We start from the raw sequence: 55,433 nt of genomic DNA on the forward strand, positions 1-55,433 counted from the left end.
GCTCGACCCAGCCGGACGCCGGATAATGCTGGGTGAATTCCTTCTGCCCGCTGCCGACGACCTTCATCTGACCATCGAACAGGATTGCCCGGGTCGATGTCGTTCCCTGGTCGATTGCCAGCACAAAACCGCTCATTCAGATGTCCTCCGCCTTGATACAAACAGGGGAGACGGCAACATGCCGCCTCCCCCAATGTCACACGGGCGCGAGCGCCCGCATAGGACAGTCCTACTTCTGCCAGCTCTTCACCAGTTCGTCGTAGTTGATGGTGATCGGCTTTTCCTTCTCGTTCTCGATCTTGAGCTGAGGCGCGAGATTGCCGTTCTTGACCGCGTCGGCGTTCCAGTAGGCGAGATCGTGCTCTTCGGCCATCTTCGGGCCGATATCGCCCTGGACGCCCGACTTCTCGATGCGGCTCATCACCTTCTCCTGCTCGCCGCAGAGCGAGTCCATCGCTTCCTGCGCGGTCTTGGCACCCGACGACGCATCGCCGATCGCCTGCCACCAGAGCTGTGCCAGCTTCGGATAGTCTGGCACGTTGGTGCCGGTCGGCGACCACTGGACGCGGGCCGGCGAGCGATAGAACTCGATCAAGCCGCCGAGTTTCGGCGCACGCTCGGTGAAGCTCTTGTCGTGGATCGTGCTCTCGCGGATGAAGGTCAGGCCGACATGGCTCTTCTTCACGTCCACGGTCTTCGAGGTGACGAACTGCGCATAGAGCCAGGCGGCCTTGGCGCGGTCGGTCGGCGTCGACTTCATCAGCGTCCAGGAACCGACGTCCTGATAGCCGAGCTTCATGCCGTCCTTCCAGTAGACGCCGTGCGGCGACGGTGCCATGCGCCATTTCGGCGTGCCGTCGTCGTTCAGCACCGCCTTGGCGCTGGCGTCGACCATCGACGCGGTGAAGGCGGTGTACCAGAAGATCTGCTGGGCAACCGCACCTTGTGCCGGCACCGGTCCGGATTCAGAGAAGGTCATGCCCTGGGCTTCCGCCGGGGCGTAGGCCTTCAGCCAGTCGAGGTATTTCTGAATCGAGTAGACAGCGGCCGGGCCGTTGGTGTCACCACCGCGTGCTGTGCAGGAGCCGACGGGCCGCGAATTCGCGTCGACCTTGATGCCCCATTCGTCGACCGGCAGACCGTTCGGAATGCCCTTGTCGCCGTTGCCGGCCATCGACAGCCAGGCGTCGGTGAACCGCCAGCCGAGCGACGGGTCCTTCTTGCCGTAGTCCATGTGGCCATAGACCTTCTTGCCGTCGATCTCGCGGCCGGTGAAGAATTCGGCGATGTCCTCGTAGGCCGACCAGTTGACCGGCACGCCGAGGTCGTAGCCGTACTTGGCCTTGAAGTCGGCCTTGTTCTTCTCGTCGTTGAACCAGTCGTAACGGAACCAGTAGAGGTTGGCGAACTGCTGGTCGGGAAGCTGGTAGAGCTTCTTGTCGGGCGCCGTCGTGAACGAGGTGCCGATGAAGTCCTTCAGGTCGAGGTTCGGGTTGGTGACATCCTTGCCGTCGCCCGCCATCCAGTCGGTCAGGTTGCGCACCTGCTGGTAGCGCCAGTGGGTGCCGATCAGATCGGAATCGTTGACCCAGCCGTCATAGAGGTTCTGGCCGGTTTGCATCTGGGTCTGGATCTTCTCGACGACGTCGCCTTCCTGGATGACGTCGTGCGTGATCTTTATGCCGGTGATGGCGGTAAAGGCCGGCGCCAGCACCTGCGATTCATACTGGTGCGTGGCGATGGTTTCGGAGACGACCTTGATGTCCATGCCGGCGAACGGCTTGGCTGCGTCAATAAACCACTGCATTTCGGCTTCCTGGTCGGCGCGCGAAAGCGTCGAGAGCGGGCCTATCTCCTTGTCCAGAAAGGCTTTTGCCTCGTCCATCCCGGCGTAGGCGTTGCCCACGCCGACCAATAGGACAAGGGCAGTCGTTGATGTTAAAAATTGCCGTCGCATAAGTTTCCTCCACTGTTTCAGGTTTCAAGTGCGATCTGGAGCGGCCGCCGGCACGCGGTCGCTCCAACAGTTTCCCCCTCTATACGTAGCGGAACACGCCGATGGCGTAGACCACGGAGAGAGCGAGAGCCCACCAGAGGTTGGGTCCGACAAGACCCAGCCAAGCGAGATGGATAAAGGCGCTGCCAAGCAGCGATAGGAAAAGACGGTCGCCGCGCGTCGTCTCGAAGCGCAGGATGCCGACGCGCGGATTGCCGCCCGGCGAGGCGTATTCCCACACCGCCATGCCACACAGCAGCAGCAGAATGGTTGCGAAGAAGGCAGCTGTCGGCCACGTCCACGCCATCCAGGAGAGGTCGAAGTTCATTGTCATACCCTCCCCAGGGCGAAGCCCTTGGCGATATAGTTGCGCACGAACCAGATGACGAGCGCTCCGGGGATCAGTGTCAGCACGCCGGCTGCGGCGAGCAGACCCCAATCCATGCCGGCGGCCGAAACCGTGCGGGTCATGGTGGCGGCGATCGGCTTGGCATAGGTGGTCGTCAGGGTGCGGGCGATCAGCAGTTCCACCCATGAGAACATGAAGCAGAAGAAGCAGGCCACGCCGATGCCGCTGGCGATCAGCGGCATGAAGATCTTGATGAAGAAACGCGGGAACGAATAGCCGTCGATATAGGCGGTCTCGTCGATTTCCTTCGGCACGCCCGACATGAAGCCTTCGAGGATCCACACCGCCAAAGGCACGTTGAACAAGCAATGCGCCAGCGCCACCGCGATATGGGTGTCGATCAGGCCGAAGGCCGAGTAGAGCTGGAAGAACGGCAGCGCGAACACCGCCGGCGGCGCCATGCGGTTGGTCAAAAGCCAAAAGAACAGATGCTTGTCGCCGAGGAAGCGGTAGCGAGAGAAGGCGTAGGCCGCCGGCAAGGCCGCGGTCACCGAAATCACCATGTTCATCACCACATAGGTGATCGAATTGATGTAGCCCGAATACCAGGATGCATCGGTGAAGATGGTGACGTAGTTGGCGATTGTCGGCGCGTGTGGATAGAGCGTCAGCGAGGAGACGATCTCGGCATTGGTCTTGAAGCTCATGTTGATGAGCCAGTAGATCGGCAGCAGGAGAACGATGATGTAGATCGTCGGCACGAGCCACCACCAGCGCGATTCCTCGCCGCGACGCCGCATCAGCCGGGCGACCTCATCCTGCGACAGCGTGCTGGCCAGTTCTCCCGAAGCTGTCGTCTCGCTCACTCTGTTCGCTCTTTCGTTGGCGCCGCTCATCTCAGCGCTCCGCGTCGTAATTGGTCATCACGGTGTAGAACACCCACGACAACAACAGGATGATAAGGAAGTAGACGAGCGACATGGCGGCAGCCGGACCAAGGTCGAATTGGCCGAGCGCGGTCTTGACGAGGTCGATCGACAGGAACGTCGTCGAATTACCGGGACCGCCGCCGGTGACGACGAAAGGCTCGGTGTAGATCATGAAACTATCCATGAAACGCAGCAGCACGGCGATCAAAAGCACACGCTGCATCTTCGGCAGCTGGATGTAGCGGAACACCGCCCAGCGCGAAGCGCCGTCGATCTTGGCCGCCTGGTAGAAGGCGTCAGGAATGGAGACCAGGCCGGCATAGCAGAGCAGTACGACCAGGCTCGTCCAGTGCCAGACATCCATGATGATGATGGTGACCCAGGCGTCGAACGGATCCTGGACGTAGTTGTAGTCGATGCCGAGCGCGTTGACGTAGTAGCCGAGCAGGCCGATGTCGTTGCGGCCGAAGACCTGCCAGATGGTGCCGACCACGTTCCACGGGATTAGCAGCGGCAGCGCCATCAGCACCAGGCAGACCGGCACGCCCCAGCCCTTTTTCGGCATGTTGAGCGCGATGAAGATGCCGAGCGGCACTTGGATGGTCAGAATGATGAAGGAGAAGATCAGATTGCGGACCATCGCTTCCCAGAAGCGGCTGGAGGACAGCAATTCCTCGAACCATTCGGTGCCGGCCCAGAAGAAGACATTGTTGCCGAACGTGTCCTGTACCGAATAGTTGACGACCGTCATCAGCGGAATGACGGCCGAGAACGCCACCAGCACCAGCACCGGCAGCACCAGGAACCAGGCCTTGTTGTTCCAGGTCTTTTCCATCTATGCCCCCATCTCGACGCGCCAGGAATCGGCATAGATGTTGATGCCGGCCGGATCGAACCGGACTTTCGGTTCGGCGGGTACGCTCTCGTCCTCGCCGATGACCGCCGCGATGTCGCGGCCTTCCAGCTTGGCGCGCACCACCTTGTGGCGTCCGACATCCTCGACCTTGCTGATCGAGACGGCCATGCCGTCGCGGCCGAGCCGCACATATTCGGGACGGATGCCAAGCTCGATGGCGCTGCTGCCTGCCTTCGGCGCGCCCGGCAGTTCGATCCGCTGCGAGCCGAGCGTTGCCGTCTTGCCGTCGATTGCCACCGGCATGACGTTCATGCCGGGCGAGCCGATAAAATACCCGACAAAAGTGTGGCGCGGCCGCTCGAACAGTTCCGCCGGCGTGCCGATCTGGACGATGCCGCCGTCATACATCACCACGACCTGGTCGGCGAAGGTCAGCGCCTCGGTCTGGTCGTGGGTGACGTAGACCATGGTGTAGCCGAAGCGGCGGTGCAGTTGCTTCAATTGCGAACGCAGCACCCATTTCATGTGCGGGTCGATGACGGTCAGCGGCTCATCGAACAGGATGGCGTTGACGTCGGAGCGCACCAGTCCGCGGCCAAGCGAAATCTTCTGCTTCTGGTCGGCGGTCAGGCCCCTCGCCTTCTTCTTTGCCCAGGACGCCAGATCGATCATCTCCAGCGTCTCGCGCACCTTGCGGTCGACATCGGCTTCCGGCACGCCGCGATTGCGCAGCGGGAAGGCCAGATTGTCGTAGACGGTCATGGTGTCGTAGATGACCGGGAACTGGAACACCTGCGCGATGTTGCGCTCCTGTGTCGACAGGTTGGTCACGTCCTTGCCGTCGAACAGCAACTGGCCATGCGAGGGATGAAGCAGGCCCGAAATGATGTTGAGCAGCGTGGTCTTGCCGCAACCGGACGGACCGAGCAGCGCATAGGCGCCGCCATCCTCGAACGTGTGATGCACTTCCCGCAGCGCGAAATCGGCGTCCGTCCGCGGGTTCGGCAGATAGGAATGCCTGACATGATTGACGTCGATGCGCGCCATATCGCTCTCCTATGCCGCCAGCTTCGGCGCGCTGACGGCGCGGCCGTGCTCGTCGAAAACCATGATATGGCGCGGATCGATGAACACCTCGACCACCTCGTCGGGCTCGAAATGGCGGATGCCGTGGGTCAGCATCACCCAACGCACATCGGCGAAATCGAGATGGATGAAGCTCTCCGACCCGGTGATTTCAGTGATCGTGACCTTTGCACGCACCGGCACAGCCAAGGCATTGGGCCGTTCGAGCGACAGATGATGCGGCTGGAAGCCGATCGTATAGTTGGCATCGGCAATGCCCGAGAGCTCGGCCGGCACCGGCAGCTTCACGCCGCCGTCGAGCAGGAAATCCGGGCCCTTCTTGGCGAGCACGATGGTGTTGAGCGGCGGATCGGCGAAGGTCCTTGCCGTCACCAGATCGGCCGGCTTGCGGAACACCTCGATGGTCGGGCCGAACTGGGTGATGCGTCCTTCGGAAAGGGTCGCCGTATTGCCGCCGAGCAGTAGCGCTTCATGCGGCTCGGTCGTGGCATAGACGAAGATGGTGCCGGCGGCGGCGAAGATCTTCGGCAGTTCAGCGCGCAATTCCTCGCGCAATTTGTAGTCGAGATTGGCAAGCGGCTCATCGAGCAGCACCAGGCTGGCATTCTTGACGATGGCGCGTGCCAGAGCGGTGCGCTGCTGCTGCCCGCCCGACAGGCTGAGCGGCGTGCGGTCGAGATAGGGCGTCAGCTTGAGCAGGGCCGCGGCATTGCGCACTTCCTTGTCGATCTTGGCCTGCTCGGTGCCGGCCACCCGCAGCGGCGAGGCGATGTTCTCATAGACGGTCATCGCCGGATAGTTGATGAACTGCTGGTAGACCATGGCGATCTTGCGCTTTTGCACCGGCACGCCGGTGACATTCTGGCCGTCGAACCAGACCGAGCCGGAGGTCGGCACATCGAGACCCGCCATCAGCCGCATCAGGCTGGTCTTGCCCGAAAGCGTGGGCCCAAGCAGGACGTTGAGCGAGCCATGCTGAAGCGTCAGCGACACGTCGCGGATATGCTCGGCAGCACCGACCGTCTTGGTGACGTTTCTCAGTTCCAGCATGACGCCTCCTCCCAGGCTTTCCGCATCAGCTCAAACCCCTCTTCATTCGGCAGCCGCGACATGCCGCCGGCTTATACCGCGCATGAATTCATCGAGCGATGCCACCTGCTCGCGGCTAAGGTGCAGGCCGCGCTTGGTCCTGCGCCATAGCACATCCTCGGCGGTGACCGCCCATTCGTTCTCAACGAGGTAGCGTATCTCGGCCTCGTAGAGATCGGCACCGAAATTGCGGCCGAGATCGGCGTTCGATTTGGCCAGGCCCAGCAGAACCTGCGCCCGCGTCCCGTAAAGCCGGGTCAGCCTGCGGGCCAGGCGTGCGTCGAGGAAGGGATAGGCCGACTTCAGCTTCGCCACTTGCGCGTCGAAGCCGGTGGCCGGGAAATCTCCGCCCGGCAGGGACGCGTTTGCCGTCCATGGCTTGCCGCGCTTGCCGAGGAAGCCCTCGATCTTTTCCAGCATCGATTCCGACAACCGGCGATAGGTGGTGATCTTGCCGCCGAACGCATTGACGACCGGCGCAGCGCCCTCGCCACCATCGGCCTTGATCACATAGTCGCGCGTCGCTTCCTGCGCCTTCGAAGCGCCGTCATCGTAGAGGGGACGGACGGCCGAATAAGTCCAGACGATGTCCTGGCGCTTGACCGGTTGCGCGAAATATTCGCTTGCCGCGGCACAGAGGTAATCGATCTCGGTGTCGCTGATTTTCACGTCATGCGGGTCGCCGGGATAGTCCTGGTCGGTGGTGCCGATCAAGGTGAACTCTTCCTCGTAGGGAATGGCGAAGATGATGCGGCCATCCTTGTTCTGGAAGAAATAGGCGCGCGGATCGTCGAATTTCTTGGCGATGACGATGTGGCTGCCCTGCACGAGGCGGACATTGTGCACATCGTTGAGGCCGACCACGCCCGACAGCACGTGATCGACCCAGGGTCCGGCGGCATTGACCAGCAGCCTTGCCTTGATCTCCTCGGTCTCGCCGGTTTGCAGATTCTCGATCTTGATCGTCCACAACCCATTTTCGCGGCGCGCTTCGACCACTTTCGTACGGGTGCGGATGGTTGCGCCGCGATCGGCGGCATCACGCGCGTTCAGCGCCACCAGTCGCGCGTCGTTGACCCAGCCATCCGAATATTCGAAGGCCCTTTTGAACAGCGGCTTCAGAGGCTTGCCGGCCGGATCCCTGGTCATGTCCAGCGTCCTGGTCGCCGGCAGCAATTTGCGCCCGCCAATGTGATCGTAGAGAAACAGGCCGAGCCTGATCAGCCAGGCCGGACGCAGGCCCTTGGCATAGGGCAGCACGAAGCGCATCGGCCAGATGATATGCGGCGCGTTCTTCCACAGAACCTCGCGCTCCATCAGCGCCTCGCGCACCAGGCGGAATTCATAGAATTCGAGGTAGCGCAGGCCGCCATGGATCAACTTGGTCGATCCTGAGGAGGTCCCGCTGGCGAGGTCGCTCATCTCGGCGAGAAACACGGAAAAGCCACGTCCGACGGCATCGCGGGCAATGCCGCAACCATTGATGCCGCCACCGATGACGAAGATGTCCCGGATTGCGTCCAAAAAGCCCTCCCGCGATTTCGCATTGCAGCATTTTTAGGTTTTTACGAAACCGTATCGGGATTATTTCGAAATAAGAACGAATGTCAAACGAAATATCACGGGCGCGTGATGATATGCCGATGCCGCTTAGCCGAGCGACGTCTCGATCAGTTGAACCTCGGCCTCCTGGCAAATCTTGCGCACTGACGGAATGTCGCAACGGTCGGTGATGAAGGTGTTGACTTGCGACAGATGTCCGATGCGGACCGGCGCGGTGCGCTCGAATTTGGTCTGGTCGGAAACCAGGATGACATGACGCGCATTGGCGATGATCGCCTGCGCCACCTTGACCTCACGGAAATCGAAGTCGAGCAAGGCGCCGTCATGGTCGATGGCCGAAGCGCCGATCACCGCATAATCGACCTTGAACTGCCGGATGAAATCGACCGCGGCTTCGCCGACCACGCCGCCATCGGAACCGCGCACAACCCCGCCGGCGATCACCACCTCGATCGAGGGATATATGCGCATCCTGTTGGCAACATTGATGTTGTTGGTGATGACCATCAGCCCGTTGTGATCGAGCAGCGCCTTGCTAACCGACTCCGTCGTGGTGCCGATGTTGATGAACAGCGAGGCATTGTCGGGGATCAGTCTGGCTGCCGCGCGGCCGATCGCTTCCTTCTCGTCGGCGGCGATCTTGCGCCTGGCCTCATACTCCATGTTCTCGATGCCGGAGGGGAACAACGCACCACCATGGATGCGCGAAAGCAGCCGCTGATCGCACAGGTCGTTGAGATCCTTGCGTATGGTCTGCGGCGTCACATTGAAGTGGGTGGCCAGATCGTCGACCAGCACGCGACCATGATCCTTGGCCATCTGGATGATTTCGGCATGGCGCGGCGACAGATACATGGGCAACCTCCCGTTTTCGTTTTTCTTGTCTATAGTCGAAAACGAAAGCAATGAAAAGGCATAAGCCGGCTAATAGAATTTACCTGATCGCAAAGCCAAAGCTGTACGCAACCTCATCAAGGCAGATTCAGCCCATGCCGCGCGCGATTTCGGCAATGACGACGAAGGCGGCATCGACATCGCCGGCAGTCGCCTCGAACTGTCCGACCTGGAACCGGATCGCCACTCGTCCGTCGACTCTCGTCTGCGTCAGGTAGATGCGGCCATCGTCGTTGATCGCATTGACCAGCCGCAGATTGTGCTCGTCCGCGTCCGCGTCGGCGCCGGTGGCAGCCTTGTGCCGGAACGAAAACAGCGACAGCATCGGTTCGCTGACGATCTCGAAATCCGGCTCCTTTGCCAGCCGCGCGGCAAGGCCTTCGCTCCAGGCGACATGGTTGCGGATCATCGTTCGCAGGCTTTCCAGCCCATGCGCGCGCAACAGGAACCACAATTTCAGTGCGCGGAACCGCCGGCCGAGCGGCACCGACCACTCGGAATAATTGATGATGCCGTCATGGCCATGGGTCTTCAGGTAATCCGGCTTGATGGCCAGCGTCCGCACATGGCTTTCGGGATCGCGCAGGAACTGGATCGAGCAATCGAACTGCGCACCGAGCCATTTGTGGGGATTGAAGACAACGGAATCCGCCGCTTCGACACCGCTCCAGAAATTCCGGTATTCCGGGCAGATCATTGCCGAGCCGGCCCAGGCCGCATCGACATGAAGATAAAGGCTATGCCGCCGCGCCACCTCCGCAACCGCGGCGATGTCGTCGGTGCCACCCGTGCTTGTGCCACCAACGCAAGCGATGATGCCGGCCGGCAGCATGCCGGCTTCCCGGTCGGCAATGATTGCCGCCTCGAGCGCAGCCGTGTTCATGGCGCGAAAGCGGCCACCGACGGGAATGCGCACGAGATTGTCCTCGCCGATACCAGACACCCAGATCGCCCGGTCGATCGAGGTGTGCACCTGGTCGGAGGAATAGATGCGCAACCGCGCCTGCCCCACCAGTCCCTTTTTGTTGCCTTGCCAGTCGAGCGCGCGCTCGCGCATGGTCAGCACTGCGGCCAGTGTTGCCGAGGAGGCCGAATCCTGGATCACGCCCGAGAAACCTTCCGGCAGGCCAAGCGCCTGGCGCATCCAGTCGACGGTGCGCATTTCGAGCTCGGTCGCCGCCGGAGAGGTCTGCCACAGCATGCACTGCGCGGCCATCGCCGAGACCAGATATTCCGCCACCACCGAGACCGGCGCCGCATTGGCCGGGAAATAGGCGAAGAAGCGCGGATGCTGCCAATGCGTCATCCCCGGCAGGATCTTCTCTTCGAAGTCTGAGAAAATCCTGTCCATCGGTTCGGCGTCTTCGGGCGGCGAAGCCTCTATGCTCCTGAAAATATCGCCCGGCTCGACCAGCGGCCGCACCGGCTGCTCGCGCAGCGTGTTGCGGTAGTCGGCGCCCCAGTCGGCGGCGCGCCGCGACCATTGCCGGAAATCATCATTGTTCATCGTATCCTCCCGACAGGATTCCTCGCCGCCGCCCGTCACGGCTGGCTCTTCAGGATTTGATATTATTTAACATGTGAAATATATGCAACGGCCATCTGACGCCGCGCGCCTACCCCGGGAAATCGGGCAGGCTGGCAAAAGCTGTCTTCAGCGCATTCGACCAGCCATCCGAGATCGTGCGGTAATACTGGTCGTCCTGACCGATCCGTTTCTTCAGCCCAACCTTGAAAGTGTCCTTCTCCAGGAAGAGCAGGTCGAGCGGCAAGCCGACCGACAGATTCGACTTCAGTGTCGAATCGAACGACACCAGAAGCAGCTTCACCGTCTCTGCAAGGCTCATCGTCTTTTCGTAGGCGCGGATAATGATCGGCTTGCCATATTTGGTCTCGCCGATCTGGAAGAACGGCGTGTCGTCGGTCGATTCGATGAAATTGCCTTCGGGATAGATCATGAACAGGCGCGGTTCGCTGCCCTTGATCTGGCCGCCGAGGATGAACGAGGCATTGAAGTAGGAATCCGCTTTCTCGCCCGCGGGTGACGAGCTGGCGATGACCTCCTTCACCGTATCGCCGACCAGCCGCACCGTCTGATACATCGACGGCGTCTCCAAAAGCGTGGCGTGACGATCGGCGATTGCCTTGGTGCGTTCGTCGAGCAGGCTGACCACTGCCTGGGTCGTCGCCAGATTGCCGGCTGACATCAGCACGATGACGCGCTCGCCCGGCTGCTCCCAGACATGCATCTTGCGGAAGGTGGAAATCGAATCCATACCGGCATTGGTGCGCGTATCCGACATGAACACGAGCCCGCGATCAATCTTCAGGCCGACGCAATAGGTCATGGAATCTCTTCTAGAGCGATTCATCGTTTCACGGAAACGCAGAACCGCTCTATCTCCTTGTTTCGACGCAATTCCCAAGGGAAAGCGCTATGCGCTTTTCCCGGGAAAACCGTTTCACGCTTTTCCTGGAATTGCTCCGGCAGCAATCCTGGCGGATTACTGCTCCACCGTGACGGTGACCGCAAGCTGTTCTTCCGCCTGTCCCAGCCGAATTCCCGACACCGGCGTGGCGTCGCGATAGTCGCGGCCGGTTGCCACTTTTACATAGCGCTCGTCTGGAGAGATGCCGTTTGCGGCATCGAAGGCGACCCAGCCCAGACCCGCAACATGCGCTTCGGCCCAAGCATGGCTTGCGGCCTGCTCGACGGCGGCATCCAGCATCAGATACCCGCTGATATAGCGGGCAGGAAAGCCCATGGCGCGCGCCGCGGCGGCAAAGATATGGGTGTGATCCTGGCAGACACCGGTCTTCAGCGCCAAGGCTTCTTCTGCCGGCGTCGCCGCATTGGTGGTGCCGGGCGTGTAGGCGACGCGATCGCCGATGACAGCCATCAGCCGGTGCAGCCTTTCGATGTCGGTGCCCTTACCGACGGATGCGGCGAGCTCGCGGACACCGCTGCCGATAGCAGTCAAGGGCGTTTCATGGCTGTACAGCCAGAGCGGCGTAAAACCCTGGTGTGGTCCGGAGACGCCCGCAGTGTCGCGCGTCACCACTTCGCCGGCCGCTTCCACGGTGATGAAGTCGCGCTCGCCCTCGACGCTCAACAGCCTGGTGTCGTTGCCGAAATGGTCGACAAAGCGAACCTCCTCGCGCGCACCCTCGATGGCCAGTGCCCAGGACAAAACGGTCTGCGTCGATCCGCTGACAGGAAGCAGTCGCAGCCGCTGCAGCAGATAGTGCACCGGTGCATCGTAGCGGTATTCGGTCCTGTGGGTGATCTTTAGCCGCATGCACTATGTCCCGCTTGTGAGCATGCTCTTGTCCCACTTTTCGCGATCATGCTCAATTGAACCGGTAGTCCTGCGCTATCTCGTCGCCGAGCCTGGTGTTGTCGCGAATGAAATTGGCCAGGAATTCATGCAGGCCGGCGTCGAATATGTCCTTGATCGACCCGGCTCTGAGCATGGCCTGCGTCTTGTCGGCCGTCGCATGGCAGGCATGACGCTCGCCGTAGTCGTCGCCGAGGAATTTCAGATGTTCGGCCAGGAAGCGGTAGCAGAAGGTCAGCGAACGCGGCATGCGGACATTGAGGATCAGATAGTCGGCAATGTTGGTCGGCTTGTAGTCTGCGTCATAGACCCAGCGGTAGGAGCGGTGCGCCGACACCGAGCGCAGGATCGATTCCCACTGGTAGTTGTCGAGTGTCGAGCCAACCCAGGAAATCGACGGCAACAGCACGTAGTATTTCACGTCGAGGATGCGCGCTGTGTTGTCGGCGCGCTCGACATAGGTGCCGAGCTGCGAGAAATCGAAGATCTCGTTACGCAGCATGGTGCCGTAGAACGAGCCGCGGATCAGCGCCGTCTCGCGCTTGATCGCATCGAGCACGCTCGGCAGGTCGCGTTCGTCGATCGGCCTTGCTAGCATCCGCTTCAGCGACATCCAGGCTTCGTTGATGCTTTCCCATGTCTCGCGCGTCAGCGCGGTGCGCACCATGCGGGCGTTGTTGCGGGCCGTCTCGATCGCCGCCATCGTGCTCGACGGGTTCGACGTGTCGCGCAACAGGAAGTCGGCGACATTGGCGGCGGTATAATCCTGGTATTTCTGCGTGAAGGCGACGTCGGAGCCGGCGCTGAGCAGCACCGAATTCCATTCCTCCGAGGCGCTCTGGGTGCGGGTCAGCGCCATGCGCAAGCCGGCATCCACCAACCGCGCCATGTTTTCGGCCCGCTCGATGTAGCGGTTCATCCAATAGAGCCCGTTGGCGGTGCGGCCTAAAAGCATCAAAAACCCTTCAAGTGAAAATCAATCATCCAGCACCCACGTATCCTTGGTGCCGCCGCCTTGCGAGGAATTGACCACCAGAGACCCTTCCTTCAGCGCGACGCGCGTCAACCCTCCGGGCACGATCTGGATGCGGTCGGAAACCAGCACATAGGGTCTGAGATCGACGTGGCGCGGCGCCAGGCCCTTGTCGGTCAGGATCGGACACGTCGACAGCGCCAGCGTCGGCTGGGCGATGTAGTTCGACGGTTTTGCCGCGAGTTTCTTGGAAAAATCCTCGCACTCCTTCTTGGTCGCCGCCGGCCCGACCAGCATGCCGTAGCCGCCGGAACCGTGGACCTCCTTGATCACCAGTTCGTCGATGTGCTCGAGCACGTATTTCAGGCTGTCCGGCTCCGAGCAGCGCCAGGTCGGAATGTTGCCGAGTATCGCCTTGCGGCCGGTGTAGAATTCGACGATCTCGGGCATGTAGGAGTAGATCGCCTTGTCGTCGGCAATGCCGGTTCCCGGCGCATTGGCAATGGTGATGTTTCCGGCACGGTAGACGTCCATGATGCCGGGTATGCCAAGTGCGGAGTCCGGCCGGAAGGTCAGTGGATCGAGGAAAGAATCGTCGACGCGGCGGTAAAGCACATCGATCTGCTTGTAGCCTTCGGTGGTGCGCATCGCGACATGGCCGTCGACAACGCGCAGATCCTGACCTTCGACAAGCTGCACGCCCATCTGGTCGGCAAGGAAGGCGTGTTCGAAATAGGCGGAGTTGAAGCTGCCGGGCGTCAGCACGGCGATCGTCGGCGTGCCCTTGGTGCTCTGCGGCCGCACCGCCGCCAGCGACTGCCGCAGGAGCTGCGGATAGTTTTCCACCGGCCGCACCTTGATCTTCTGGAACAGCTCGGGGAACAGCTGCATCATCGTCTCGCGGTTCTCCAGCATGTAGGAGACACCCGACGGCGTGCGCGCATTGTCCTCCAGCACGTAGAATTCGTCCTCGCTGATGCGGACAATATCGACGCCGATGATGTGGGTGTAGACGCCGGCAGGTGGCCTGACCCCGATCATTTCCGGCAAGAACGCTTCGTTCTTGGCGATCAATTCCCTGGGAACGCGCCCTGCCCGCAGGATCTCCTGGCGATGGTAGATATCGTCGAGGAAGGCATTCAGCGCCTGCACGCGCTGTTCGATGCCTTGCGTCAGGCGCCGCCATTCATTGCCCGAGATGATGCGGGGAACGATGTCGAACGGGATCAGCCGCTCGGAAGCTTCCTGCTCGCCATAGACGGCGAAGGTGATGCCGGTCTTGCGGAAGACGCGTTCGGCGTCCTGCATCTTCTCGGTAAGCCTGGCCGGATCCTGCTCCTTCAGCCAGCGATCATAGGCCGAATACGGTCTTCTCAATCCGGAGACTTCCGGAAGCATTTCATCGAACGCTGCCAATCGCATACTCCCCTGTGACACCATTTCACTGGCGTCGCCGGAGAAAATCAAGCGCAATCGGTGATTTGAGGGAGTTGGACGACCAGTATGTGGCGGCTGCCCAAAATTAAGGCAGCTGAAATACGCCCTTGGTCAGGCTTTGCCTCGTGGCCGGGCAGGCGCGTTCCGAAGCTGAAGCGTGATCCCAAAAAGTCGAATCCAGCTTAGGAGAAGGTCATGCTCAAACACTGAGATAGAACCCCATCCCGATTCTGTCGGGGATGGAACGGGCTCTAGAAGGCGCGGAACGTGACGACGGTGAATGTGTCCTTGATACCGGGGAGAATCTGCACCTTCTCGTTGACGAAATGGCCGACATCTTCCTCGTCGTCGACGTAGAATTTGGCGAGCAGATCGTAATTGCCGGCAGTCGAGTAGATTTCCGAGGCGATCTCGGCATCGGCAAGCGCGCTGGCAACCTCATAGGATTTGCCAAGCTCGCATTTGATCTGCACGAAAAACGCCCTCATGGCTTCGTCCCTAAACGTCCAAGTCCAAGCGGCCCTTCTGACAGACTGGAGGCGGGCTTTCAAGCGCCGGATGAATGCTCAGCCGGCTCGGGCCTGGGCTAAGACTTCCCGCAGCGCGCGCGGGGCGACACGAATGTTCGCCACCGATGAAACCGTGAAGCGCCGTCGTGCGTATGTTAAGATGCCCCTTGGAACAGTTTTGGGGAGAGGCAGCTTTAGCAAGGGGCAACGGAGACAGGCCATGCGCCGTATGTTTTTCGCATTCGCGTTCGTTCCACTCGTCCTGGCGTCGTCTGCGCTTGCCGGCGATGCCGAGGTCAAGGCGGCGCAAGCCGCCATCGACGGCCAGTTGAAAGCCTTCATCGCCAATGACGGCGCCACCGCCTATAGCTTCGCCGCACCCAATGTGAAGCAGATCTTCCCGACCGTCGACACCTTCATGAACATGGTGACCAACGGCTATGCGCCGGTGCGCAACCCACAGACCTATTCTTTTGGCAAGGTCGAGGAAACGAGCCCGACATCGATCGTCCAGCAGGTGCTGATCGTCGGCCCCGACGGCAAGGATTATGAGGCTGTCTACACGCTGCAGCAACAGCCCGACGGCACGTTCCAGATCACCGGCTGCAGCCTGCGCGCGTCGAATTCGCTAAGCACCTGAGACAGCCGATATCAGTAGCGCGCCCTGCCGCCCGACATATCGAATACGGCACCAGTGTTGAAGCTGCTCGAATCGGAACACAGCCAGAGCACCAACGCAGCGACTTCGTCGGCGGAGCCGAGCCGTTTCAGCGGGCTGGCGCCGATCATGTCGCTGACAACTTCATTGCCAAGGCGCCTGATAAGGTCGGTATCGATCGGACCGGGCGCTACGCAATTCACCCGAATGCCGGTGTCGCAAACCTCCCGCGACAATGCCTTGGTGAAAGCGATAATGCCTGCGCTTGCCGCCGAATAGGCGGCAAGGTTCGGCAAGCCCTCCTTGCCTGCAAGCGATCCCATGTTGACGATGCGGCCGTTGCCGGCCTTGCGCATGATCGGCAGAACCTGATGCGTGACCTCGAACGTTCCGAGGAGATTGACACCGATGATTCGCTGCCATTCAACCGGCTCGAAGGCCTCAAAGCCGAGGTAGGGACCGAGATAGCCAGCGTTGTTGACGAGGATGTCGACCCGGCCCGCTCCGGCGATAACGTCAGCCAAGGCTTCCCTTATGTCGCCGGCCTTGGTGGCGTCGACAGTCAGGCTGCGGATGCCGTCAGCCGGCACCGGATCGGCGTCCCAGACCCAGACGTCGGCGCCAGACCCTGACAACTGCGTGGCCACGGCTCTGCCGATGCCCCTGGAGCCCCCGGTTACGATCGCCGTCCTGCCGGCAAAGTCGTATGTCACGGCCATAGCCATCCCTCGATTGCAAATCTGCTCTTGGGCAGCCGATCCGTCAATCGCTGGAAACGCTGGACTAAATGGCTGGGATATCGCCCCGAGCCCAACCTTCCGAAATCTCCGCCGCGCGTCCTTCGAAGGCATGTGCCTCGATTGCCGCACGGATGTCCTGCATCAGCTTCTGATAATACGAGAGATTGTTCCAGGTGAGCAGCATCGCACCAAGCGCTTCCTGCGAGCGCACCAGATGGTGCAGATAGGCGCGTGAGTAGTCCCTCGCCGCCGGGCAGTCGCTTTCCTCGTCGAGCGGACGCGGATCGTCGGCATGGCGGGCGTTGCGCAGATTGACCTTGCCGCGCCTGGTGTAGGCAAGACCGTGCCGGCCGGCCCGCGTAGGCATCACGCAATCGAACATGTCGATGCCGCGCGCCACCGATTTCAGGATATCGTCGGGGGTGCCGACGCCCATCAGATAGCGCGGCTTGTTTTCGGGCAGTTCCGGACAGGTGATCTCGAGCATCTCGAGCATCACCGCTTGCGGCTCGCCGACGGCCAGGCCGCCGACCGCATAGCCCTTCAACTCCATCGCGCTCAGCGCCTGCGCCGAACGCACCCTGAGTGCCGCGTTGTCACCGCCTTGCACGATGCCGAACATCGCCTTGCCCGGCTGGTCGCCGAACGCCGTCTTGCAGCGCTCGGCCCAGCGCAGCGACAGCTCCATGGCGCGCTCGATCTCCTTGATCTCGGCCGGCAGCGCCGTGCACTCGTCGAGCTGCATCTGGATATCGGAATCGAGCAAACCCTGGATCTCGATCGAGCGCTCCGGCGACATCTCGTAGGCGGCGCCGTCAATGTGCGAGCGGAAGGTGACGCCTTTTTCGGTCAGCTTCCTCAGCTTGGACAGCGACATCACCTGGAAACCGCCGCTGTCAGTCAGGATCGGATGCGGCCAGCGGGCGAATTCGTGCAAGCCCCCTAGCCGCGCCACACGCTCGGCGCCAGGCCGCAGCATCAAATGGTAGGTGTTGCCCAGGATGATGTCGGCGCCAAGGCCGCGCACCTGGTCCATATACATCGTCTTGACCGTACCGCCGGTGCCGACCGGCATGAAGGCAGGCGTGCGGATTTCGCCGCGCGGCATGTCGATCACACCGCGTCGCGCCTTGCCGTCCATCGCCAGAACCTTGAAGCTGAACGGCTTAGCCATTGAATTCCTTGTCATGAACCGGGGCGCCAGGTGCCTGCTTGTCGAGCGACTGGCGGTATTGGATGCAGCCGCGCATGAATCTGGGCCAGGGCGGCACGGCGATCGCCGGCTCGGTCTTCTCCGGCAGCAGATCCCACAGATCCGGATGATGCCAGCACAAATCATGGCCGGTGGCGTCGCGATGCTGGCGAATGCCAGCGCGCAATTTCTTCACTTCCGCGATCAGTGCATCGCGGTCCAGGCTCACGAGATCATCGTCCATCGCTCATCTCCGCTCGATAAAGCAGACTTGCGTCTCCATAGGAGTAGAATCTGTAACGGTTCTCGATGGCATGCGCATAGGCCGCACGCATCGTATTGAGACCACTGAAGGCCGAGACCAGCATGAACAGGGTCGAGCGCGGCAGATGGAAATTGGTCATCAACATGTCGGCGGTGCGAAAGCGGTAGCCGGGCGTGATGAAAATGTCGGTCGGACCGGACCATGCAACCACGGTACCGTCCGCGCGCGCCGCACTTTCCAGCAGGCGCAGCGAGGTCGTGCCGACAGCGACGATACGGCCGCCCCTCGCCTTGGCCGCGTTGAGCGCGTCGGCGGTCGCCTCGCTGACCGAGCCGGTCTCGGCGTGCATCTTGTGGTCGGCGGTGTCATCCGCCTTCACCGGCAGGAACGTGCCGGCGCCGACATGCAAGGTGACGAAGTGACGTTCGATACCCTTGGCGTCGAGTGCCGCAAAAAGCTCCGGTGTGAAATGCAGGCCTGCCGTGGGTGCGGCAACGGCGCCTTCTTCCCGGGCATAGATGGTCTGGTAGTCGGCCCGGTCGCGTTCGTCGTCGTCGCGCTTCGAGGCGATATAGGGCGGCAGCGGAATATGGCCGACCGCATGCAGCGCCTCGTCCAGGAAGGGCCCCGACAGGTCGAAGCCAAGCAGCGCCTCGCCGCCCTCGCCTTTCTCGATCACGGTGGCATCGAGCCGGCCGAGGAAACAGGAATTGCCGTCATGGCCGAAATGGATACGGTCACCGGTGGCAATGCGCTTGCCAGGCCGCATGAAGGCCAGCCAGCGGTCCGGCGCCATGCGCATATGCAGCGTGGCTTCGACCTGAGCCTGTGCCTCGCCGCGCCGTCGGATGCCCTTCAGTTGCGCCGGAATGACCTTGGTGTCGTTGAAGACCAGAACGTCGTTAGCCCTGAGCAGGGACGGCAGGTCGCCAACCGCCCGGTCTTCGAGCCCTTCACCCGGCTTGATCACCAGCATTTTGGCGCTGTCGCGCGGCTCTGCCGGGCGAAGCGCGATACGCTCCTCCGGTAGGTCGAAGTCAAACAGATCGACGCGCATCAGTAGAGCCGGACGAGCAGCGCTCCGGCCAGCAGCAGCACCGCACCGGCGACGCGGCCGAGCGAGATTTCACGCACCGCGACGCCGAGGAAGCCAACGCGGTCGATGAGCATGCCGGCCAGCAACTGTCCCGCCACCAGAAAGGCCATCAGGGCGGCGGCGCCGATGCGCGGCGTCAGGATGGTCGACAGCGTCACATAGAAGCCGCCAAGCATGCCGCCGGCGATGAACAGCCACGGTGCTGGCGCCTTCCAGTCGAGCGTGATGCCTTGCAGCTTCACCACCGTGACGGAGATGATGCCGAGCACCACCGCGCCCGACAGGAACGAAAACGCAGCCGCCGCGACCGGGAGCCCCAGGCCGCGCGCCAACTGCGAATTGATCGGCGCCTGAATGGCAATGAAGGCGCCGGACAGGATGCCGAGAAGCGACCAGACGACGCCCATCATTGACGTTTTGCCTTACTTGACGTCGGCCGCGACCTTCAGCGACACGATCTTGTCGGGATCCGGCACCGGCTCGCCGCGCTTGATCTTGTCGACATTGTCCATGCCTTCGATGACCTGGCCCCAGACCGTGTACTGGCGGTTGAGGAAGGCGGCATCGTCGAAGCAGATGAAGAACTGCGAATTGGCCGAGTTCGGGTTTTGCGAACGGGCCATCGAACAGGTGCCGCGCCCATGGTTGGCATTGGAGAATTCAGCCTTGAGGTCGGGCTTGTCGGAGCCGCCCATGCCGGCACGCGACGGAGCAAAGGAGGGCTTGCTGGAATTGCCGAACTTGACGTCGCCGGTCTGCGCCATGAAGCCGTCGATGACGCGGTGGAAGACCACGCCGTCATAGGCGCCTTCGCGTGCCAGTTCCTTGATACGGGCGACATGGCCGGGCGCCAGGTCGGGGAAAAGTTCGATGACGACGTTGCCCTTGGTCGTCTCCATGATGAGCGCGTTTTCGCGGTCCTTGATCTCGGCCATGTCAGATATCCTTTTCAGAAAACAGAGTTATTCGACAACTTTACTTGTCTGCGGCGATGCGCACCTTGAGCATCCGGTCAGGGTCGGTGACCGTGCCATTGTCCGCTTCGTCGCCCTTCTTGATGTGGTCCACCAGCTCCATGCCGCTGACGACGGTGCCGACGATGGTGTATTGGCCATCGAGGGGCGGCGCCGGCGCGAACATGATGAAGAACTGCGAATTGGCGGAGTTGGGGTCCTGCGAGCGGGCCATGCCGACCACGCCGCGCTTGTAGTGTTCGGTCTGCGAGAATTCGGCCGGCAGGTCGGGTTGATCGGAACCGCCGGTGCCGACGGCCTCGGCGCTAAAACCCTTCTTCATGTTACCGAACTTGACGTCGCCGGTCTGCGCCATGAAGCCGTCGATGACGCGGTGGAAGGCGACGTTGTCATAGGCGCCCTGGCGCACCAGCTTCTTGATCTGCGCGACGTTCTTGGGTGCCAGATCGGGCCGAAGCGCGATGGTGACGTCGCCGTCCTTCAGAGTGATGATCATGGTGTTTTCCGGGTCGGCGGCGAAGGCCGAGACAGACGAGGTCACAAGACCGGCAAGCACGATGAGGAACGAGGCAAGCTTTTTCAGCTGCATATCTATCTCCGGGATCTTATTTCGCGAATTTGGCGGTGAGCGCACCGGCAACCGCCGCCGGCACGAAGGGGCGGATGTCGCCTCCCATCGAGGCAATCTGGCGGACAAGTGTGGCGGTAATGGTGCGCACGGACGGGCTGGCGGGCAGAAAAACCGTCTGCAGTTCAGGCGCCATGGTCTCGTTCATGCCGGCCATCTGCATCTCGTAGTCGAGGTCGGTGCCGTCGCGCAGGCCTCGGATCATGATCGAGGCGCCCTGCTTCCTGGCCGCGTCGATGACCAGCCCGTCGAAGGCGACAACCTTGATGCGCGCACCGTCGCGGCCAAATAAAGCCTTCGTCGCACTCTCGATCAGCGCCACCCGTTCCTCGAAGGAAAACAGCGGCTGCTTGCCCGGGTGGATACCGATGGCCGCATAGACGACGTCGGCCACCGCCAGCGACGCTTTCAGCACATCGAGATGGCCGTTGGTCAACGGGTCGAAGGAGCCGGCATAGAGGGCGATGCGTTCAGTCATGGCTGGTGCTTCTAACGAGCCTCTCTCGCAAAGGCAAATCCGATTGGCGAGCCGGTCGTGAACCTTTTCCGCCACGTGAACGACAGATGAACACGCCGATCACGAAGCCTTCACGCAGCGTTCACTAGGTTGCACCTTAATAAGATGAAACCAAAATCCCATCTATCCGTTGTTAGGCGCAGGAGAACACACACATGCTGATCTACATGCTCGCCACCGCAATGACCGTCGCCATGCTGATCGCCACCGTTTTCGGCTTGCATCAGGAGGCTCAGCGCATCCGCATCAAGGCCAATACCAAGCGCTTCGAAGGTTTTGGCCCCCGCAAGCCATATCGCCACTACTAAGTTTCGCCTGAACGTGCCACCACGCCGGCCAATGGGCCGGCGTTGCTATGTCAAAACCTGGCGCTGGACTTATTCAGCGCTGTCCGGGCCGGCGTCCGCCGTTGGATCAATCTCAGAGCCGGCGCTTTCTTCGATTTCCTCGTCCGCCTGCGGTTCGGATATCCGCTCGACCGAAACCACCTTTTCACCTTCAGCAGTGTTGAAGATGGTCACGCCCTTGGTGGCGCGGCTGGCGAAACGGATGCCGTTCACCGGCACCCGAATGACGGTACCGCCGTCCGACACCAGCATGATCTGGTCGTCATTGCCGACCGGGAAGGTCGCCACCAGCCTGCCGATCTCGGCTACCTTCGAAACGTCGGTGGCACGAATGCCCTTGCCGCCGCGTCCGGTCAGCCGGAAATCATAGGACGACGAGCGCTTGCCGTAGCCATATTCGGTTACCGTCAGCACGTACTGCTCGTGCTGCTTGAGGAATTCGTAGCGCTCGTCGGAAAGCTCCGTCTCCTCGCCGACCTCTTCGTTGGTCAGCGCGATCTCTTCCTCTTCGCCGGCCGCGATGCCGGCGGCAAGCCGCCGTTCGGCCGCCGCCCGCTTGAGATAGGCGGCGCGCTCTGCCGGCGGCGCATCGACATTCTCGATCACCGACATCGAGATGATGCGGTCGGTCTCGGCCATGGTTATGCCGCGCACGCCGACCGAATTGCGGCTCTGGAACACGCGCACGTCGCCGACCGAAAAGCGTATGCACTGGCCGGAGCTGGCGGTGAGCAGCACATCGTCATTGTCGGTGCAGGTCTCGACGCCTAGAATCTCGTCGCCCTCCTCCTCCAGCTTCATGGCAATCTTGCCGTTGCGGTTGACCTGGACGAAGTCGGAAAGTTTGTTGCGTCGAACGGTGCCACGCGTGGTGGCGAACATCACATCGAGCTCGCCCCAGCTTGTCTCGTCCTCGGGCAGCGGCATGATGGTGGTGATGCGCTCGCCCTGCTCCAGCGGCAGCATGTTGATCAGCGCCTTGCCGCGCGATTGCGGGTTGCCGATCGGCAGCCGCCAGACCTTCTCCTTGTAGACGATGCCGCGCGAGGAGAAGAACAGCACCGGCGTGTGCGTGTTGGCAACGAACAGCCGGGTGACGAAATCCTCTTCCTTGGTCGACATGCCGGAGCGGCCCTTGCCGCCGCGGCGCTGCGCCCGGTAGAGCGACAGCGGCACGCGCTTGATGTAGCCAGAATGGCTCACCGTCACGACCATGTCCTCGCGCTGGATCAGGTCCTCGTCTTCCATGTCCGCGCCACCATCGGTGAGCTCGGTGCGGCGTGGCGTGCCAAACTCGTCGCGCACGGCGGCAAGCTCATCCTTGACGATCTGCTGGACCCGCGCGCGGGAAGACAAAATGTCCAGGTAATCAATGATTTCGGCGCCGATCGTGTTCAACTCGTCGGCGATCTCGTCGCGGCCGAGCGCGGTCAGGCGCTGCAGGCGCAGTTCGAGTATGGCGCGCGCCTGCTCCTCGGACAGATTGTAGGTGCCGTCCTCGTTGATGCGATGGCGCGGATCGTCGATCAACAGGATCAGCGATTCGACATCGCCGGACGGCCAGCGCCGCTCCATCAACTGCTCACGCGCCGTCTGCGGATCCGGCGCGGTGCGGATGAGCTTGATCACTTCGTCGATGTTGGCGACGGCGATAGCGAGACCGACCAGGACATGGGCGCGGTCGCGCGCCTTGCGCAGCAGGAATTTCGTGCGCCGGGTGATCACTTCCTCGCGGAAGGCGACGAACGCCCTCAGCATGTCGGTCAACGTCAGCAGTTCCGGCTTGCCGCCGTTGAGCGCCACCATGTTGGCGCCGAAGGATGTCTGCAGCGGCGTGAAGCGGTAAAGCTGGTTAAGGATGACGTCGGCGACGGCGTCGCGCTTCAGTTCGATGACGACGCGGTAGCCCTGGCGGTCGCTCTCGTCGCGGATGTCGGAAATGCCCTCGATGCGCTTGTCGCGCACCAGTTCGGCCATCTTCTCGATCATCGACGACTTGTTCACCTGGTAGGGAACCTCGGTGATGATGATCGACTCGCGGTCGTTGCCGCGCGCCTCGATGTTGACTTTGCCGCGCATGACGATGGAGCCGCGGCCGGTTGAATAGGCGCTGTAGATGCCGGAACGGCCAAGCACGATGCCGCCGGTCGGGAAATCCGGCCCCGGGATGATCTCCATCAGTGCCGGCAGGTCGATCGCCGGATTGTCGATGATGGCGATGGCGCCGTTGCAGACTTCGCTGAGATTGTGCGGCGGGATGTTGGTCGCCATGCCGACGGCAATGCCGCCGGAGCCGTTGACCAGCAGATTGGGGAACCGTGCCGGCAGAACCTTGGGCTCGCTGCCGGACGCATCATAGGTGTCCTGGAAATCGACGGTGTCCTTGTCGATATCCTCCAGCAGCTCATGCGCGACCTTGGTCAGCCGCGATTCGGTATAGCGCATCGCCGCCGGCGGATCGCCGTCGATGGAGCCGAAATTGCCCTGTCCGTCGATAAGCGGCACGCGCAGCGACCAGTCCTGCGCCATACGCACCAAAGCGTCGTAGATCGAGGCGTCGCCATGCGGATGGTATTTACCCATCACGTCGGCGACCGGGCGCGCCGACTTCACATATTTGCGGTTCCAGTGGTAACCGCTCTCATGCGAGGCGAAGAGAATGCGGCGATGCACCGGCTTCAGGCCGTCGCGCACGTCCGGCAGCGCACGGCTGACGATCACGCTCATTGCGTAATCGAGATAGGAGCGCTGCATCTCCTCGACGATGGAGATCGGCTCGATGCCGGTGGGGCCGCCGTCGGCGCCGCGCGGTGTCTTTTGGTCGGTCAAATCGGATCACAATCTAATCAGGAATCACTCGCTGCTTATATAGGAAGCAAGCCCGAAACTCCAATATCTGCGACACTTTTCCAGTGTCAATTTTAGTGGTAATTTCAAAAGGATACCACTGATTGCGACGATATGGCCAAGGCGGTTTCGCCGCCACCAAGGCAAAAGCCTGCGATGGACCGTTTTCCCCCAGCGAAAGCCACGAGCGCGATGAATTGGACCTCTTGGCTGCCGTTGCGAGCCCTGAGTGGTTGGACGCCGAGGGATCTGAACGGCGATCTGGTCGCGGGCCTCACACTGGCCGCGATCGCCATTCCCGAACAGATGGCGACCGCCCGCCTCGGCGGCTTTGCTCCCGAGGTCGGCTTCTTCGCCTTTGTTGCCGGTTCGGTGGCGTTCGCCCTGTTCGGTGCCAACCGGCACCTGTCGGCCGGTGCGGATTCGACCATCACGCCTCTCTTTGCCGGCAGTCTCGCCGTGCTCGCCGCAGCCGGGTCGCCGCACTATCTGGCGCTGGCTTCCATGCTGGCGCTGATGGTCGGGCTGATCGTGATTCTGAGCGGTGTCTTTCGCCTTGGTTGGGTCGCCGACCTCCTGTCGGTGCCGGTCACGACGGGTTTTCTGGCCGGCATCGCCGTCCATATCATCTTTTCGCAATTGCCCGGACTGCTCGGCCTGCCCGCCGAGAACGGTCAAACCTTGCGGCGCATCGGTGAGATCGCCGGCAGCCTGCATCTCACCAATCCCTGGAGCCTCGGACTCGGCCTCGGCGTCTTCGGAACCGTATTCTGCGCCGAACGCATCAGCGCCCGCATCCCCGGCGCATTGATCGGCATGGTGCTCGCCACCTCTGCGGTTGCCGTCTTCGGCCTCGAGGATCGCGGCGTCGAGGTGCTCGGCGCCTTGCCCAATGGCCTGCCACGGGCCAGCCTGCCGCTTGCCAGCCTTGGCGATGTGCAGGCGCTGGTCCCGCTGGCATTGCTGATCGCCATCGTCGTCATGGTGCAGACAGCGGCCACCTCCCGCTCCTTCGCGCCGCAACAGGGTGACGCTCCCGACGTCAATCGCGATTTCGTCGGCGTCGGTGCCGGCAGCATCGCATCGGGCCTGTTCGGCGCCTTTGCGGTCAATGCCAGCCCGCCGCGCACGGCAATCGTCTCCCAATCGGGTGGCCGCTCACAGGTCGCGGGCCTCATTGCCGCGGCCATCGTGCTGGCGCTGGGTGCTTTCGGTGGCGGCCTGCTCGCCGATGTTCCACAGGCCGCCCTTGCCGGTGTTCTGCTGTTCGTCGCCCAGCACATTCTGCGCTGGAAGGTGTTCGCCAATGTCTACCGGCAGGCGCCGGTCGAATTCGCATTGATCCTCATCACCATGGCAGCCATCGTCGTGCTGCCCATCGAGACCGGCGTTGCGATCGGCATCGGTCTGTCGCTCCTGCATGGAATCTGGACCGCAACGCGCACGCAGCTGATCGAACTGGAACAGGTGCCGGGGACTTCGGTGTGGTGGCCGCCCAGCGAACCAGTTGCCGGCGAACAGCTCCCCGGCGTGCTCGTCGCGGCATTCCAGGCGCCGCTGTCCTTTGTCAATGCCGACGGCTTCAAGCGCGGCTTTGTCGATCTTGTCGATGCCAGGGGTGGGAGCGTGAAGCTGGTCGTGCTGGAGGCCAGCAACATCGTCGAGATCGACTACACTGCCGCGCAAGCCCTGATCGACACCATCACCCATTGCCGCAAGGCGGGCGCGATCTTTGCCATCGCGCGGATGGAATCGCTGCGCGCCCAGGCGGCGCTGGCACGATTTGGCATCGCCGACCTGATCGGCCCGCAGCGGATTTTTCACAGTGTCGATGCCGCCATCAGGACGCTCGCTCCGGACCAGCAGCCGCAACAACAGGACAAAGCCAAATGACCACCACGCGGGAACCCTTGTTGACCCCGGTCGCGGTCAGAGATCTACGGCCGACGCAGATCACCGTCGGCATGCGGGAAGTCGCCTTGAAGCGCCAGATGCTCCGCTTGCAGAGCGCCAGGAAGACCGGCACCTTTCTCGGCACCCATATGGTCCCCGTCGTGCTGGGGCCGAAGAAGCGCAACTATGTCACCGATCACCACCATCTCGCCCGTGCCCTGCTCGAGGAAGGCATCGGGGATGTTCTGGTTACGGTGATCAGCGACCTGTCGGACCTAGACAAGGACGCCTTCTTCTTCGTGCTCGACAATCGCGGCTGGATGCATCCGTTCGACGAGAACGGCAGGCGCCGGGGCTACGACGCCATTCCCAAGACCATGGCCGAACTCGTCGACGACCCCTACAGGAGCATGGCCGGTGAACTGCGCCGGCAAGGTGGTTTCGCCAAGGACACCACCCCGTTCAGCGAATTCCTGTGGGCGGATTTTTTGCGCCGGCGCATCGGCCGGGATGCGGTGGCGAAGAATTTCGACAAGGCGATGAAGGAGGCCCTGAACCTGGCCAAGGCCAAGGACGCCGACTACCTGCCCGGCTGGTGCGGGCCGACATCGGACTGACGCCGCAAGGCCGCAGCGACGGATAAAGGCGGCACAACGCCGCTCGCCCGGCGCATGCGATACTGGCCCGGCGTCTCGCCCATGACGCGTCGAAACCGGCGATTGAACGTCGACAAATCGTTGAAGCCTGCGTCGAAGGCGATCACCGAAACCGCATCGTCGGACAGGCGCAGCCGCACCGCCGCGCGATGCAGCCGGGTCTTAAGCAGGAACTGGTAGGGCGTCATGCCCGCGACCTGCCGGAAGATGCGCAGGAAATGATAGGGGCTGGTCGCGGTCTCATCGGCAAGCGCTGAAAGCGAAACCGGCCTGTCGGCATCGAGTTCGATCCGCCGCACCGCTTCGGCAACCCGTTTTTGATCGCGGCGGCTTGGCGCACGCCTGACATTCGTGGGGCCAGCGACAGTTGCCACCGCGGCACCCGCAATCCGCAGCCCGAGTTCCTCGAAGGCGTCGATGTCGGCCATCTCGCGAGCGGTTTCCGCTTCGGCGAGCAGGGATGCCAGGGCCGGCAAAGGTGGCAGGCGCGGCGCCTCGAAGGCCAGCTTTTTCGCGCCCGGCACGCCAGCTACGATCCGCTCCATATAGGCCGGCCCGAAATGGAACGAGAGGCAACGGTCGCCGCTGCCATGTTCATGCCCGCATTCGTAGCATGTGCCGGGATTGCCGAGCAGGAGCGCGCCGGGCGCCAGCATCGCCGTGCCTTGTTGCGCGCGATAGCGGAACGTGCCGCTGGAGACCGCGGCGACGCAGAAATCCCGATGGGCTTCCTCGAACGGCCGCTCACCGGCGCTGGCCGTGCAGATCACATCCGCCACGTGCCAGCCGGCCCCTAATGCGAGAGTACGCGTGGTCGCTGTCATGACCGAAATATAGCAATTTTTCCCAAGCCCAGAACCCCATCGCGGCCTACTCCTCCCGGTCTCCTGACAAGAAGAGACCGGAGCCATGTACGACCAATCCTCCTTTGCCGAAGCCTTGCACAGTGCCGGACCAATCGACGGACTTGCTGAAAAACTGAACCTCTATGGCCGTTTCGTCGGCGCCTGGACTTTTGACGCCTCCCGCCATCTCGAGGACGGCACGGTGCTGACCGGGAGTGGCGAAGTGCATTTCGGCTGGGTGCTGGAAGGCCGGGCAATCCAGGACGTGTGGATCCTGCCCGCGCGGGACGCCGGCCCCTCGCCTTCGCTCGGCAAATGGACGTTCTATGGCACGACATTGCGCGTCTACGACCCCGCCGCCGACGCCTGGCACATCTTCTGGAGCGACCCACGCAACCAGTATTACAGCCGGCAGCTCGGCCGTGCCGAAGGCGACACGATCGTGCAAGTGGGCGCCGATGGCGCCGGCTCCTCGGTGCGCTGGAGCTTTTCGCGCATCACCGAGAATTCCTTCCGATGGCTCGGCGAGCGCTCACATGACAATGGCGCGACATGGCGGCTGGAAGTCGAATTCCTGGCGCGCCGAACGGCAACAAGCTGACGCTACAAGCCATTGTAACAATGGAGAAAAATATGTTCGATCATATCTCGATCGGCGTTCGCGACGCCTCCGCTTCCAAGCGCTTCTACGATGCTGCGCTGAAACCTCTCGGCTATAGCTGCCTCAGCCAGTCGCCGGGCTCGTTGGGTTATGGCGCGCAAGGCGTCGTGCTATGGGTCAACGAGGCCGCGCGGCCGGTGCCATCGGACGCAAAATCCGGCCTGCATTTCTGCTTTGCGGCACCGACGCGGAGCAGCGTCGACGCCTTCCATGCCGGCGGCTTGAGCGAAGGCGGCAGCGACAATGGCGCACCGGGCCTGCGCGCCGACTATGGCGAAAACTACTATGCCGCCTTCGTCGTCGATCCGGACGGTTATCGCATCGAGGCCTATTGTGGCGCTGCCGGCTAAAACAACTCCAGAATAAATGTGAAACGACTTCCTGTCCGGAATTGCGTCAACATGAAAGGAGGGTCGAAGTCTTCGGTTTCGTCCCTCTGACGGTTCCCACCGACCGGGCTTTGCTCTACCAATGTCATGGTGCGGGCACGGCCCGGCGGGAGGGGTCAAAGATGCCGAGCTTCGACAGCCTGTTCAACGCCTTCGTCACCATTCTCGTGACCATCGATCCGCCTGGCCTTGCGCCGCTGTTTCTCGCCGTGACACGCGGCATGAACCGCGAGGAGCGCCAGCAGGTTTCCGTCCGCGCCTCGATCATCGGTTTTCTGGTGATGGCGCTGTTTGCGGTTGCCGGCGCCTCGATCCTGTCGGTGTTCGGCATCACGCTGCCGGCCTTCCGCGTCGCCGGTGGCTTCCTGTTGTTCTTCATCGCTTTCGAAATGGTGTTCGAGCGGCGGCAGGACCGCAAGGAGAAGATCGGCGACGTCGCCATCACCAAGGACATGATCCACAACATCGCCGCCTTCCCGCTGGCGATCCCGCTGATCGCCGGCCCCGGCGCCATTTCGGCGACGGTGCTTTTGTCCAGTTCATTCCAGGGCTTCGCCGCGCAGGCGGCGCTGGTCGGCATCATCTTCGTCTGCCTTGCCATCACCTATCTGGTGTTCGTGCTGTCCGAACGCATCGACCGCATCCTCGGCCAGACCGGGCGTTCGATCCTGACCCGGTTGCTCGGCGTCATCCTGGCGGCACTTGCCGTGCAGTTCGTCGCCGACGGCATCAAGGCGCTGATGGCGGGATAGCTCGCGACGAGCCGCCGAAGCCGACCCTACTTCGCCGTTGTATCGATGACTTCGAAATCGTGGGTGATCGTGGCGGTCTTGGCCAGCATCGCGGAGGCTGAGCAGTATTTTTCGATCGAAAGATCGATCGCCCGTTTGACCTTGTCGCTGGAGAGCGACCGGCCCTTGACGACGAAATGCATGTGGATGCGGGTAAACACCCTGGGCTCGGTTTCGGCCCGGTCGGCGTCGAGCTCGACCACGCAATCCTCGATCGCCTCGCGCCCCTTTTCGAGGATATGCACGACATCGTAGGCCGAACAGCCGCCGGTGCCGATCAGCACCAGTTCCATCGGACTAGGTCCTGGCGTCTTGCCTTCCGGTCCGAGCGCGGTTCCCAGCACTACTTTGTGGCCGCTGCCGGATTCGCCGACGAAGGTGCGCTCCTCCACCCACTTTACACGTGCTTTCACCTGATATTCCTTCCACTTGGGGTCATCCGCCTCAAGGATTAAATAGGATCATGGTCCGGCTCGCGCGACGCCAAAGACGACATCGTGCATGACCCTGCCCGGCAACAGCGTGAAGATGCCGGCCCCGACCAGCGCAAAGACATACAGCGCAATCATCGACTTGCGATGCTTGGCGACGCGATGATTGTGCGCGTGCCACACCGCCAGCGGTACGGCGACCAGCACCAGGATCGACAGGAGATGGATCGGACTGAAAGGACCGACGAGGCGGATCTGATGAATCCAGAAACTCGAGACGGCGATGACCAGCATCAGCGCGGCCCAGACATAGCCCGCGATGCGATGGCGCGGCGTTCCCTTCGGCAGCGCCAGCTGCGTGGCCCCTATCGCCAGTGCGGCGAAAGCCGCAAAGGCATGCCAGGGAACCGGAGAAGGGGCGGCAAGCAGCGGTTGCAGCGACATTGCCGCCTCTCCGGTGGCTGATTGTCCTCAGAACGGGATTTCGTCGTCCAGTTCGCGCGACGAACCACCGCCACCGCCGCTCTTGGCGCCGCCGCCACGATTGAAGCTTTCGCTCGGACTGGACTGCCCGAAATCGGAACCACGGCTGCTGCCACCACCGGCATAGCCGCCAACCTGACCGCCCTCACCCTGGCCGCGTGCGTCGAGCATCTGCAGCTCGCCCCGGAATTTCTGCAGCACGACTTCCGTCGTGTACTTGTCGTTGCCGGTCTGGTCCTGCCATTTGCGCGTCTGCAACTGGCCCTCGACATAGACCTTCATGCCCTTCTTCAGATACTGCTCGGCCACCTTGGCAAGCTGGTCGTTGAAGATGACGACGTTGTGCCACTCGGTCTTTTCCTTGCGCTCGCCGGAATTCTTGTCGCGCCAGCTTTCCGACGTCGCAATGCGGATGTTGACGACCGGCTCGCCCGAGTTCAGGCGACGGATTTCCGGATCTGCACCGAGGTTGCCGACCAGAATGACCTTGTTGACGCTACCCGCCATGATATTTCTCCGCGCTCATCCGAAACAAATTTTTGTCGCAGCACCTTACAGGCTGCAGACCATCGCCGCCTGCTATGGCTGGCTTTTCCCACAAGGTTTTTGTTCCCTTTTCGTTCTATGACGCCCGTGGCGTTCTGTCAATGTTTGTCAGCAAGATGTAGTGTTCCGGTCCGAAATTTCCATGAAATCGGGAATGGGTCGGGGGCAATCAATGAACTCCGTCACACATGAGGACCAGCCACGCGAGCAATGGCGAGCAGGTGTGGGAACGCGTATGCATGTGTCGGCAAGCAACGGTGCATCGCAACTTTGCATATTCGAGCAATGGGTCGAGCCCACGGTAGGTGCCCCAACGCATTGGCATCCCGTCGAGGAAGTGCTGACCGTTATCGCCGGCAGGGCCGAGATGTGGATCGACGATGAGCACAACGTCCTGACCTCGGGCCAGTCTCTCGTTGTTCCCGCGAACAGGAAACACGGGTTCAAGAGCGTCGGCACCGGTACACTTCACATCCACGCCGTGCTTGCGTCGCCAATCTTCGAGGCGACGTTTGATGGACCTGCCGGGCTGGTGAGGCGCTGGCTTCCGGCAAACTCGTAAAAACAGCGCTTGCCAAATCAATAAGTATCGACTTATGCTTTCGTCATGATCGAAGCAGAGATTTTCCGCGCCCTTGCCGACCCGACGCGCCGCGCCGTCTTTGAGCAGCTTGCCGCTGGCGAAATGAGCGTCTCGGAATTGCGCAGCGGCATGACGGTGTCGCAACCCGCCGTCTCCCAGCATCTGGCGGTGTTGCGCGGCGCTGGCTTGGTGGTCGAGCGGCGAGCGGGCCGCAACGCCTACTATCGCGCCGACCCGCAAGGGCTTGCCCCCTTGCTCTCCTGGATCGAACGCTACCGGACCTTCTGGCCGGAGCGCATCGAAAGGCTGAAGGCGGTTTTGAAGGACATGGATCAATGAAGAGCATGGGATCAATGACAGACCAAAGCCACGCGGACACCAACACCGCGCCTGACGCGATCGAGTTTGAGTGCGACCTGCCGGAGCCACCGGAAAAGGTGTGGCGCGCACTGACCGTGCCCGAGCTGCTCGCCGCATGGATGATGCCGAACGACATCAGCCCTGAGACCGGCAGCCGTTTTGCCTTCGCCGGGCCAGAGGCGGCGATCGAATGCGAGATCATCGACGCCGAGCCCGAACGGCTGCTGCGCTATTCCTGGCGCGAGCGGCCGCAGCCAGGCGATGCCGGGCGGCAGGCTCGGCTCGACAGCCCGCTCGACAGCATTGTCACCTTCACACTCGCCCGCACCGTCTCCGGCGGCACGCATCTGCGCATCGTCCATGACGGTTTTGCCCGAACGGCAATGCCCGCTGTTGCCATGGCCGGCGCAGGCTGCAGGCTTTCGTTAGGGTCGCGCAATCCAAGACGGCCGGCCGCCGCGAACACGCCTTTGCTGTTGCTGCGCGCGGCCTGAACAATGAAACGGACGGAGACGAAACAATGAGCGGCCTTGCCAATCTGGTTCCGATGGTGATCGAGCAATCGAGCCGCGGCGAACGCGCCTTCGACATTTTCTCGCGCCTGCTGCGCGAGCGCATCATCTTCATCAACGGTGAAATCAACGACGACATTTCGGCGCTGGTCTGCGCGCAGCTGCTGTCGCTGGAATCGGACAATCCCGACAAGGAGATATCGCTCTACATCAACTCGCCTGGCGGCGTGGTGACCAGCGGCTTCGCCATCTACGATACCATGCAATACATCAGCTGCCCGGTGTCGACGGTGTGCATGGGCTTTGCCGCGTCGATGGCCTCGTTCCTGTTGATGGCGGGCACGGCCGGGCGTCGCATCTCGCTGCCGAACGCCACCATCCTGCTGCATCAGCCGCTGGGTGGATTCCAGGGTCAGGCCTCCGACATCCAGCGCCATGCCGAGCGCATCGGCCAGACAAAGCGGCATATGGCCGAACTCTATGCGCAGCATTGCGGCCGCACATATGAAGAGGTCGAGCGCACGCTGGACCGCGACCACTTCATGACGGCCCGCGAGGCTCAGGCCTGGGGTCTAGTCGACCATGTTTTCGACACGCGCAAACAGGCCGCGTGAGGCTGAAGCGCGTCGCCGGCTGTCGAAGATTTGACGACGCCGGTCTGGTCGCCTCGTCGACACGCCCCTATAACTGGGCGATGACCGACACTCATCCGTCCAGAACATTGCATCGCGTCATCGCCGTAGTCGTGATCGCTCTTGCCGGCTCCATGAGCGGCACCGCCCTTGCCGACGACAGCTCGCCAGCAGTGCGGAAAGGCGCCCTGCCCGGCGTGACCAGCGACTATCGCATCGCCAAGCCGGCTCCGCAGCCCGAACCCGACGACGCATCCCCCAGCAATGGGAACGGCCAGTTCAAGATCGGCAACACGGATGTCAGGATTTCAGGCAGCATCACAGTTGATGTCGGCGCTGGCGCCACCGGGCTGCCGCGCCACTGACTGCATGATCTGTCCAGCGTCGTGCGCCGCGCCATGGTCGACAAAACAAGCCGCGCATGAAAATGGCCCCGCCGTGCTTTGCGCAAACGGACGGGGCCTTTTTGGATCTCAAATCCAATTTTGCCGGGAGTGTACTGCCGGCGTTTGATTTCGGATGCTCCGCGGCATTCAGCCGACGATCCGACTAGCAGTCTCTGATTTTTGTGGGATATGGCAGGTCACGGTTTGTCGGGTGGCGCAAACGCTAAACCCTGGCACTTATGCCTGCCACGGCTCCAGTGACAACTGGAACCCTAGGGGACGATCCGGTGGCGTCATGGCTCCACTCCCTTGTCCGTTGCGACGTGTCGTCCCGAAGCACAAATCGCAGATGCCTGCGACGTCTCGCAGGCCGCCTCTGGCGGCGAGGCCATCGAAAGACGGCCGGCTTCAGTTGACTTCTGGACACTGCTCCCCTGAGTCGGGGACGTCAACCATCAATAGCCGGTTACCGAAAAACGTGATCACCGGGAGGTTACGTACAAGTCAGTTTTGCACAGCTTTGTCAGGAGCGTGTTCGCCCTTTGTTCTTTCCGCTTGCCCGTTCACGCGAAAGACGGTTAAACGCTTTTGTCGGGAATTGTGGCGTCTCTCGACGTGGCGGCAAAATTACCTACATAGGGGATGGCCGGGAAAACCCGCCATTCCAGGAAATTCCAGCTTCTGAGGCGGCGACCGGCAATGGCCGACCATAAATATCTTTCCATTCGCGGGGCGCGCGAACACAATTTGAAGAATGTCGATCTCGACTTGCCGCGTGACAGCCTGATCGTCATGACCGGCCTGTCCGGGTCTGGCAAATCGTCGCTCGCCTTCGACACCATCTACGCCGAAGGCCAGCGCCGCTATGTCGAGAGCCTGTCGGCCTATGCGCGGCAATTCCTCGAAATGATGCAGAAGCCGGACGTCGACCAGATCGACGGCCTATCGCCGGCCATTTCGATCGAGCAGAAGACGACCTCGAAGAACCCGCGTTCGACCGTCGGTACCGTCACCGAAATCTACGACTATATGCGGCTTCTTTTCGCGCGCGTCGGCGTCCCCTATTCGCCGGCCACCGGCCTGCCGATCGAAAGCCAGACAGTGTCACAGATGGTCGACCGTGTGCTGGCGGTCGAGGAAGGCACCCGCCTGTTCATTCTGGCGCCGATGGTGCGCGGCCGCAAAGGCGAGTACCGCAAGGAATTGCTGGAACTGCAGAAGAAGGGCTTTCAGCGCGTCAAGGTCGACGGCGTCTTCTATGAAATCGCCGACGTGCCGGCGCTGGACAAGAAGTACAAGCATGACCTCGACGTCGTCGTCGACCGCATCGTCGTGCGTGGGGATCTCGCCACCCGGCTAGCCGATTCCATCGAGACGGCACTGAGGCTCGCCGATGGGCTGGCGGTCGCCGAATTCGCCGACAAGCCGCTCGACGCCAGCCAGACCGGCGAGGATTCGGTCAACAAGTCCAAGAACGAGACGCACGAGCGCATCCTGTTCTCGGAAAAGTTCGCCTGTCCGGTCTCCGGCTTCACCATTCCGGAAATCGAGCCACGTCTTTTCTCCTTCAACAATCCGTTTGGCGCCTGCCCGACCTGCGACGGTCTCGGGAGCCAGCGCGCCATCGACCCCAACCTCGTCGTGCCCGACGAGAACGTTTCGCTGCGCGACGGTGCGGTCAGCCCGTGGGCGAAATCGACCTCGCCCTACTACGCGCAGACGCTGGAAGCGCTGGGCAAGGCCTACAATTTCAAGCTCGGCGACAAGTTCAGGGATTTGAGCGCGGAAGCCCAGGAGGCCATCCTGCGCGGCACCGGCGAGCGCGAAATAACCTTCCAGTATGATGACGGCCTGCGCTCCTACAAGACCACCAAGACCTTTGAAGGCGTCATCCCCAATCTCGAGCGCCGCTGGAAAGAAACCGAATCCGCCTGGATGCGCGAGGAGATCGAGCGCTTCATGTCGGCGACGCCTTGCCCGGTCTGCAAGGGCTATCGGCTCAAGCCCGAGTCACTGGCCGTGAAGATCGCCGGCAAGCACATCGGCGAAGTCACCGAACAGTCGATCCGCAACGCCGACAAGTGGTTCACCGACCTGCCAGCTTCGCTCAACGACAAGCAGAACGAGATCGCCGTGCGCGTCTTGAAGGAGATCCGCGAGCGGCTGCGCTTCCTCAATGATGTCGGGCTCGACTACCTGACGCTGTCGCGCAATTCCGGCACTCTGTCGGGCGGCGAGAGCCAGCGCATTCGCCTGGCTTCGCAGATCGGCTCCGGTCTCACCGGCGTGCTCTATGTTCTGGACGAGCCGTCGATCGGCCTGCACCAGCGCGACAACGCACGCCTGCTCGACACGCTGAAGCACCTGCGCGACATCGGCAACACGGTGATTGTCGTCGAGCATGACGAGGACGCCATCCTGCATGCTGACTATGTCGTCGACATGGGCCCTGCCGCCGGCATCCATGGCGGCGAGATCATCGCCCAGGGCACGCCGCAGCAGGTGATGGCCAATCCGAATTCGATCACCGGCAAATATTTGTCGGGCGCGCTCGAAGTGGCGACGCCCGGCGTGCGGCGCGAGGCGAAGAAGAACCGGCGGCTGAAGATCGTGGGCGCGCGCGGCAACAATCTGAAGAACGTCACCGCCGAAATCCCGCTCGGCACCTTCACTGCCGTCACCGGCGTGTCAGGCGGCGGCAAGTCGACCTTCCTGATCGAGACGCTGTTCAAGGCGGCGTCGCGCCGCATCATGGGTTCGCGCGAGCATCCGGCCGACCATGACCGCATCGAGGGCCTCGAATTCCTCGACAAGGTCATCGACATCGACCAGTCGCCGATTGGGCGCACCCCGCGTTCCAACCCCGCCACCTACACCGGCGCCTTCACTCCGATCCGCGACTGGTTCGCGGGCCTGCCGGAAGCCAAGGCGCGCGGCTACCAGCCCGGCCGCTTCTCCTTCAACGTCAAGGGCGGCCGCTGCGAGGCCTGCCAGGGCGACGGCGTCATCAAGATCGAGATGCACTTTTTGCCCGACGTCTACGTCACTTGCGACGTCTGCCACGGCAAGCGCTACAACCGCGAGACGCTCGACGTGCTGTTCAAGGGCAAGTCGATCGCCGACGTGCTCGACATGACGGTCGAGGAAGGTGTCGATTTCTTCGCCGCCGTGCCCGGCGTGCGCGACAAGCTCGACACGCTGAAGCAGGTCGGCCTCGGCTACATCCATATCGGCCAGCAGGCGACGACGCTGTCGGGCGGCGAGGCGCAGCGCATCAAGCTGGCCAAGGAACTGTCGCGCAAGGCGACCGGCAAGACACTCTACATCCTGGACGAGCCGACCACCGGCCTGCATTTCCACGATGTCGCCAAGCTCCTGGAAGTGCTGCACGAACTGGTCGACCAGGGCAACACGGTGGTGGTCATCGAGCATAATCTCGAGGTGATAAAAACCGCCGACTGGGTGCTCGACCTCGGCCCTGAAGGCGGCGACGGCGGCGGCGAACTGGTCGCCTCCGGCACGCCGGAAGCGATCGTGCGCGAAAAGCGCAGCTACACCGGCCAGTTCCTCAAGGAGTTGCTGGAGCGGCGCCCCGGAGGCAAGCGCGAAGCGGCGGAGTGATGGCGAACCAGTCGGCGCTTGGAGAGCATTTGAATGACAATCCGAAGAGCGCTTCCCGGTGATCTCGAAACTGTCGTCTCGCTGACGGAAGCCGCCTACGCGCCCTATTCCGCGCTGTTCGGCGCGCCACCGATCCCCGTCACTGAGGATTATGCACCGCGTATCGCGCGTGGCGAGGTCTGGCTTCTGGAGCGTGACGGCGAGCTTGCTGGTCTGCTCACTTTGGAGCGTCATGACGACCACGCGATGATCTTCTCCGTCGCCGTCGCGCCAGGATTTCAGGGCAAGGGCTTTGGCATCGCCCTGCTCAAACACGCGGACGACCAGACGCTGGCGTGGGGCCTGCCCGAGGTGCGGCTCTACACCAACGCCAAAATGGAGCGGAACATCGCGCTCTATCTGGCCTATGGTTTCCACGAAACGGGTCGCCGGCCCAATCCATACCGGCCAGGATGGGTGCTCGTCGACATGGCGAAGCCGGTCGACAAGATCACGACGGCCTGATTTTACTGAATTCGGGAGGATGGCAATGAGCAAATCGGGAACAATCCGCTCCGGCATGGGCGGCTGGTCGTTCGAACCCTGGGATACGTCCTTTTATCCCGAAAAGCTCTCCAAGGCCAAGCAACTGCAATATGCCAGCCGGCAGGTGTCGAGCATCGAGGTCAACGGCACCTATTATTCCAGTTTCAAGGAACCGACCTTCGTCAAATGGGCGAGCGAAGCGCCAGACGGTTTCGTCTATTCGCTCAAGGGCAACCGCTTCGTCACCAACAGGCGCGTGCTCGGCGAGGCCGGTGAATCGATGATGCGTTTCCTCGGTTCGGGCGTGGCGGCGCTCGGTGAAAAGCTCGGACCGATCCTGTGGCAGTTCGCGCCGACGAAAAAGTTCGACCCGGACGATTTTGAAGCCTTCCTCAAGCTGCTCCCGGAAAAGCAGGACGGCGTTGCGCTGCGCCACGCGGTCGAGGTGCGCAACGACAGTTTCATGGTGCCGGAATTCGCGGCGCTGGTGCGCAAATACAAGGCGGCGATCGTCTATGCCGACCACGCTAAATATCCGGCCATCGCCGACGTCACCGGCGATTTCATCTATGCCCGGCTGCAGACCGGCAGCGACGACAATCCCGATTGCTACACGCCGGCAGGCCTGGATGAATGGGCCGCGCGCGCCAGGACCTGGGCGGAAGGCAAGGTGCCGGCCGACCTGCCGCGCACCGATCTCTCGACCGAAGCACCCGTCAAACCGCGCGACGTGTTCGTCTACTTCATCACCGAGGGCAAGGTGCGCGCGCCGTTCGGCGCCATGGCCCTGTTGAAGCGGGTGGCCGACTAAGAATCGGCATAAGACTTTCACGCCAAGCGCCTCTCCTATGCGTTTTTGGGGCAGGAAGGCGTCCAATCGAGGCAATGTCGGCACATTCGTAACCTTATCGATACCTCCTTGCTGCATGAATCCAGCCTGGCCAAGCCGCAGAGCTGGGATCGCCGCCGGCAAGGAACGAGGGCATGTCGCTCGACTACACTTCACTTCTGCTGGCTGTTGGTTTTTCCGCCACCTGCCTGAGCTTGACACTGTTTGGCATGTGGTTGACTGCTCGCTCGGAGAAATTCCTGCTGACATGGGCGGTCAGCCTGCTGTTGGTGGTCGCCGACATTTTTGCCTATGACGCTTATATCGACATGCCCGGGCGCCTGCTCGGCATTGCGACCGTTGCCCTGCTCCTGCTTGGTTTTTCAGCCATGCTGGGCGCGGCCTACCAGTTCCGAACCGGCGGTTCGCCGATCCCGCGAACGGTGGTTGGCAGCATTTCGCTGGCCGTCGTGCTGCCTGCCATGGCTCTCGGCTATGACGGCCTCGGCTTCATGCTGGAGAACATGTTTGCTGCCTTGCTTCTGTTCGCAACGGCGCTCGAATACTGGAAGGGTCGCAACGAAGCGCCTGCCCTGACAATCGGCATCACCGCACTCTATTCGGCCACGGCCACGTCCTTCGCCCTCTGCGCCATGGTTCTTGCCTGGGACGGAAAGCTGATCCTTGGGCATGCACCAAGCAATTGGGCCGAGGAGTTGAGCCTCATCATCGTCATCGCCAGCATGACCGGCATTGGCGCGCTGTCGCTGGCGCTCAATCAAGGGCGTCTGGCCAGGCATCACCGCCACAACGCCCTGACCGATCCCTTGACGGGCCTGCTCAACCGGCGCGCGCTGTTCGACCTGCATGGCAGCGCCCCCGTCGGCGCCTTCACCGCTGTGGTTGTGTTCGACCTCGACGGCTTCAAGTCCATCAACGACGAATTCGGTCACGCGGCTGGCGACGAGGTGCTGAGGGTGTTCGCCAGGGAACTCGCCGGCAATCTTCGCCCGACCGACGTCGCCGCGCGCATGGGCGGCGAGGAATTCGCTCTGGTGCTGAAGCGGACCTTGCCCGAAACGGCGGAGGCCACGGCCGAGGCCATACGGGCCGCCTTCGCCGCGTGCCGCATCGAAACCGAGACGGGTTCGCTGACATGCACGGTCAGTGCCGGATTTGCTTTCGGCACCAAGGAGGGCCTCAGTTTCGACAAGGTGCTCAGTGCCGCCGACAAGGCGCTCTACGCCGCCAAGCGCGGCGGCCGCAACCGCGTCACCGCCTCGCCACTCCGGCGCGTGGGTTAACTGCGATCCTGAGATGTCGACCGTATTGTCGGGACAGCCTTGCCTGTTTCGGCAAGTCGATCGTGAGTGAAGGCAGCCCTATGCCGCCATGACGATTTCGTTGAAAGCATCGAGATCGACATAGAAGACCTTGGTGATTTCCTCGATCAGTTCATCGCGATCGTACCCCTGGGACCTCAATATGTTGATCGCGGTGATGATATCGACGCGTTCGGTTAGCCGCCGCTTCTGATAGTCCTCGACGTAACGTTCCATGGCAGTCCCTTAGCCTGTGTGCCCAAACGCGTTGAACGACAATCAGATCGCAGGAGGGAAGCTAGGAATGCATGCTTGCGTGGAACTTGCCCGGCCTTCGCCGCGCCCCTCGATCTGCGATAACACCAGACTGATACKGAAACGGCCGACTCACAAAAGCCAAGAAAAGACTAGCACGCAGCCACCGCCGCGCCAGAGACACGGATGACTGGATCGAAGAAATATTGGACTTGCGAAAGACTTCGGACCGTCACCTGAAGTCCATTGCCGATTCTAGTGCATGTCCCCCAAAAGTGCGCAGCGGTTTTGGGACAACGACATGGACAAAACCACAGATCTAAAGCGCGTCGTTTGAATCCGTCTGGATGCGACGCGCTTTAGACGGTCAGGAATTTGCGGACATCCGCCCTATCGAGATCTTCCGCCGGGCCGGTGTGGACGATCAGGCCGCGGTCCATGATGTTGACCTCGTCGGCAAGCTCGCGGCAGAAATCGAGATATTGTTCGACCAAAAGCACGGCGATGCCCGCCTGGTCGCGCAGATAGCGGATGGCGCGGCCGATATCCTTGATGATCGACGGCTGGATGCCTTCCGTCGGTTCGTCCAGCACCAGCAGCTTCGGCCGCATCACCAGCGCCCTGCCGATGGCGAGCTGCTGCTGCTGGCCACCGGAAAGGTCGCCGCCACGGCGACCCAGCATCTGCTTCAGCACCGGGAACAACTCGAAGACATGGGCGGGCACGTTGCGGTCGGCACGCTTCAGCGGCGCAAAGCCCGATTCCAGGTTCTCCCGCACCGTGAGCAGCGGAAAGATCTCCCTGCCCTGCGGTACGAATGCGATGCCCGACCGGGCGCGGTCATACGCCGCGCTCCGGTCGAGCGCCTTCCCCTCGAAGGCAACGCTTCCGCTCGTCAGCCGATGATGGCCGACGATCGATCTCATCAAACTGGTCTTGCCGACGCCGTTGCGGCCGAGCACGCAGGTGATCTTGCCGGCGCCGGCCTTCAGCGACACGCCACGCAGCGCCTGGGCGGCGCCGTAGTGCAGCGTGGCATCGGAAACTTCGAGCATGTCAGCGCCTTCCCCAGAACCGCAGGAAGGACAGATCGAAGCGATGGAATTGAACCCGCCAGACCATGCTCATCTCCCCAGATAGACTTCGACGACGCGCTCGTCGGCAGACACGAAATCGAGCGTGCCTTCGGACAGCACCGAGCCTTCGTGCAGGCAGGTGACCTTGACGCCCAGTTCGCGCACGAAATGCATGTCGTGCTCGACGACGATGACCGAATGGTCGCGCGCGATCTCCTTGAGCAGTCGCGCGGTTTCCTCGGTCTCTGCATCGGTCATGCCGGCGACTGGCTCGTCGACCAGCAGCAGCTTCGGGTCCTGCGCGAGCAGCATGCCGATCTCCAGCCACTGCTTTTGTCCATGGCTCAGATTTGCCGCTAGCTGGTCGCGTTTGTCGCCGAGCCGGATGATGCCGAGAATGTCGTCGATCTGCCGCGCTTCGGCGGTCGAGCGGCGATGGAACAGCGCCGGGAAGATCGAGCGCGGCCCCTTCAACGCCAACATCAGATTCTCCTCGATCGTGTGGCTTTCGAAGACCGTCGGCTTCTGGAACTTGCGGCCGATCCCCATCATGGCGATCTCAGCTTCATCATGCCTGGTCAGGTCGATCTGGCCGTCGAAGAAAACCTCGCCCTCGTCGGGCCGCGTCTTGCCGGTGACAATGTCCATCATCGTCGTCTTGCCGGCCCCGTTGGGGCCGATGATGGCGCGCATCTCGCCCTTGTCGAGCACCAGCGACAAATTGTTGATGGCGCGAAAGCCGTCGAAGGAAACCGAGACGCCGTCGAGATAGAGGATCGTGTGCGACTTGCTCATGATCGCTCACTCCGCCGGCTGTGGTTCGGGGCTGGACGAGGACCAGTCGCCAGGCCTTGTCGCCGCGCTACGAACGATCTGCGGCGGCGGCGGGACGACGGAGTCGGTGCCGGCCTCCTCGGCCAGCGAGGCCGCCCGCAGCGCTTTGGCGTTGCCGCGCCAGGAATCCCACATGCCGACGATGCCTTTGGGCAGCAAAAGCGTGACGGCGATAAACAGGCCGCCGAGCGCAAACAGCCAGAATTCCGGCAACACGCCGGTGAACCAGGATTTGCCGGCATTGACCAGCAGCGCGCCGATGATCGGCCCGACAATGGTGCCGCGCCCGCCGACGGCAGCCCAGATCACCACCTCGATCGAATTGGACGGTTCAAACTCGCCGGGATTGATGATGCCGACTTGCGGCACATAGAGCGCGCCGGCGATGCCGGCCATGACCGCCGAGACGGTGAAGGCGAACAGCTTCACATTCTCCGCCCGCCAGCCGAGGAAGCGCGTGCGGCTCTCGGCGTCGCGCACCGCCATCAGGAGCTTGCCGTATTTGGATCCGACGATCGCCCAGGTGACGAAGACGGCGAGCGCGAGCGTCACCGCGCTGGCGGCGAACAGCGCTGAACGCGTCGCGTCGGCCTGCACGTTGAAGCCGAGAATATCCTTGAAATCGGTCAGGCCGTTGTTGCCGCCGAAACCCATGTCGTTGCGGAAGAAGGCGAGCAGCAGCGCATAGGTCATCGCTTGGGTGATGATGGAGAGGTAGACACCGGTGACACGGCTGCGGAAGGCGAACCAGCCGAAGACGAAGGCGAGCAGGCCAGGTATCGCCAGCACCATGAGCCCGGCGAACCAAAAATGGTCGAAACCCGTCCAGAACCAGGGCAATTCCCTGTAGTTCAGGAACACCATGAAGTCCGGCAGGATGGGGTTGCCGTAGACGCCGCGCGCGCCGATCTGGCGCATCAGGTACATGCCCATCGCATAGCCGCCGAGCGCGAAGAACGCACCGTGGCCGAGCGAGAGAATGCCGCAATAGCCCCAGACAAGGTCGAGCGCCAAAGCGAGCAGCGCATAGCAGAGATATTTGCCGGTCAGCGCGACAATGTAGGACGGCACGTAGAAGCCGCTGGTCGGCGACACAGCCAGGTTTAGCAGCGGCACGATGACGGCCACCGCCAGCAGGATGAGAATCGTGATCGCGATGCGGCGGTCCGCCCCCGCGGCGAAGAAGCGTCCGGTGATCATGCTTCCACCGCCCTGCCCTTGAGCGCGAACAGGCCGCGCGGGCGCTTCTGGATGAACAGGATGATCAGCACCAGCACGACGATCTTGCCGAGCACCGCGCCGGCATAGGGCTCGAGGAACTTGTTGACGATGCCGAGCGAGAAGGCGCCGACCAGCGTGCCCCACAGATTGCCGACGCCGCCGAAGACCACGACCATGAAACTGTCGATGATGTAGCCGCGGCCGAGATTGGGCGAGACATTGTCGATCTGGCTGAGCGCGACACCGGCGATGCCGGCGATACCGGACCCGAGCGCGAAGGTCAGCGCGTCGACCCATGGCGTCCTGATGCCCATCGAGGCGGCCATGCGCCGGTTGGCGGTGACGGCGCGCATCTGCAGCCCCCAGGGCGTGCGCTTCATCACATAGAGCAGCACGGCAAAGACGGAGAGCGCGAAAACCAGGATCCAGAGGCGGTTCCAGGTGATCGCGAGCTGGCCGACATTGAACGAGCCCGACATCCAGGACGGATTGCCGACTTCCTGGTTGGTCGGCCCGAAAATGCTGCGCACGGCCTGCTGCAGGATCAGCGACACGCCCCAGGTCGCTAGCAGTGTCTCCAGCGGCCGCCCGTAGAGAAAGCGGATAACGCCACGTTCGATGGCCAAGCCGACAAGCGCCGCGACGAGGAAGGCGAGCGGCAGCGCGATGACCAGCGACCAGTCGAACAGGTCGGGAAAGGATGTGCGGATCACCTGCTGGACGACAAAGGTCGTGTAGGCGCCGAGCATGACCATCTCGCCATGCGCCATGTTGATGACGCCCATGACGCCGAAGGTGATGGCAAGCCCGATTGCCGCCAGCAGCAGCACCGAGCCAAGGGAAATCCCGTACCAGATGTTCTGGCCCGCATCCCATAGGGCCAGCGTCGAATTGATGTCGGCGATTGCAGCCGTCGCCGCCTCCTTGACCGCACCCGAGGCGTTCGCTTCGACCGAGGTGAGCAGCGAAACCGCATCACGGTCGCCCCGTGCGCCGATCAGCACGATTGCGGCGAGCTTGTCGGAATCCGGCCGGTCAGAAACCAGGACAGAGGCGGCACGGGCCTGTTCGAGCAGGGCCTTGACGCTGGCCACCGTCTCGCTGGCGATCGCGGTGTCGAGCGGCCCGATGTTTGCGGCATCGGGTGTCTTGAACATGGTGTCGGCAGCGGCGATGCGCACGGCCGGATCCTTGGCGCCGAGCGTCAGCGTGCCCAGCGCATCGCGTATGACGCGGCGCAGCGTGTTGTTGACCTTGATCTTGGTGATGTCGTCCTTGGCGGCATCCGCCGACTTCTCGCCGCTCAGCGGATCGAACAGCTCGACGATGTCGCCCGCTTCCTTGCCGACGAAGACCAGCGAATCCGCCTTGCGGATATAGAGGTTACCGTCGGCGAGTGCGGCAAGCGGTCGTTCGACAGCCGGATCACCTGTGGCCGCCAGGTCGTGGACGACGGTGCCTGTCTCGGAAAAGCCCTTGGCCGTTGCGAATTTGGCGATGATGCCACGCAGATCGGCTTCGCCAGCACCCGACGACGACAGCGTCGCCAGCAGGAACAAAAGCGTCAGGCCAATCGCGCGCAACAGGTTCATCGGCTTCAGGCGACCCCTTGAATGTTGAATTGGGCGTCCGGACGGCGGAGGAAACCGTCCGGACGCTGGCGGTCTGAGGTCATGGACCTGCGGTCCAGACCTGGTCAGCCCGGGAGGATCAGTTCGTACCCTTGCCGCCGCACTTGCCGGTGGCGACATTGAAGTTGCCGCAGGACAGAGGCGCGCGCCAATCGGAGATCAGGTCCTTGGAGTCAGGCAGGTAGTCGGACCATTCGTCGCCCATCACCAGGCCCGGCGTGCGCGAAACCGTCTCGAACTGGCCGTCGGCCTGGATTTCGCCAATCAGCACCGGCTTGGTGATGTGGTGGTTCGGCATCATCGTCGAATAGCCGCCGGTCAGGTTGGGCACCGAAACGCCGATCATGGCGTCAATGACCTTGTCCGGATCGGTGGTGCCGGCCTTCTCGACCGCCTTCACCCACATGTTGAAGCCGATATAATGGGCTTCCATCGGGTCGTTGGTGGTGCGCTTGTCGTTCTTGATGAACTTGTGCCAGTCGGCGATGAATTTCTTGTTCTCGGGCGTATCGACGCTTTCAAAGTAGTTCCAGGCGGCGAGATGGCCGACCAGCGGCGCCGTGTCGAGACCGGCAAGCTCTTCTTCGCCGACCGAGAAGGCCATGACCGGAATATCCTCGGCCTTGATGCCCTGGTTGCCGAGCTCCTTGTAGAACGGCACGTTGGCGTCGCCATTGACCGTCGAGACGACGGCGGTCTTCTTGCCGGCCGAACCGAATTTCTTGATTGCGGAAACTTCGGTCTGCCAGTCGGAGAAGCCGAACGGCGTGTAGTTGACCATGATGTCTTCCGCCGCGACGCCCTTGGCCTTCAGATAGGCCTCAAGGATCTTGTTGGTGGTGCGCGGATAAACGTAGTCGGTGCCTTCAAGCACCCAGCGCTTCACCGAACCGCCATCCTCGCTCATCAGATAGTCGACAGCCGGAATGGCCTGCTGGTTCGGCGCCGCACCTGTGTAGAACACGTTGCGCTCGCTCTCCTCGCCCTCATACTGGACGGGATAGAACAGGATGTTGTCGAGCTCGCTGAACACCGGCAGCACCGATTTGCGCGACACCGAGGTCCAGCAGCCGAACACCGCGGCGACCTTGTCCTTGGAGATCAGCTCGCGCGCCTTTTCGGCGAACAGCGGCCAATTGGAAGCCGGATCGACGACCACGGCTTCGAGCTTCTTGCCAAGCAGGCCACCTTTGGCGTTCTGCTCGTCGATAAGCATCAGCATGGCGTCCTTCAGCGTCGTCTCCGAAATCGCCATGGTCCCCGACAGCGAATGGAGAATGCCGACCTTGATCGTGTCGTCGGCCGCCCTGGCAGGCATGGACATCAACAGGCCGGCGGCAACGACGCTCGCCGAAAACATTTTTGTTATTGTCGAGAAATTACCCCTCATGCCTAACACTCCCAGGCTGGTTGATTGCACCGCAACAATGCAATGCAACCCCCGTGCCAATCGCTCAGGAGATGCCGAACAATAGGTGATAGTTCAACATTATCAGGTGCTTGGTATATTAGTTTTATGAAAACAAAGAGGATCGGTTAAAAATTGATTGAGAGAAATTTGCGCAGCGCACAAGGTGTCTGCCTAATTTTCGCCCAAATTGGCAATGTGCCTAGTTTTTGGACTTCGCCGGCGGATGTTGCGGCTCGGCGCAGAAATAGGGCAAGCTCGCCCCATCAAACGAGCGACGTCATGGCATCCGGCATTTCACGCATTTTTATCGGCATATTGCTTCTGGCGGCAGCGACCGGCACTGCCCGAGCCGACTTCAGCGACGGCAAGATGCCCGACGGCATCTACCACTGCGAAGTGTACCTGCTTGGCATGTTCCTGGACCTCGGCGACATCACCATCAAGGGCAACGTCTACAGCGGCCCGGTCACCTTCGGGACCGCCCAGCAGGGCTACAATTACCAGATGGATGCAAACGGCGTGATCTCCTGGCTGGGACCGCTCGGCGGCTATACGGCTGGCGGCAACTCGCTGTCGCTGACCCAGGCCACGCTCGACGGCCAAAGTGCGCCCTCCTTCGACATCATTATGAGGCAGCCCGACGGCGCCTTCACCGCCTCGACCTGCACCAAAGGAAGCGGTCAGTAGATTATTCCCTGGTAATCGCCGCCGCCTCGGCGGACCTGCCTTGTGTCTCATGTCATCTGGATGTTGCCGAAACTGGATAGGCAGCGGTGCGCCGTCACCATCCACCTTGAGAGGCAGACACAATGGCCAATTCCCCGTCTTCATCCTCCCCTGTCATTCGCGACGTCATCGCCGAGCGCGTCTCGCGCCGTACTCTCCTGAAAGGCAGCCTCGCATCTGGTGCTTTGATCGCCGGCGGCAGCTTCGTCGGTTCGTTGTTTGCCGGAGAAACACATGCCGCGGCGCTTTCCACACTTGGCTTTCCCGAGTTGAAGCGCGTCTACGACAAGACCCACGCCGCCGCAGAGGGCTATGAGACCACGATCGTGGCACGCTGGGGCGACCCGCTCGTCGCGGGTCTGCCGGATTTCGACGGCAACAAAGTCGCTGCCGACGAGCAAGAGAAGCGCTTTGGTTACAACTGTGACTACATCGCCTTCCTGCCGCTGCCGAAAGGCACGGTCAATTCCGACCACGGCCTGCTCTGCGTCAACAACGAATACATCTCGCCCAATGTCATGTTTCCCGGCATGACCGAGGATGACGCCGGCAAGACGATGAACAAGGAACAGGTCGATCTCGGCATGGCCGCCATGGGTCACTCAATCGTCGAAGTGCTGTTGAAGGATGGCAAGTGGTCGCTGGTCGAGGACAGCCCGCTCAACCGCCGCATCACCGTCAACACCGAAATGACCGTCTCCGGCCCGGTTGCGGGCCACGCCTTGATGCAGACCTCGGCCGATGCCACCGGCACGAAAGTGCTCGGCACCAGCTACAATTGCAGCGGCGGCTTCACCCCGTGGGGCACCGTGCTGACCTGCGAGGAAGGTGTTTCCGACCTGTTCGGCGGCGATCCGAAGAAGGCGCCGACCGCGGACATCCTCGATCGTTATGGCTTCGACGGTTCCGACGTCTATGGCCGCGGCCGCTTCCACGACCGCTTCAAAATCGACAAGGAGCCGAACGAGGCCAACCGTTTCGATTGGGTGGTTGAGATCGATCCCTATGATCCCCAGTCCAAGCCGGTGAAGCGCACCGCGCTTGGCCGCATGTCGCATGAGGCGTCCACCGTCGTCCTCAACAAGGACGGCCGCGTCGTCGTCTACATGGGCGACGACGATTATTTCGAATACATGTACCGCTTCGTCTCGAACAAGGCTTACGATCCGGCCAAACCGGCCTCCGGCAACGACCTGCTGGACGATGGCGTGCTTTCGGTCGCGCGCTACGACGCCGACGGCTCCATGACCTGGCTGCCGCTGATTCACGGCCAAGGCAAGCTTACGGCTGAAAACGGCTTTGCCGATCAGGCCGAGGTGCTGTTGAAAACACGGTTGGCGGCGGACGCGCTGGGTGCCACGCCGATGGACCGCCCCGAGGACATTGAGACCAATCCGGTGACCGGCCGCGTCTATGCGGTGATGACCAAGAACAAGAAGCGCGACCAGTCGAAGGTCAATCCGGCCAACACGCGTCCGGAAAACCTCTGGGGCCACATCGTCGAACTGATCCCGCCAGGCGGCCGCGGCGTGGACGCCGACCATACCGCCGACAAATATGCCTGGGATCTGTTCGTGCTGTGCGGCAACCCGAAGGACGCCGCGGTCGGCGCCACCTTCCATCCGGACACATCGGTCAATGGCTGGTTCGTCTGCCCCGACAACATCACCTTCGATCCGGCCGGCCGGCTCTGGGTGGCGACCGACGGTGCCAATGATTTCGACCTGCCGGACGGCGTCTACGGCGTCGACACCGAAGGCCCGGCGCGTGGCCTGCCGAAGCTGCTGTTCACTTGCCCGCATGGCGCGGAGGCGACCGGCCCTTGCTTCACCCCCGACGGCACGACCTTGTTCCTGTCGGTCCAGCACCCGGCCGAGGACGCCGAGACGCTCGACAAGGTGCAGACACTGTGGCCCGACTTCAAGGACGGCCAGTTGCCCCGCCCGTCCGTGGTCGCCATCCGCCGCAAGGACGGGCAGCCGGTCGGCGCCTAATCAGTCTGGTCACACAAAAAGGCGGAACGCGCGTTGTGCGTTCCGCCTTGCGGCCCGGGAGGACACTGAAGTTGGCACCGCCCCGGTAACGGGGCGATGTCTTGCCAGCTCAGATCGTCTTGGCCGACATCTGCGCAGCGATGTAATCGGCCTGGCGGATCGCCAGCGACACGATCGTCAAGGTCGGGTTTTCGGCGGCACCCGTCGTGAACTGGCTGCCGTCCGACACGAACAGGTTCTTGATGTCGTGCGTCTGGCCATGCTTGTTGACGACGCCGTCGGCCGCCTTCTCGCTCATCCGGTTGGTGCCGAGATTGTGGGTCGACGGATAGGGCGGCGTCGGGAAGGTGCGCGTGGCGCCGACCGCCGCGTAAAGCGCCGAGGCCTGCTTGTAGGCATGGTTGCGCATCGCGGTATCGTTCGGGTGATCGTCGAAATGCACGTCGGCTATCGGCATGCCGTGCTCGTCCTTCATGTCGGCATGCAGCGTGATGCGGTTCTCCCCGCGCGGCATGTCTTCGCCGACGATCCACAGCCCGGCCATGTGGTCGTAGTGGTCGAGCGCCGTGGTGAACGAGCGGCCCCAGGCCCCTGGATCGAGGAAGGCCGCCATGAACGGCAGGCCGAGCGACAGCGTCTCGAACTCGTAGCCGCCGACGAAGCCGCGTGACGGATCATGGCGCGCCTCGTCGCGGATGATGCCGGCCATGGTGGTGCCGCGATACATGTGCACCGGTTTGTCGAAGATGGCATAGACCGAGCCCGTGGTGTGGCGCATGTAGTTCTTGCCCACCTGCCCCGATGAGTTGGCAAGGCCGTCGGGGAATTTGCCCGACGACGAATTGAGCAGCAGCCGCGGGCTTTCGATTGAGTTGCCGGCGACTGCGACGATACGGGCTTTCTGCTCTTGCAGCTTGCCATCCTTGTCGGCGTAGACCACGCCGGTCACCTTGCCCGAGGCGTCATGGTTGATCTTGATCGCCATGGCGTTCGGCCTGACCTCGAGATGGCCTGTTGCCTCGCCCTTGGGGATCTCGGTGTAGAGCGTCGACCATTTGGCGCCCCATTTGCAGCCCTGGAAGCAAAATCCGGTTTGCTGGCAGGACAAGCGGTCGTCGCGCTCGACCGAGTTGATGGCCATGTTGCCGGTGTGGCATTCCTTGTAGCCAAGCTTGTCGGCGCCAGCCTTCAACACCTTGAAATTGTTGTTACCCGGCAGTCTCGGCCAGTCATTGGTCCCGGTGACGCCCATCTTGGCTTCAGCCTTGGCATAGTAGGGCTCCAGCTCTGCCAACGTGATCGGCCAGTCGAGCAGGGTGGCACCTTCCACTTTGCCGTAGGTCGACAGCGTCTTGAACTCGTGCTCCTGGAAACGCAGCGACGCTCCGGCCCAGTGGGTCGTCGAACCGCCAACCGACTTGACGATCCAGGCCGGCAGGTTCGGAAAATCCTTGGCCACACGCCAGTCGCCGGAGGTGGTGCGCTTGTCCTTCCAGGCGAGTTGGGTGAACGAATCCCACTCGTCGTTGACAAACTCCTCATATTCGTGGCGCGCGCCGGCCTCCAGGATGACGACGTCGACGCCCTTCTGGGCAAGTTCGTTGCCGAGCGTACCGCCGCCGGCGCCCGAGCCGATGATGACGACCACGCCGTCGTTGTTCAGGTCAAAAGCTGTTGCCATGGTTTCCTCCCATGATTTCTGTTTGCGGGTTCAAAACGACGGGGCTCAGAGCCACTCGATGTCGTTGAAACCGCGCGCGATGTAGCCGCCCTTGGAAAAGGACTCGCCCTCGTAGCCGAAGATCGGCCAGACCTCTTTCTGGTTGTAGAGGCTGACGACGAGGCCGCCACGGATGGCCTGGAAGAACGGCGTCGCCTCGATCTGCTTCAGCACCGAGACGCGCTGCTCCTCCCAGCCAAGGCCCCGGTAGCCTCCATCCCCCGACTTCTTGTCGAGGTCGGCGATACCGTCTTCGATCATCGTCTTGTAGGCGGGGTCCTTGCCGGCCTGCTCGTCATGGCCTTTCACGGCGATGGCGTAATATTTGTCAGGAACCTGATCATGCGGATAGATGTCGCGCGCCATCTGGATCAGCGTCGCCATGGTTTCGGGCTTGAGCGCCGATGTCTCGAGCCCCCAGGCATGTTCGGGGCTGATGACCGCGCTGCCTGAAATGACGAGCAGCGCACCGATGCCACCGCGTTTGAGAAGCTCACGACGTGAAAGTCCAGGCTTCCCGTCATAGATCGTGACCATAATAATCCTCCCTGCTTGCTATTTGCGCCCCTTGAAGCGCGTCACAATTGACGTGCTTCAAGACTTGTTTGTGCATCTCGTTGTCCCAAAACCGCTGCGCACTTTTGGGCGAGATGCTTGAGAGCGCCGTTGCTGGCGCCGCACCCGCCGGTGCGGCCGCATTGTCTCCTATTGGAAGCGGCCTCCTCGTTGCAGAACCTCGATCTTGTAGCCGTCCGGATCCTCAATGAAGAAGAAGCGGGCGATCGGCGAACCGTCATGGTTGAACTCGACGATCTTCTTCGGGTTGAGGCCGAGCGCGCCGAGGCGGTCATGTTCGCTGTCGAGGTCGGCGATCGAGACCGCGAGGTGGCCGTAACCATCGCCGAGCACGTAGGGCTCGACCCTGCCCTTGTTCACGGTCAGTTCGAGCTCGAACCCGGTTTCGGCGTTGCTGAGGTAAATGAGTGTGAACGTCTCGAAGTCCAGCCTGTCGGCGACATCGAGCCCGAAGGCATTCCTGTAGAAATCGACGGATCGGGCCTCGTCGAGAACCCGGATCATGGAATGGATTGCTTTGGCCAAATCAGTCTCCGCCCTTGTGTGGGGCCAATTATGGGCAGAGCGGGGAAAAGGTGGTGGCAGCCGGTTACCACGCCCAAAACCGTGAACTGGCGACGCGCTTTAGGGGGACAGGGACGAAAGTCCGATTGCCGTTCCGGCAATTTTGCCCGAGAATGCGCATGGGGACAGGTCGAGCAGTATCAGACCGTACGCCTGCCCGCCCAAGACCAACAAGCATGGGAGGTTTGTCGGATGTGCAGGGTATTTGCGGGCCAGGACCCCGAAGGCTATCGCCAGATCAATCGGTCGATTCGCATTGACGGCCACTCCACCAGCATCCAGCTTGAGGCGACCTTCTGGGCGTTGCTGGATGAAATCGCCGAAAACCAGGGCCTGACGACGCCGAAATTCATCTCCAAGCTTTACGACGAAGCCATCGAGATCAACGGCGCCATTCCAAACTTTGCCTCCATGCTGCGCACCACCTGCGCGCTGTATCTGCGCGGCCATCGGCCGGGCATGGATGAACAGGTGCTGCCGAAGCGGCAAGCCGCCTAGCTGTCGACCGCGACAGCTAGCGCCAGCCGGCTCATATCGCTGAACAGGTCCTGGCGCTCGGAGTAGTCGGTCAGTTCATCGGTCTCGATGTTGTCGACCACCGTGCACATCGACAGCGCCCGAGCCCCGAAATGCGCCGCGATGCGATAAAGCGCGCTGGTTTCCATATCCACGGCCAGAGCACCGGCTGCCTGCGCATCGGCAAAGCGGCCGCGTCCTTCAGGATGGTAGAAGATGTCGCTGCAAACCGTCAGGCCGGCACAATGGTCGATGCCAAGTTCGGCTGCCTTGGTCAGCGCGCAGCTGAGAAGTGCTGGATCCGGACCGGCGACAGCCTTGTAGAGGCCGAAAACCTGACCGCTTTGAGCGCTTTCCGCCTGTGCCGATTGCGAGATGACAAGGCTGCGCAGCTTGGCCTTGGCCGTTAGGCTACCGCAGGTGCCCGTGCGGATCAACGTCCGGGCGCCATAATAGTCAAGCAATTCATGCACATAGATCAGAAACGACGAGACGCCGATGCCTGTCGCCTGAATGCTGACGGGTCTGCCGCGAAACAGTCCGGTAAAGCCAAGGGCGCCGCGTCGGCGATTGATACAGCGCGGCGCTTCCAGAAAAGTTTGCGCCATCCATTCGGCGCGCTGCGGGTCACCCGGCAACAACACCGTGTTGGCGTAGGCACCCTTGTCTGCTTCGTTGTGTGGCGTCAACCGCTGCTCCCCCAAGCCCGCCTGCCGTTTCAGCCCTCAATCATGGCGTTGTCACGGCGTCTTGCAAGGAAAAGAACATCAGGAGATTCTAATTCTCCAGCACATCCTTGACGATCGTCGCCAGTTGCTTGAGCGAAAACGGCTTTGGCAGGAAGCCGAAATGCGCATCCGCCGGCAGGTTTCTGGCGAATGCATCCTCGGCGTAGCCGGACACGAAGACAAATTTGATGTCCGGCTGGCGCTTGCGCAATTCACCAAGCAGCGTCGGTCCATCCATTTCCGGCATCACCACGTCCGAGACGACGATGTCGACCTTGCCGCCCAGCGCCTCGAACACTTCCAGCGCCTCGACGCCCGAGGAGGCCTCGTGCACCGTATAGCCGCGCGACACCAGCGCCCGCATGCCGCCCATGCGCACGGCGTCCTCGTCCTCGACAAGCAGCACCGTGGCCGAGCCGGACAGGTCCTTGGCCGCATCGGCAACCTTCGCCGGTGCCGCCGGCAGATCGTCGGGCTGGCCAGCTTTTTTCGCTTCGGCGATATGACGCGGCAGGAAAATGCGGAAAGTCGAGCCCTTGCCGACCTCGGAATCGCAGAAGATGAAGCCACCGGTTTGCTTGATGATGCCGTAGACCATCGACAGGCCAAGCCCGGTGCCCTTGCCGACCTCCTTGGTGGTGAAGAAGGGCTCGAAAATCTTCTTCAGCACGTCGGGCGCGATGCCGCTGCCGGTATCCTCGACCTCGACCACGACATAGTCGGCCGGGGTGAGTTCACGGTAGGAGAAGGCCTTGCATTCCTCGGCGGTCACATTGCGCGTGCGCACGGTGAGATCGCCGCCGGCCGGCATGGCGTCGCGCGCGTTGACCGCAAGGTTGACCACCACCTGTTCGAACTGCCCGATATCCACCTTGACCGGCCACAGGTCGCGGCCATGGTCGACCTTCAGCTTGATGTCGTTGCCGACAAGGCGGGCCAGCAGCATCCTGAGATCGGCCAGCACGTCGGTCAGGTTGAGCACTTCCGGCCGCAGCGTCTGCTTGCGCGAGAAGGCAAGCAATTGCCGCACCAGCGAGGCCGCCCGGTTGGCATTCTGCTTGATGTTCATGATGTCGGGGAAGGACGGGTCCGACGGACGGTGGTTGGTCAACAAAAGGTCGGACGCCATGATGATGGCGGTCAGCACATTGTTGAAGTCGTGCGCGATACCGCCGGCAAGCTGGCCGACCGCCTGCATCTTCTGGCTTTGCGCCATCTGCCCTTCAAGCGCCTTCTGCTCCGTCGTCTCGACGGCGTAGACGATCGCCGACTCCTCAGCCCCCTCGCCGCCGGTGCCGTCGGCGACCGCGTTGACGTAGAAACGGATGTGCCGGTCGTCGTTGCCGGGCAGCAAAGTATCGATCGGCTCGATGTCGGCCTGCCGCTGCTGCGCTTTTTCAAAAGCGGCAGCGAAGGCCGGCCGGTCGCGCTCATGGATCACCGTGTCGAGCCGCACGCGGCGATCGACCGCGTCCCGGTCGACGACGGACGAAAACAGCGACAGGAACGGCGCATTGGTGCGCAGGATGCGCCCGCTGTGGTCGACGCCGGCGATCGCCATCGGTGTCGAGTTGAAGAAGCGGGTGAAGCGCACTTCCGAAGCACGCAGGTCGGCCGAGGCGTCCTCGCCCTGCGTGCGGTTCAGCACGATCGTGCGCGTCGGCCCGTTGAGGCCTTCGCGGCTGGCCGAAACGCGGTGCATGAAGCGCACCGGCAGCGCTTCGCCCGTCATCGTCGTCAGGTCGAGATCGATGACCGCGTTGCGTGTCGTTCCAGGGTCGGCCTTGACCGAGCGGACCAGCGCCATGCCGTCTCCGGCCACGATCTCCGGCAGGGTGACGGAGCCGGGCGTGAAACTGGTAAGGTCGATGCCCAGCCACTCGGCAAGCGTGGCGTTGATGTAGGTGACACGGCCGTCCTGGTCGGCTGAAAAGAAGCCGGCTGGCGCATGGTCGAGGTGATCGATCGCCTTCTGCAGGTCGAGGAAGAAACGCTCCTGCTCGGCCCGCTCCTGCGAGATGTCGGCAAGCTGCCAGGCCAGCATCGGCAGCCGCTGGCCCGGAACTCTGAAGGCGCGGGCACGCGCCCGATACCAGCGGGCGCCGGGCTCGGCGCCCGGCCGAATGGACTGCGCGAGACGAAACTCGCCGTCGCCCGACTGTCCGTCGCGCAGGCCGGACGCCAGCCGATAGATCGTCACCGAGGCTTCGGGGACATCCGAGAGCAACCCCTCGACCGTCTTCAGGTCTGCCGCCGACGTCGCGCCGGTCATGTCGGCATAGGCCCGATTGGCGTAGACGACGCGGCCCTTGGTGTCGGTGACGAGAAGGCCCTGCGACATCGAATCAACGAATGCCTTCGAGAGTTCGTCACCGGTCGAGCGTGGCGTGATCTGCACGAAGCCGATCGCCGTGGCGAACAGGAACCCGACAC

Annotated in this window: 58 protein-coding genes (2 of these 58 cut by a window edge); 19 read left to right on the forward strand and 39 right to left on the reverse strand. The window is 62.2% G+C overall.

The genetic code is table 11. The features are described from left to right. From glpK to AC1D2G_RS18370, 15 genes are all read right to left on the reverse strand, one after another. Positions 1-136: the beginning of a glycerol kinase GlpK gene (gene glpK / locus AC1D2G_RS18300; protein WP_477415751.1), read on the reverse strand. 1,358 nt of this gene lie to the left of the window's left edge; 136 of the gene's 1,494 nt are visible here — the first part of the coding sequence; it begins with the start codon at positions 134-136; its stop codon lies beyond the left edge, outside the window. Between the two features lie 93 nt (positions 137-229). Beyond that, a complete protein-coding gene (locus tag AC1D2G_RS18305; RefSeq protein ID WP_477415753.1) occupies positions 230-1,957 on the reverse strand; it encodes an ABC transporter substrate-binding protein in 1,728 nt (575 codons plus the stop codon). Between the two features lie 79 nt (positions 1,958-2,036). After that, positions 2,037-2,324, reverse strand: a complete 288-nt coding sequence (locus AC1D2G_RS18310; RefSeq protein ID WP_477399077.1) for a DUF2160 domain-containing protein — start codon at positions 2,322-2,324, stop codon at positions 2,037-2,039. A 2-nt stretch (positions 2,325-2,326) separates the two neighbouring features. Next, entirely contained in the window at positions 2,327-3,241 is a 915-nt protein-coding gene (locus tag AC1D2G_RS18315) for a carbohydrate ABC transporter permease (protein WP_477399075.1), read from the reverse strand. A 1-nt stretch (position 3,242) separates the two neighbouring features. Beyond that, complete coding sequence (locus tag AC1D2G_RS18320; RefSeq protein WP_477227293.1) at positions 3,243-4,109, reverse strand: carbohydrate ABC transporter permease; 867 nt, start codon at positions 4,107-4,109, stop codon at positions 3,243-3,245. Next, positions 4,110-5,177, reverse strand: a complete 1,068-nt coding sequence (locus tag AC1D2G_RS18325) for an ABC transporter ATP-binding protein (RefSeq protein ID WP_477415755.1) — start codon at positions 5,175-5,177, stop codon at positions 4,110-4,112. 9 nt (positions 5,178-5,186) lie between these two features. Then, on the reverse strand, positions 5,187-6,266 hold the full coding sequence (locus AC1D2G_RS18330; protein ID WP_095085037.1) for an ABC transporter ATP-binding protein: 1,080 nt from the start codon (positions 6,264-6,266) through the stop codon (positions 5,187-5,189). 42 nt (positions 6,267-6,308) lie between these two features. Further along, complete coding sequence (gene glpD, locus AC1D2G_RS18335; protein ID WP_477415757.1) at positions 6,309-7,829, reverse strand: glycerol-3-phosphate dehydrogenase; 1,521 nt, start codon at positions 7,827-7,829, stop codon at positions 6,309-6,311. Between the two features lie 126 nt (positions 7,830-7,955). Beyond that, complete coding sequence (locus AC1D2G_RS18340) at positions 7,956-8,723, reverse strand: DeoR/GlpR family DNA-binding transcription regulator (protein WP_095085039.1); 768 nt, start codon at positions 8,721-8,723, stop codon at positions 7,956-7,958. A gap of 127 nt (positions 8,724-8,850) precedes the next feature. Next, on the reverse strand, positions 8,851-10,269 hold the full coding sequence (locus tag AC1D2G_RS18345; protein WP_477415759.1) for a pyridoxal phosphate-dependent decarboxylase family protein: 1,419 nt from the start codon (positions 10,267-10,269) through the stop codon (positions 8,851-8,853). 109 nt (positions 10,270-10,378) lie between these two features. Continuing rightward, positions 10,379-11,110: a proteasome-type protease gene (locus AC1D2G_RS18350; protein ID WP_095085040.1), complete on the reverse strand. Its 732-nt coding sequence runs from the start codon at positions 11,108-11,110 to the stop codon at positions 10,379-10,381. A gap of 156 nt (positions 11,111-11,266) precedes the next feature. Next, the gene (locus AC1D2G_RS18355; RefSeq protein ID WP_477227297.1) at positions 11,267-12,061 is read right to left on the reverse strand and encodes a transglutaminase family protein; all 795 of its coding nucleotides are present in this window, start codon (positions 12,059-12,061) and stop codon (positions 11,267-11,269) included. Between the two features lie 52 nt (positions 12,062-12,113). Further along, a complete protein-coding gene (locus AC1D2G_RS18360; protein WP_095085042.1) occupies positions 12,114-13,055 on the reverse strand; it encodes an alpha-E domain-containing protein in 942 nt (313 codons plus the stop codon). A 21-nt stretch (positions 13,056-13,076) separates the two neighbouring features. Continuing rightward, entirely contained in the window at positions 13,077-14,489 is a 1,413-nt protein-coding gene (locus tag AC1D2G_RS18365; RefSeq protein ID WP_167392123.1) for a circularly permuted type 2 ATP-grasp protein, read from the reverse strand. A 272-nt stretch (positions 14,490-14,761) separates the two neighbouring features. Then, positions 14,762-14,998, reverse strand: coding sequence for an Lrp/AsnC family transcriptional regulator (locus AC1D2G_RS18370; protein WP_095085044.1), 237 nt, complete (start codon positions 14,996-14,998; stop codon positions 14,762-14,764). A gap of 241 nt (positions 14,999-15,239) precedes the next feature. Here AC1D2G_RS18370 and AC1D2G_RS18375 point away from each other — a divergent pair, with 241 nt between their 5' ends. Next, complete coding sequence (locus tag AC1D2G_RS18375; protein ID WP_477227299.1) at positions 15,240-15,659, forward strand: DUF4864 domain-containing protein; 420 nt, start codon at positions 15,240-15,242, stop codon at positions 15,657-15,659. An 11-nt stretch (positions 15,660-15,670) separates the two neighbouring features. On the opposite strand, the gene AC1D2G_RS18380 is transcribed toward AC1D2G_RS18375, so the two are convergent. The 8 genes from AC1D2G_RS18380 to coaD all read right to left on the reverse strand — a co-directional run bounded on the left by AC1D2G_RS18380 (position 15,671) and on the right by coaD (position 21,050). Further along, positions 15,671-16,396 carry an SDR family NAD(P)-dependent oxidoreductase gene (locus AC1D2G_RS18380; RefSeq protein ID WP_477303656.1) on the reverse strand — a complete coding sequence of 242 codons (726 nt, stop codon included), beginning with the start codon at positions 16,394-16,396 and terminating at the stop codon, positions 15,671-15,673. Positions 16,397-16,460: 64 nt separating this feature from the next. Beyond that, entirely contained in the window at positions 16,461-17,591 is a 1,131-nt protein-coding gene (gene tgt / locus AC1D2G_RS18385) for a tRNA guanosine(34) transglycosylase Tgt (protein ID WP_477415761.1), read from the reverse strand. Continuing rightward, positions 17,584-17,853, reverse strand: a complete 270-nt coding sequence (locus tag AC1D2G_RS18390) for a hypothetical protein (RefSeq protein ID WP_477415763.1) — start codon at positions 17,851-17,853, stop codon at positions 17,584-17,586. Before AC1D2G_RS18390 ends, tgt begins: the two co-directional genes overlap by 8 nt. Next, positions 17,843-18,931, reverse strand: a complete 1,089-nt coding sequence (gene queA, locus AC1D2G_RS18395; protein ID WP_477415765.1) for a tRNA preQ1(34) S-adenosylmethionine ribosyltransferase-isomerase QueA — start codon at positions 18,929-18,931, stop codon at positions 17,843-17,845. The genes AC1D2G_RS18390 and queA overlap by 11 nt, the downstream gene beginning before the upstream one ends. After that, on the reverse strand, positions 18,931-19,380 hold the full coding sequence (locus AC1D2G_RS18400) for a DMT family transporter (protein WP_477303664.1): 450 nt from the start codon (positions 19,378-19,380) through the stop codon (positions 18,931-18,933). The genes queA and AC1D2G_RS18400 overlap by 1 nt, the downstream gene beginning before the upstream one ends. A 12-nt stretch (positions 19,381-19,392) precedes the next feature. After that, on the reverse strand, positions 19,393-19,905 hold the full coding sequence (locus AC1D2G_RS18405; protein ID WP_095085051.1) for a peptidylprolyl isomerase: 513 nt from the start codon (positions 19,903-19,905) through the stop codon (positions 19,393-19,395). Positions 19,906-19,945: 40 nt separating this feature from the next. Further along, positions 19,946-20,533 (reverse strand): peptidylprolyl isomerase, encoded by a 588-nt coding sequence (locus AC1D2G_RS18410; protein WP_095085052.1) that lies wholly within the window; start codon positions 20,531-20,533, stop codon positions 19,946-19,948. Between the two features lie 16 nt (positions 20,534-20,549). Further along, complete coding sequence (coaD, locus tag AC1D2G_RS18415; RefSeq protein ID WP_457152547.1) at positions 20,550-21,050, reverse strand: pantetheine-phosphate adenylyltransferase; 501 nt, start codon at positions 21,048-21,050, stop codon at positions 20,550-20,552. A gap of 194 nt (positions 21,051-21,244) precedes the next feature. Between coaD and AC1D2G_RS18420 the strand changes: the two genes are divergently transcribed. After that, positions 21,245-21,397: a hypothetical protein gene (locus tag AC1D2G_RS18420; protein ID WP_095085054.1), complete on the forward strand. Its 153-nt coding sequence runs from the start codon at positions 21,245-21,247 to the stop codon at positions 21,395-21,397. Positions 21,398-21,466: 69 nt separating this feature from the next. Here the strand turns inward: AC1D2G_RS18420 and gyrA are convergent, their stop codons facing one another. Then, the gene (gene gyrA, locus AC1D2G_RS18425; protein WP_095085055.1) at positions 21,467-24,265 is read right to left on the reverse strand and encodes a DNA gyrase subunit A; all 2,799 of its coding nucleotides are present in this window, start codon (positions 24,263-24,265) and stop codon (positions 21,467-21,469) included. A 210-nt stretch (positions 24,266-24,475) separates the two neighbouring features. On the opposite strand from gyrA, the gene AC1D2G_RS18430 reads away from it, so the two are divergent. Continuing rightward, on the forward strand, positions 24,476-26,176 hold the full coding sequence (locus tag AC1D2G_RS18430; protein WP_477415767.1) for a SulP family inorganic anion transporter: 1,701 nt from the start codon (positions 24,476-24,478) through the stop codon (positions 26,174-26,176). After that, the gene (locus tag AC1D2G_RS18435; protein ID WP_477415769.1) at positions 26,173-26,793 is read left to right on the forward strand and encodes a ParB-like protein; all 621 of its coding nucleotides are present in this window, start codon (positions 26,173-26,175) and stop codon (positions 26,791-26,793) included. Before AC1D2G_RS18430 ends, AC1D2G_RS18435 begins: the two co-directional genes overlap by 4 nt. On the opposite strand, the gene AC1D2G_RS18440 is transcribed toward AC1D2G_RS18435, so the two are convergent. Further along, a complete protein-coding gene (locus AC1D2G_RS18440; RefSeq protein ID WP_477415771.1) occupies positions 26,757-27,656 on the reverse strand; it encodes a helix-turn-helix transcriptional regulator in 900 nt (299 codons plus the stop codon). The genes AC1D2G_RS18435 and AC1D2G_RS18440 overlap by 37 nt on opposite strands. Before the next feature lie 85 nt (positions 27,657-27,741). On the opposite strand from AC1D2G_RS18440, the gene AC1D2G_RS18445 reads away from it, so the two are divergent. The 3 genes from AC1D2G_RS18445 to AC1D2G_RS18455 all read left to right on the forward strand — a co-directional run bounded on the left by AC1D2G_RS18445 (position 27,742) and on the right by AC1D2G_RS18455 (position 29,479). Beyond that, the gene (locus AC1D2G_RS18445) at positions 27,742-28,278 is read left to right on the forward strand and encodes a hypothetical protein (protein WP_477415773.1); all 537 of its coding nucleotides are present in this window, start codon (positions 27,742-27,744) and stop codon (positions 28,276-28,278) included. Between the two features lie 32 nt (positions 28,279-28,310). Then, complete coding sequence (locus AC1D2G_RS18450) at positions 28,311-28,688, forward strand: VOC family protein (protein ID WP_477395269.1); 378 nt, start codon at positions 28,311-28,313, stop codon at positions 28,686-28,688. Between the two features lie 161 nt (positions 28,689-28,849). Then, positions 28,850-29,479, forward strand: coding sequence for a MarC family protein (locus AC1D2G_RS18455; RefSeq protein ID WP_023736559.1), 630 nt, complete (start codon positions 28,850-28,852; stop codon positions 29,477-29,479). A 26-nt stretch (positions 29,480-29,505) separates the two neighbouring features. Here AC1D2G_RS18455 and AC1D2G_RS18460 read toward each other — a convergent pair whose 3' ends face one another. The 3 genes from AC1D2G_RS18460 to AC1D2G_RS18470 are packed head-to-tail and all read right to left on the reverse strand — an operon-like array spanning position 29,506 to position 30,939. Next, positions 29,506-29,931, reverse strand: a complete 426-nt coding sequence (locus AC1D2G_RS18460) for an OsmC family protein (RefSeq protein WP_457152553.1) — start codon at positions 29,929-29,931, stop codon at positions 29,506-29,508. 48 nt (positions 29,932-29,979) lie between these two features. Next, the gene (locus tag AC1D2G_RS18465) at positions 29,980-30,393 is read right to left on the reverse strand and encodes a DUF2306 domain-containing protein (RefSeq protein ID WP_477395156.1); all 414 of its coding nucleotides are present in this window, start codon (positions 30,391-30,393) and stop codon (positions 29,980-29,982) included. A 27-nt stretch (positions 30,394-30,420) separates the two neighbouring features. After that, positions 30,421-30,939, reverse strand: a complete 519-nt coding sequence (locus tag AC1D2G_RS18470; protein WP_095085060.1) for a single-stranded DNA-binding protein — start codon at positions 30,937-30,939, stop codon at positions 30,421-30,423. Positions 30,940-31,150: 211 nt separating this feature from the next. Between AC1D2G_RS18470 and AC1D2G_RS18475 the strand changes: the two genes are divergently transcribed. The 9 genes from AC1D2G_RS18475 (at position 31,151) to AC1D2G_RS18515 (ending at position 39,730) form a co-directional block, all read left to right on the forward strand. After that, complete coding sequence (locus AC1D2G_RS18475; RefSeq protein WP_477415775.1) at positions 31,151-31,540, forward strand: cupin domain-containing protein; 390 nt, start codon at positions 31,151-31,153, stop codon at positions 31,538-31,540. Positions 31,541-31,585: 45 nt separating this feature from the next. Continuing rightward, entirely contained in the window at positions 31,586-31,900 is a 315-nt protein-coding gene (locus AC1D2G_RS18480) for an ArsR/SmtB family transcription factor (protein WP_095085062.1), read from the forward strand. 14 nt (positions 31,901-31,914) lie between these two features. Continuing rightward, positions 31,915-32,415 (forward strand): SRPBCC family protein, encoded by a 501-nt coding sequence (locus AC1D2G_RS18485; RefSeq protein ID WP_477415777.1) that lies wholly within the window; start codon positions 31,915-31,917, stop codon positions 32,413-32,415. Positions 32,416-32,441: 26 nt separating this feature from the next. Continuing rightward, entirely contained in the window at positions 32,442-33,047 is a 606-nt protein-coding gene (locus AC1D2G_RS18490; RefSeq protein ID WP_095085064.1) for an ATP-dependent Clp protease proteolytic subunit, read from the forward strand. A gap of 80 nt (positions 33,048-33,127) precedes the next feature. Beyond that, the gene (locus AC1D2G_RS18495) at positions 33,128-33,430 is read left to right on the forward strand and encodes a hypothetical protein (RefSeq protein WP_477304177.1); all 303 of its coding nucleotides are present in this window, start codon (positions 33,128-33,130) and stop codon (positions 33,428-33,430) included. Between the two features lie 720 nt (positions 33,431-34,150). Then, complete coding sequence (gene uvrA, locus AC1D2G_RS18500) at positions 34,151-37,072, forward strand: excinuclease ABC subunit UvrA (RefSeq protein ID WP_477227310.1); 2,922 nt, start codon at positions 34,151-34,153, stop codon at positions 37,070-37,072. Positions 37,073-37,105: 33 nt separating this feature from the next. Continuing rightward, positions 37,106-37,576 (forward strand): GNAT family N-acetyltransferase, encoded by a 471-nt coding sequence (locus AC1D2G_RS18505; protein WP_477303688.1) that lies wholly within the window; start codon positions 37,106-37,108, stop codon positions 37,574-37,576. 25 nt (positions 37,577-37,601) lie between these two features. Next, a complete protein-coding gene (locus tag AC1D2G_RS18510) occupies positions 37,602-38,408 on the forward strand; it encodes a DUF72 domain-containing protein (RefSeq protein WP_477415779.1) in 807 nt (268 codons plus the stop codon). 173 nt (positions 38,409-38,581) lie between these two features. Next, positions 38,582-39,730, forward strand: a complete 1,149-nt coding sequence (locus AC1D2G_RS18515; RefSeq protein ID WP_477415781.1) for a GGDEF domain-containing protein — start codon at positions 38,582-38,584, stop codon at positions 39,728-39,730. A 78-nt stretch (positions 39,731-39,808) separates the two neighbouring features. On the opposite strand, the gene AC1D2G_RS18520 is transcribed toward AC1D2G_RS18515, so the two are convergent. The 6 genes from AC1D2G_RS18520 to urtA form a co-directional block, all read right to left on the reverse strand. Next, positions 39,809-39,985: a hypothetical protein gene (locus AC1D2G_RS18520; RefSeq protein ID WP_111546440.1), complete on the reverse strand. Its 177-nt coding sequence runs from the start codon at positions 39,983-39,985 to the stop codon at positions 39,809-39,811. A 377-nt stretch (positions 39,986-40,362) separates the two neighbouring features. Further along, positions 40,363-41,058: an urea ABC transporter ATP-binding subunit UrtE gene (gene urtE / locus AC1D2G_RS18525; RefSeq protein WP_477288868.1), complete on the reverse strand. Its 696-nt coding sequence runs from the start codon at positions 41,056-41,058 to the stop codon at positions 40,363-40,365. Positions 41,059-41,127: 69 nt separating this feature from the next. Next, positions 41,128-41,874, reverse strand: coding sequence for an urea ABC transporter ATP-binding protein UrtD (urtD, locus tag AC1D2G_RS18530; RefSeq protein WP_477415783.1), 747 nt, complete (start codon positions 41,872-41,874; stop codon positions 41,128-41,130). Positions 41,875-41,880: 6 nt separating this feature from the next. Continuing rightward, positions 41,881-43,113, reverse strand: coding sequence for an urea ABC transporter permease subunit UrtC (gene urtC, locus AC1D2G_RS18535; RefSeq protein ID WP_477415785.1), 1,233 nt, complete (start codon positions 43,111-43,113; stop codon positions 41,881-41,883). Next, positions 43,110-44,726, reverse strand: coding sequence for an urea ABC transporter permease subunit UrtB (gene urtB, locus AC1D2G_RS18540; RefSeq protein WP_477415787.1), 1,617 nt, complete (start codon positions 44,724-44,726; stop codon positions 43,110-43,112). The genes urtC and urtB overlap by 4 nt, the downstream gene beginning before the upstream one ends. A 118-nt stretch (positions 44,727-44,844) precedes the next feature. Further along, entirely contained in the window at positions 44,845-46,155 is a 1,311-nt protein-coding gene (gene urtA, locus AC1D2G_RS18545) for an urea ABC transporter substrate-binding protein (RefSeq protein ID WP_477415789.1), read from the reverse strand. 300 nt (positions 46,156-46,455) lie between these two features. Here urtA and AC1D2G_RS18550 point away from each other — a divergent pair, with 300 nt between their 5' ends. Then, the gene (locus AC1D2G_RS18550; RefSeq protein ID WP_095085151.1) at positions 46,456-46,863 is read left to right on the forward strand and encodes a hypothetical protein; all 408 of its coding nucleotides are present in this window, start codon (positions 46,456-46,458) and stop codon (positions 46,861-46,863) included. Positions 46,864-46,985: 122 nt separating this feature from the next. Continuing rightward, a complete protein-coding gene (locus AC1D2G_RS18555) occupies positions 46,986-48,896 on the forward strand; it encodes a PhoX family protein (RefSeq protein WP_477415791.1) in 1,911 nt (636 codons plus the stop codon). Between the two features lie 109 nt (positions 48,897-49,005). Here AC1D2G_RS18555 and AC1D2G_RS18560 read toward each other — a convergent pair whose 3' ends face one another. The 3 genes from AC1D2G_RS18560 to AC1D2G_RS18570 form a co-directional block, all read right to left on the reverse strand. Further along, positions 49,006-50,577, reverse strand: a complete 1,572-nt coding sequence (locus AC1D2G_RS18560) for a GMC family oxidoreductase (RefSeq protein ID WP_477415793.1) — start codon at positions 50,575-50,577, stop codon at positions 49,006-49,008. Positions 50,578-50,622: 45 nt separating this feature from the next. Beyond that, positions 50,623-51,153: a gluconate 2-dehydrogenase subunit 3 family protein gene (locus AC1D2G_RS18565; RefSeq protein WP_477415795.1), complete on the reverse strand. Its 531-nt coding sequence runs from the start codon at positions 51,151-51,153 to the stop codon at positions 50,623-50,625. A 168-nt stretch (positions 51,154-51,321) separates the two neighbouring features. Continuing rightward, positions 51,322-51,717, reverse strand: a complete 396-nt coding sequence (locus tag AC1D2G_RS18570) for a VOC family protein (RefSeq protein ID WP_095085077.1) — start codon at positions 51,715-51,717, stop codon at positions 51,322-51,324. 231 nt (positions 51,718-51,948) lie between these two features. On the opposite strand from AC1D2G_RS18570, the gene AC1D2G_RS18575 reads away from it, so the two are divergent. Next, a complete protein-coding gene (locus AC1D2G_RS18575; RefSeq protein ID WP_477415948.1) occupies positions 51,949-52,254 on the forward strand; it encodes a ribbon-helix-helix domain-containing protein in 306 nt (101 codons plus the stop codon). Here the strand turns inward: AC1D2G_RS18575 and AC1D2G_RS18580 are convergent. Both AC1D2G_RS18580 and cckA read right to left on the reverse strand, forming a co-directional pair. Beyond that, the gene (locus tag AC1D2G_RS18580; RefSeq protein ID WP_477415797.1) at positions 52,251-52,961 is read right to left on the reverse strand and encodes a purine-nucleoside phosphorylase; all 711 of its coding nucleotides are present in this window, start codon (positions 52,959-52,961) and stop codon (positions 52,251-52,253) included. The genes AC1D2G_RS18575 and AC1D2G_RS18580 overlap by 4 nt on opposite strands. 88 nt (positions 52,962-53,049) lie before the next feature. After that, positions 53,050-55,433, reverse strand: the 3' portion of a protein-coding gene (gene cckA / locus AC1D2G_RS18585; protein ID WP_477303705.1) for a cell cycle histidine kinase CckA. 190 nt of this gene lie beyond the right edge of the window; 2,384 of the gene's 2,574 nt are visible here — the last part of the coding sequence; its start codon lies beyond the right edge, outside the window; its stop codon occupies positions 53,050-53,052.

The sequence above is a fragment of the Mesorhizobium sp. P2_C7 genome (assembly GCF_056404515.1).

Excerpts from the sequence above, each read along its gene's own strand:
- AC1D2G_RS18305 (WP_477415753.1), bottom strand. The coding sequence starts at position 1,957 with ATGCGACGGCAATTTTTAACATCAACGACTGCCCTTGTCCTATTGGTC.
- AC1D2G_RS18310 (WP_477399077.1), bottom strand. The coding sequence starts at position 2,324 with ATGAACTTCGACCTCTCCTGGATGGCGTGGACGTGGCCGACAGCTGCC.
- AC1D2G_RS18315 (WP_477399075.1), bottom strand. The coding sequence starts at position 3,241 with ATGAGCGGCGCCAACGAAAGAGCGAACAGAGTGAGCGAGACGACAGCT.
- AC1D2G_RS18320 (WP_477227293.1), bottom strand. The coding sequence starts at position 4,109 with ATGGAAAAGACCTGGAACAACAAGGCCTGGTTCCTGGTGCTGCCGGTG.
- AC1D2G_RS18325 (WP_477415755.1), bottom strand. The coding sequence starts at position 5,177 with ATGGCGCGCATCGACGTCAATCATGTCAGGCATTCCTATCTGCCGAAC.
- AC1D2G_RS18330 (WP_095085037.1), bottom strand. The coding sequence starts at position 6,266 with ATGCTGGAACTGAGAAACGTCACCAAGACGGTCGGTGCTGCCGAGCAT.
- AC1D2G_RS18340 (WP_095085039.1), bottom strand. The coding sequence starts at position 8,723 with ATGTATCTGTCGCCGCGCCATGCCGAAATCATCCAGATGGCCAAGGAT.
- AC1D2G_RS18345 (WP_477415759.1), bottom strand. The coding sequence starts at position 10,269 with ATGAACAATGATGATTTCCGGCAATGGTCGCGGCGCGCCGCCGACTGG.
- AC1D2G_RS18350 (WP_095085040.1), bottom strand. The coding sequence starts at position 11,110 with ATGACCTATTGCGTCGGCCTGAAGATTGATCGCGGGCTCGTGTTCATG.
- AC1D2G_RS18355 (WP_477227297.1), bottom strand. The coding sequence starts at position 12,061 with ATGCGGCTAAAGATCACCCACAGGACCGAATACCGCTACGATGCACCG.
- AC1D2G_RS18360 (WP_095085042.1), bottom strand. The coding sequence starts at position 13,055 with ATGCTTTTAGGCCGCACCGCCAACGGGCTCTATTGGATGAACCGCTAC.
- AC1D2G_RS18370 (WP_095085044.1), bottom strand. The coding sequence starts at position 14,998 with ATGAGGGCGTTTTTCGTGCAGATCAAATGCGAGCTTGGCAAATCCTAT.
- AC1D2G_RS18375 (WP_477227299.1), top strand. The coding sequence starts at position 15,240 with ATGCGCCGTATGTTTTTCGCATTCGCGTTCGTTCCACTCGTCCTGGCG.
- AC1D2G_RS18380 (WP_477303656.1), bottom strand. The coding sequence starts at position 16,396 with ATGGCCGTGACATACGACTTTGCCGGCAGGACGGCGATCGTAACCGGG.
- tgt (WP_477415761.1), bottom strand. The coding sequence starts at position 17,591 with ATGGCTAAGCCGTTCAGCTTCAAGGTTCTGGCGATGGACGGCAAGGCG.
- AC1D2G_RS18390 (WP_477415763.1), bottom strand. The coding sequence starts at position 17,853 with ATGGACGATGATCTCGTGAGCCTGGACCGCGATGCACTGATCGCGGAA.
- queA (WP_477415765.1), bottom strand. The coding sequence starts at position 18,931 with ATGCGCGTCGATCTGTTTGACTTCGACCTACCGGAGGAGCGTATCGCG.
- AC1D2G_RS18400 (WP_477303664.1), bottom strand. The coding sequence starts at position 19,380 with ATGATGGGCGTCGTCTGGTCGCTTCTCGGCATCCTGTCCGGCGCCTTC.
- AC1D2G_RS18405 (WP_095085051.1), bottom strand. The coding sequence starts at position 19,905 with ATGGCCGAGATCAAGGACCGCGAAAACGCGCTCATCATGGAGACGACC.
- AC1D2G_RS18410 (WP_095085052.1), bottom strand. The coding sequence starts at position 20,533 with ATGCAGCTGAAAAAGCTTGCCTCGTTCCTCATCGTGCTTGCCGGTCTT.
- coaD (WP_457152547.1), bottom strand. The coding sequence starts at position 21,050 with ATGACTGAACGCATCGCCCTCTATGCCGGCTCCTTCGACCCGTTGACC.
- AC1D2G_RS18420 (WP_095085054.1), top strand. The coding sequence starts at position 21,245 with ATGCTGATCTACATGCTCGCCACCGCAATGACCGTCGCCATGCTGATC.
- AC1D2G_RS18430 (WP_477415767.1), top strand. The coding sequence starts at position 24,476 with ATGAATTGGACCTCTTGGCTGCCGTTGCGAGCCCTGAGTGGTTGGACG.
- AC1D2G_RS18435 (WP_477415769.1), top strand. The coding sequence starts at position 26,173 with ATGACCACCACGCGGGAACCCTTGTTGACCCCGGTCGCGGTCAGAGAT.
- AC1D2G_RS18440 (WP_477415771.1), bottom strand. The coding sequence starts at position 27,656 with ATGACAGCGACCACGCGTACTCTCGCATTAGGGGCCGGCTGGCACGTG.
- AC1D2G_RS18445 (WP_477415773.1), top strand. The coding sequence starts at position 27,742 with ATGTACGACCAATCCTCCTTTGCCGAAGCCTTGCACAGTGCCGGACCA.
- AC1D2G_RS18450 (WP_477395269.1), top strand. The coding sequence starts at position 28,311 with ATGTTCGATCATATCTCGATCGGCGTTCGCGACGCCTCCGCTTCCAAG.
- AC1D2G_RS18455 (WP_023736559.1), top strand. The coding sequence starts at position 28,850 with ATGCCGAGCTTCGACAGCCTGTTCAACGCCTTCGTCACCATTCTCGTG.
- AC1D2G_RS18465 (WP_477395156.1), bottom strand. The coding sequence starts at position 30,393 with ATGTCGCTGCAACCGCTGCTTGCCGCCCCTTCTCCGGTTCCCTGGCAT.
- AC1D2G_RS18470 (WP_095085060.1), bottom strand. The coding sequence starts at position 30,939 with ATGGCGGGTAGCGTCAACAAGGTCATTCTGGTCGGCAACCTCGGTGCA.
- AC1D2G_RS18475 (WP_477415775.1), top strand. The coding sequence starts at position 31,151 with ATGAACTCCGTCACACATGAGGACCAGCCACGCGAGCAATGGCGAGCA.
- AC1D2G_RS18480 (WP_095085062.1), top strand. The coding sequence starts at position 31,586 with ATGATCGAAGCAGAGATTTTCCGCGCCCTTGCCGACCCGACGCGCCGC.
- AC1D2G_RS18485 (WP_477415777.1), top strand. The coding sequence starts at position 31,915 with ATGACAGACCAAAGCCACGCGGACACCAACACCGCGCCTGACGCGATC.
- AC1D2G_RS18490 (WP_095085064.1), top strand. The coding sequence starts at position 32,442 with ATGAGCGGCCTTGCCAATCTGGTTCCGATGGTGATCGAGCAATCGAGC.
- AC1D2G_RS18495 (WP_477304177.1), top strand. The coding sequence starts at position 33,128 with ATGACCGACACTCATCCGTCCAGAACATTGCATCGCGTCATCGCCGTA.
- uvrA (WP_477227310.1), top strand. The coding sequence starts at position 34,151 with ATGGCCGACCATAAATATCTTTCCATTCGCGGGGCGCGCGAACACAAT.
- AC1D2G_RS18505 (WP_477303688.1), top strand. The coding sequence starts at position 37,106 with ATGACAATCCGAAGAGCGCTTCCCGGTGATCTCGAAACTGTCGTCTCG.
- AC1D2G_RS18510 (WP_477415779.1), top strand. The coding sequence starts at position 37,602 with ATGAGCAAATCGGGAACAATCCGCTCCGGCATGGGCGGCTGGTCGTTC.
- AC1D2G_RS18515 (WP_477415781.1), top strand. The coding sequence starts at position 38,582 with ATGTCGCTCGACTACACTTCACTTCTGCTGGCTGTTGGTTTTTCCGCC.
- AC1D2G_RS18520 (WP_111546440.1), bottom strand. The coding sequence starts at position 39,985 with ATGGAACGTTACGTCGAGGACTATCAGAAGCGGCGGCTAACCGAACGC.
- urtE (WP_477288868.1), bottom strand. The coding sequence starts at position 41,058 with ATGCTCGAAGTTTCCGATGCCACGCTGCACTACGGCGCCGCCCAGGCG.
- urtD (WP_477415783.1), bottom strand. The coding sequence starts at position 41,874 with ATGAGCAAGTCGCACACGATCCTCTATCTCGACGGCGTCTCGGTTTCC.
- urtC (WP_477415785.1), bottom strand. The coding sequence starts at position 43,113 with ATGATCACCGGACGCTTCTTCGCCGCGGGGGCGGACCGCCGCATCGCG.
- urtB (WP_477415787.1), bottom strand. The coding sequence starts at position 44,726 with ATGAACCTGTTGCGCGCGATTGGCCTGACGCTTTTGTTCCTGCTGGCG.
- urtA (WP_477415789.1), bottom strand. The coding sequence starts at position 46,155 with ATGAGGGGTAATTTCTCGACAATAACAAAAATGTTTTCGGCGAGCGTC.
- AC1D2G_RS18550 (WP_095085151.1), top strand. The coding sequence starts at position 46,456 with ATGGCATCCGGCATTTCACGCATTTTTATCGGCATATTGCTTCTGGCG.
- AC1D2G_RS18555 (WP_477415791.1), top strand. The coding sequence starts at position 46,986 with ATGGCCAATTCCCCGTCTTCATCCTCCCCTGTCATTCGCGACGTCATC.
- AC1D2G_RS18560 (WP_477415793.1), bottom strand. The coding sequence starts at position 50,577 with ATGGCAACAGCTTTTGACCTGAACAACGACGGCGTGGTCGTCATCATC.
- AC1D2G_RS18565 (WP_477415795.1), bottom strand. The coding sequence starts at position 51,153 with ATGGTCACGATCTATGACGGGAAGCCTGGACTTTCACGTCGTGAGCTT.
- AC1D2G_RS18575 (WP_477415948.1), top strand. The coding sequence starts at position 51,949 with ATGTGCAGGGTATTTGCGGGCCAGGACCCCGAAGGCTATCGCCAGATC.